This window comes from Trueperaceae bacterium (assembly GCA_023954415.1).
Classification (GTDB): Bacteria; Deinococcota; Deinococci; order Deinococcales; family Trueperaceae; genus JAAYYF01.
In genome coordinates this window covers 1-57,507 of the sequence record JAMLIB010000008.1, presented here as the reverse complement: position 1 = coordinate 57,507, position 57,507 = coordinate 1, and the positions used below count along the sequence as shown (strand labels likewise).

The window sequence follows — 57,507 nt, the reverse complement described above, 5'->3', positions numbered from 1 at the left end:
GCATGTTGAGCTGGACGCCGAGGTTGTTGCGCTGCTTCTTCTGGTCCGTGCCCGGCCACATCTCCTCTGCGATCGCCTCGCGCCCGACACCCAAGGCGAGCAAGGTGACCAGTTCCCGCTGGCGGTCGGTGAGGGGCACCGGCTCGCCCAGGCGGTCGACGCTCACCTCGCCCAGGACCTTGACCTCCAGCGGCGGCACCTCGCCGAGGCGCAGGCGGATGGCCTCCGTCCAGCCCGAGGCTAGGACCTCGGCGAGGGGGTAGGCGCGAGCTAGCTCGGGCCGGTCCTGCGGCAGCGCGGTGAGAGGCACCCCGGTGTAGATGAGCATCCCCTCGCGGTTGGTGCTCAGCTCCAGGATGGCGTCCAGCTGCTCGTGAGTGCGTTCGACGAGGTAAGCGGCCGCATGCCAGTGGAGGCGGAACTCGCGGTACGGGTAGGCGCCGCGCGTCTGTTCGAGCAGCTCCCTAGCCCGCGCGCGGTCGCCGCGCCGCTCGTACGCCCACACGAGCTCGAGCTTCGTGAACGGGCCGACCTCGAGGACCTCCTGCAGGTCGATGGCCGCATCGAGGTCGCCGGCCCGGCGCAGCGCGCGGAGCCAGAGGGCGCTCACGCGTTCGGAGAGCTCGAACCGCTCCCACTTGCGCGCTCCGGCCATGAGGGCGGGGAAGGCCGCCGTGTCCCCCTCGAAGTACGCGAGCATCGAGTTCACGACGACCGCCCCGTAGTCGCGCGCCTTCGTGGCGGCCGCCCGCGTGGCCTCGAGGGCGCCGGCCTCGTCACCGACGAACGCCTGGGCGACGGCCAGGTTCTGCTTGAACGTCACGAACGCCCCGTCGTCCAGGCCGGGGGCGGAGGCCACCTCGCGGATCATGGCGAGCAACTCGTGCGGATCGCCGTGTAGTTCCCACAGCGTGCTGGCTAGGTTCGCGCGGCCGACCAGCGCGAAGGTCGTCTGTTGCTCGCCGGCCTCTGCCGCCTGGAACTTGGCGAGAGCTGCTCGGAAGCTCCGCTCGGCCTCCGGGTAGTCGCCCTGCGCGAAGGCGACGAGGCCGAGCCCCCTCAGGATCGCCCCCGCCTCCTGCGGCGCCAGCTCGTCCAAGAGGTCGAGAGCGACGGCGCTGAACTCGGCCGCTTGCGCGAACCGCTTGACCCCGCCGAGGCCGGAGAGCGTCTGACTGGCGATGGCCGAGCGCAGCCGCGGCGCCAACGCGGCGTTCGTGGCGAGCTCGCGCGCGTCGTCGAGCGCATCCTCGAAGCGTCCGAGCGTCAGGCGCGCGAGCGTGGCGTGCGCGCGCCGCTCCAGCTCCGGGCTCGGCGGCACCGCCGCGTCCCACCTGAGGAACGCCTCGGGGACGTTCAGGGCCACGGTGGCGCCGTCGCCGCCTATCAGGACCTCCCTCAGCCCGGTCAGGAAGCGCGCGCGCTCGCAGGCCTCGCCGCGCCGCGCGGGTTCGAGCCGGTGGGCCTGCTCCCCGAGGGCGGCGTTCACCTCGGCGTCGTGCGCTCCGAGGACGCTCTCGGCTATGAGCGGATGCAGGCGGTAGCCGTCCGTGAGCGTCTGGAGGAACCCGGAGCGCGCGAGGTCGCCCGTGGCCGCTACCGCCGCCTGCTTAGGGAGGAAGTCCACAGTGGCGAGAAACATCAGCTCACGCCACGCGCGTTCGCTCACGCTCCTCTTCACGCCCTCCAACAGGGTCGCCTGCTGCGGGAGGTCGCCCGTCAGCGCGGCGAAGTGGAGCGGCAGCGACCAGCCCCGCGTGAGGCGCCACGCCTCGTGGCCGCGCTCCCGGTCCTCGAAGAGCTCGGCGGCCTCGTCCTCCTGGAACGCGAGCTGCTCGCTGGTGAGGTGCAGCAGGCGCCCTTGCGTGCGCAGCTTGGGTAGCTCGAGGTAAGGGAGGTGGCCGCGGCTCGCGAGGAGGACCAGGCCGGGGTGGTGCTGGAGGATGGGCGCCAGGTCTTCGCTGCCTTGCAGGTCTTCCAACACGAGGAGGGTCGGCTCGCGCCACAGCTCCTCGTCGATGATGCCCCACGGCGCGGCGGCCGGGAGGGAGAGCCGTTGGGCCAACAGGGCGCGTGGGTCGCGGCCCGCGAGCGAGAGCCACGCGACGCGCCAGCCGTCGCCCTCGAGCTCCTCGGCCCACTGCCCGGCCAGGACGCTCTTACCGTAGCCGTACGGCGCTTCGAGCCACACCATGAAGCCCGGTTCGTCCGGCATGCGCTCCAGCAGCCTGGTGCGGCGCAGGTGGAAGGGGGTTGCCGTAGGCCGGACGCTGAGCATGTTCGCTCCAGGAGCTTCGCGCTCCGTGGCTTCGTGGAACCGAGTATAGCCAGCCGGGCGCTCCTGGCGCCTACTGTGCGGCGGTGGGCCTGACGGGGCTCTTAAGTCGGCATTAAGCGGGGCGGCAGTAGTCTGCGCGCCATGGAAGTGGACGGCGTGGGGGTCTTCGAAGAGCCGAACCGGTCGGATGGCGGTCGGGCGCTCGCGACCGAGGCCCGGCCGGACCTCGGCTCGTTGAGCGTCGAGGAGTTGGCTGAGCTGTGCGCGAGCTTGGAACGCAGGGTCGTCAGCGGCTCCGCACCGCTGGCGACCTACGGCGACCTCGCGTCGGCGCAGGCCGAACTGCGCCGGCGCGGCCTCGCCGGCGTTACCGAGGGCGCCGCCGGCCCTACTTAGGCCAGGCTCGCTGCTAGGCGAGGGTCACTGCGTACCCGCGTACCAGAGCTCGTTCACCTGGAAGCCCACGTTCGCGGCCTGCTTGCGGTAGCGGGTGAACACCAGGAACCCGGAGCTCGGGTCGTAGTAGTTCTCGAGCGCGTCGCCGCGGCCCTGGTACACGACGAGGGCGGCGCCGTTCTGCACCCCGCCGAAGTAGACCTGCATGCCGGTGAACGGGTCCTGATCGAGGACCTGACCGGCCTGGAGCCGGGCGAGCACGTCCGGCGCGGCCCACAGGCCGCCCATGGCCGCGCTGCCGAACGCGCGGTTAAGCCTGACCTGGTCGGGCGGCAGGCCCTGCGTCGTGGCCAGTTGGGAGACCTGGTAACCGAGCAGCGCACCGCCGAAGCGCTGGGTGAACACGTAGCTGATGGCCATCGCGGAGCCCGGCAGGGGCGGCAGGCCGCCGCCGATCTCGGCGCGGCTCTGCCCCTGGTAGAGGACCGTCAGGCCCGGCGTGGCCCAGTCGGGCGCCGGCCGGTCCGCCCACGGCACCTGCAACTGCCTGGTGCCGCGGAACAGCAGGTGGCTGTAGCTGACCGCGCCCTGGTTCTGGAACACGACCGTTCCGTTCGGGTCGCTGGCCATCACGCCGGGCTGGGCGTCCATGCTGCCGCCGAAGAGCAGCAGCCCGGAAGCGACGTCGTAGGTGTTGCTCGAGTAGCTCGCTTGCGTCATCGTCGCGATGGACACGGTGTCGAGCTGCGTCCCGTTGACAAGGCGCGGCCCGCGCCACACGCGCGTCATGCCGTCGAAGCCGGGCTGCATGGCGGCGAGGCGGGCAGGCGCCACCCAGTAGGGGCTCAAGGAGCCCGTGTCGCCCACCACGGCGTCGACCCCGCTCAGGGCGTAGGCGTCCGACTGCAGGTCGGTGTTGAGGTAGCTCCGCACGTCGCCGACGAAGCCCTCGGCCCCCGCCGACAGGATGTCGATCTGGACGAGCCCGACGCCCCCGCCGCCGTACGTCGCCTCCACCCGGTTCCACTGCTCGTTCTGCCAGACCCAGCCGTTCGGGTCCGGCACGAAGCGGCTCCCGGACAGGCTCGAGCCGCCCGCGTCCCACGTGAGGCGCGAACCGACCTGGAGGAAGGCGGGCGGCTGGGCGAAGGCCGGGGCGCCGGAGAGCGTCAGGAGGGCGGCGACTACGTGCAGGACGAGCCGGTCGGGGCGGGGCGCCCCGGCGATGCGACGCGCGGTGCGGGTCATGGCACATGATAGGGGCGCCGTAGCGAACGGTGGCCGCAACCGTCGCTCCGGGCCGGCGACCCGCGCCTACACCGGAGGCTAACGGATGAGTTCGCGGTTGACCGTGCCCGGCCTCATTGCGTACACTTCACGACGTTCGCGCCGCGGTGCGCGCCGTGGGTCGTTAGCTCAACCGGTAGAGCAGCTGACTCTTAATCAGTAGGTTGTAGGTTCGAGTCCTACACGACCCACCAAACGTAAGATAGGACGTGCCTCACGCGAATGAGCACGTCCTGTCCTGGTTTTGGGGTCGCGGGAGGCGAGCCACGTGATCCGAGACGCCACGGAAGCGGACCTGACAGCCATCGCGGAGCTGTACGCGCACCACGTCCTATACGGACGCGCGTCGTTCGAGGAGGCGCCCCCTGACGTCGCGGAGCTGGCCGCGCGGCGGCTCGCGGTGCTGAGCCTGGGGCTGCCCTACCTGGTGGCCGAGAGCGACGGCCGGCTCGGCGGGTTCGCGTACGCCGGCGCCTTCCGCCCGCGGGCCGCCTACCGCTTCACGGTCGAGGACTCGGTCTACGTGGCCGACGGCATGGCTGGCCGCGGCATCGGCACTGCCCTGCTCACCGAGCTGATAGCTCGGTGCGGGGCCGGACCGTGGCGGCAGATGGTGGCGTCATCGGTGACGGCGCGGCCCCGTCCGTCGCGCTGCACGCCAAGTTGGGCTTCGTGCATGCGGGACGCCTCGAGGGCGTCGGTTTCAAGCTCGGCGCTTGGGCCGACCTCGTGATCATGCAGCGCCCGCTTGGCCCCGCCGGTTCGCTGCCGCCGCCCGCACGGATGCGCTGAGCTTGGCCGGGTGAGCGTGCGCCGGGTGAGCGTGCGCTACCGCCTCCGTTCGGTACGCTCTGAGGCGCTGATGGACGACCTGGCGGCCGGCGACCCGAGAGTGACTCGAGCCCCGGGGGCGTGCTGATGGGCCTCCTGGTCGCGGTGGTCGCGGCGGCGCTCGTCGTCTGGCTCCTGGTGAGGGGCAACCAGGCCCGCCGTGACGCGAAGGAGGTCAAGGACCTTCCCCAGGCCGACCTCCTCGTCGAGGCCCTCTACCGCGACGGCGTGCGGCTCGGCTACAGGCACGCGTGGGCGCACCAGGCGGAGGCGGAGCGGCGGCGCGTGGCGAGCTTCGTGCGCAGGCGCGAGCGCGTGCTCGTCGCGACGTTGGGCAGCGGAGCGCTCCTCGCCGGCGTGGCGCTCGCGGGCGCCGTCGGCGCGCTGCCCGCGCAGGCCGAATGGGCCGCCGGGCTGCGGCCGTGGCTGTGGCTGGTCCTCGCCGCAACTGGCGCCGGGCTCGGCGCCTGGCTGGCCGTTACCCTGGCGCCCCGCGACTACCCTGGGTTCTCGGCGGCTCCCGACACGGTGGCGACCCACATGGCCGCGGCTGCGGCCGAGTTGGACGAGGTAGCCAAGTCACACTCGGCGCGGCGGACGGAGTTGACCCGGTCGTACCTCGCGAAGCTCATCGACGACCGTTTCACCGCCGGCCTGCAGCAAGGGCGTCGCGAGGCGACGAGGCTCTTCAACGAGGCCGACGTGCAGACACGCGTCTCGTCCGCCGCCAATGCCGCTTACGTGCAGGGGCGCGCCGACGGTGCGAGCGAGGCGCAGAAGCTCGCTTCCGAGGCCTACGGGCGGGGCGTGGCCGAGGGCCGGCGCACGGCCCTCGGCGCCATGGAGGAGCGCTTGCGTGCGGAGCGCCAGACCGCCTACCAGTCGGGCTACGGTGCCGGTCGAACGGAGGCGCAGGCGCGGGGGCAGCCGGCCGGCTCCGCTCGTCCCCGCACGGTCGCCGAGGCCCTGACGGTCCTGGAGGTACGCGAGGGCGCCTCCAAGCTGGAGATAGAGCAGCGTTACCGGGAGTTGCGCGCGGCGGTGCACCCGGACGCCATGCGCTCGAAGAAGATGCCGCGCGCCATGGTCAAGCTCGCCGAGGAGCAGTTCAAGCTGATCGGCGAGGCGTACGACATCTTGAGGAGGTAGCCCCGGCGGTATGGGCGCGGCCGTCGTTACCCGAACGTGTGCGGCGAGGTTGAGGGTCGTCGGTGTCCTGGCGCGGGCGCGCTCACTTCCAGATGGTCAGCAGCGCGCCGGCGACCATGAAGGCCACGCCCAGACCCAGCTTCCACGAGACCTGCTCGCCGAGGACCACGGCGGCCAGGACGATGGTGAAAGCCAAGCTGACCTTGTCGAGCGGCGCCACCCGCGAGGCAGGAGCCATCTGGAGCGCCTTGAAGTAGGCGATCCAGGAGATACCGGTCGCGATGCCCGACAGCACGAGGAACACCACGGAGCGCGGCTTGAGCTCGCGCAGTGCGTGGTGCTCCTGGAACGCGAAGGTGACGCCCCACGCGAACACGAGCACGACCACCGTCCGTATCGCGGTGGCGAGGTTCGAGGGTACGTCCTTCACGCCGATCTTCGCCAGGATCGCCGTCGCGGACGCGGCCACCGCCGAAAGTAACGCGTAGCTCCACCAGGGCATGCGGTTCGGGCCTCCTGATCCCCCAGGATTCTAGGCGAGACGTTCGGGACCGGGCCATCCCCGGGGAGGCAGAGGCCGCACCCGCCACCGCGAGACGCCCCGAGGCGGCCCGCAAGGCTATCATCGGCAACTTGAGACCGCCGCAGCGTCGGCGGAAACCGAAGGAGTGCCCGATGAGACGTTCCCGGACGACCACGATCGCTCTGCTCCTCTCGCTAGTCCTGGGGTTCGCGTGGGCGCAGGGCGACGCTTTCGACGTGGCCGTGTTCTTCCCGGGTCGCCTGGGAGGGAACCCGATCGAGCCGCCCATCACAGCCGGTGTCGAGCGCGTGCGCGAGGCGTTCCCGAACGTGACGGTGCGCGTGATCGAGGGCGGGGCCGCCTCCGACTGGGAGTCGGGCGCGATGGCGCTCGCGGCCGGCGGCCGGTACGAGCTCATCATCACGTTCACCGAGGGCATGCCGCAGATCGTGCAGGAAGTGTCCCGGTACTTCCCCGGGCAGCGGTGGGCGGTGCTCGACGCGGCCGCGCCGGACCAGCCCAACGTCTACTCGCTTGTGTACTCGGACGAGGCCCTCGGCTTCCTGGGCGGGGCCGTGGCGGGGCTGCTTGCCACCGCGGACGCTCCGAGTGGGAGCCCGGACGACCCGACGGTCGGGCTGCTCGCCGGCACGCCGTACCCGGCGATGGACACGAAGATCCACCCCGGCTTCGCCGCCGGCGCGCGGTACGTGGCCTCGGGGGCGGACGTCCTCTACGCCGTCGTCGGCGACTGGAACGACCCGAACCGCGCGCGCGACCTCGCGCTCGGCATGTTCAACCGCGGCGCGGTGGCGGTCATGGCGGTCACGGGCGGCGGCGACAGCGGCGTGTACCGTGCCGCGAGCGAGTCGGGCGGCTACGCGGTCGGGGTGAACACCAACCAGAACGGCGACGCCCCCGGCGTGATCCTGGCCAGCGTGCTCAAGCGTCTCGACAACTCCATATACTCCGTGGTCGAGCGCGCCATGGCGGGCGAGCTCCCGTACGGGACGCTCGAGAGCGCCGGGGTGGAGGAGGGCGCCATCTCCCTGGCCGAGGACGAGTTCTACGAGCAGTACGTGCCGGGAGCCATACGCGCGCGTCTGAGCGAGATCCAGGCGGGCATGGCCTCCGGCGCCATCGACTACGTGAGGCTGACCGAGGCGGCGCTCGAGGCTCGGTGACGGCGAGGACGGGGGCCTTTAGCGTCGAGCCGCGGGCCGGAGTAGGGCCTGACGAGAGGGAGACGGGGCGGCTTGGAGAAGGGCGGCGTGCGTGGGCTACCTCGAGTGCCACAAGCTCGGTAAGGCGTACGACGGGACCCGCGCCCTGCAGGACGTCAGCTTGCGTGTCGGTCGCGGCCGAGTCCACGCCGTCATCGGTGAGAACGGCGCCGGCAAGAGCACCCTGGCCAAGGTCATCGCTGGGTTGGTCCCGTTCGACAGCGGCACGCTGACGCTCGCCGGCCGACCCTACCGCCCGGCCTCGCCGCGGCAGGCCGCGGCCGCGGGCGTAGGCATGGTGCACCAGCAGCCCATGCTCTTCTCATCGCTGAGCGTGGCGGAGAACGTGGTCCTCGGCAAGGAGCCGGGCCGCCTCACGGTCGACCGCGCCCTGGCGCGATCCGAGGTCGAGACCGTAGCGCGCCGCTACGGCACATTCATCGATCCGCGCGCCAAGGTCGCTGACCTGTCCGTGGGCGAACGACAGCGGGTCGAGATCCTGCGGGCCCTCTACCTGGGCGCCGACCTGCTGATCTTCGACGAGCCGACGGCCGCCCTCGCGCCTCAGGAGGTTGCCGAGTTCCTGGCGGGGGTTCGGCGGCTCGCGGCCGAAGGCAGGACGGTCGTCCTGATCGCCCACAAGCTCGACGAGGTCCTGGCCGTCGCGGACGACGTCACGGTCCTGCGCGCCGGGCGGAACGTGTTCAGCGGGCCCGCCTCTGCCGTCTCGGAGTCGGAGCTGGTGGGGTTGATGGTAGGGGGCGTCGCGGTGGGCGCGGCCGCGGCGACGGGTGCCCGTGCGGAGCCGCCCGGGCCGGTCGCCGCGGCCGCCGAGGGCGACCCCTACGGCTCCCCGGGCGCCGTCTCCCTCGCGGTCGTCGGGCTGAGCGTCGTCTCCGTCGCCGGGCGCGCGGCGCTGCGCGACGTGTCGTTCACGGTGCGCGCCGGCGAGGTCGTGGGGGTCGCGGGCGTCGAGGGCGGAGGGCAGGAGGAGCTCGAACTCGCCCTCTGCGGGCTTCTCGAGCCGCGGTCCGGCACGGTCGAGCTCGCCGGTCACGACGTGACGCTGGCCGACCCACGCGAGCGGCGCAGGCGTGGGCTGGCCGCCGTGCCTTCCGACAGGCTCGCATGGGCTTGCGCCCCCGCCGCGTCGGTGTTCGACAACGGCGTCTCCCAGCTGCAGTACCAGAGCCCGTTCGGCTTCCTGCGCCCTGCGCTCCTCGAGCGGTCCGTTAGGCGGCTGCTCGCGGAGTTCGACGTGCGCACGCCCGGGCTCTCCGTGCCCCTCGCGGCGCTCTCGGGCGGCAACGTCCAGAAACTCGTGCTCGGCCGCGAGCTGACGGCGCGACGGCGTGCGAGGAGCGAGGACCTCGGGAGTGGCGCGACGCCTGGTGCTCAGCCGAGCGTCGCACGCCACGCCGACCCTTCGGGGCAAGGCGTTCCCGTTGCGCTCGTCCTCGGCTCGCCTACCCGCGGCCTGGACGTGAGGGGCATCCGCTACCTCCACGCGCTCGTCCGTCGCTACCGCGACGCCGGCTGCGCCGTGCTCCTCCTCTCCACGGACCTGGACGAGGTCATCGCGCTCAGCGACCGCATCGTCGTGCTCGCCGGTGGCGCCGTCGTCGCTACCCTGCCTGGCGCCGGCGCCACTGGCAAGGAGGCGTTGGGCCGCCACATGCTCACGGGCGTGAGCGCCACGTCGTGAGCGCAACGCTCCTGAACCGGCTCGCGGACGCCCTCGGGCTGCTCGTCACGCTGGTCGTAGCGCTAAGCGTCGGCGTGCTCCTCGTCGTTGGCGCGAGCGCGGAGCCTGGCGCCGCCTTGAGGGCGTTCTTCACCGGGCCGTTCACGAACGCCTTCTTCTTCGGGAACATGCTGCAGGCGGCCGCGCCGCTGATCGTCACGGGCCTCGGCGCGGTGATCGCCTTCAGGGCCGGCGCGGTCAACCTGGGCTTGGAAGGGCAGGTGTATGTGGGCGGGCTCGCCGGGGGCGCCGCCCTGCTGCTGGCCGGGGCGCACAGCGGCTGGTTCCTGCCCGTCGCCGTGTTAGTCGGGGCCGCGGCCGGTGGGGCGTTCGCGGCGCTGTCCGGCTGGCTGCGCGTCCGGTTCGGCGCGAGCGAGGCCATCACGTCCTTCCTCGTCGGCGCGGCCGTCATCCAGCTCTTCGACCTCGTGCTCAGGCGCTATCTCGTCGACGCGGCGGCGGCGTTCCCGGCTACCCGCACCCTCGAGCCCGCGTTGAGGCTCGGGCGCCTCCTGCCCCCCTCGAACCTCAACGCGAGCTTCTTCCTGGGGCTCTCCCTGGCTGCTCTCGTGTTCGTTATGCTCTTCCGGACGCGCTTCGGCTACGCCCTCAGGATGACGGGGAGCAACCCGCGCTTCGCGCGCTTCAGCGGGCTGCGCACCAAGCGCTCGTTCGTATGGGCGCTGGCGCTGAGCGGCGCGTTCGCCGGCGCCGCGGCCGTGCTCGAGGTCGCGGGCGTGCACGGGCGGCTCATCACGGGCTTCTCGAACGACCTGGGCTGGAACGGCATCACGGTGGCCCTGATCGCTCGGCTTCACCCTCTCGGGGTCGTGCCGGCCGCGCTCCTGTACGGCTACCTGCAGGTCGGCGCCAACGCGGCCGGCCTCCTGTCCGACGTGTCGCCGCGCGTCGCCACCGTCGTCCAGTCCGTGATCTTCTACCTGATCACCGCCCAGGCGCTCTACGTGTGGTTCCGCCGCGCGTTGGGCCGCCGCGCAGACCGGCCCGGCGAGCGGGGCGCACTCGGGCCCGGCGGGGGGCCGCGCGCGTGAGCGTCCTCGGCGTGTTCGACCTCCAGCTCCTGCACGACGTCCTCAGGCTCGGCGCCCCCCTGGTCGTCCTCGCGCTGGCCGGCGCGCTCACGCAGCGCGCCGGGCTCGTCAACATCGGTCTCGAGGGCGTGCTCCTGGCCGGCGCCTTCGCGGCGGTGCTAGGCGCCGGGCTGACTGGCAGCCTGGTCGTTGGGGTCGCGTGCGCGGCGCTCGCCGGCATGTTCCTTGCGCTGGTGTTCGGCTGGTTCTCTCTCTACCTTCGCGCCAACTTGTTCATCGTTGGGTTGGCCACCAACGCGTTCTCGGCGGCCGTCACCGCCTACGCCGCCTGGCTGCTCTCCGGCCAGGCGGGGCAGCTCCGGTTCGCCGGCATGCCGACGTTGCCGCGCCTGGCGCTTCCAGGCGTCGCCGGCTTCGGACCGTTGGCGTTCCTGAACGGTCACACTGCGCTCGACTACCTCGCCTGGTTGCTGGTGCCCGTCGTCGCTCACGTGTTGTTCCGGTCGCGTTTCGGCCTGAGGCTGCGCGCGACGGGCGAGGACCCCGCCGCCGCTCGAGCCGCGGGGCTACGGGTCGACGCCCTCCGGTACACGGCGGTCGCGGCGAGCGGCCTCCTGGCCGGCCTCGCCGGGGCCCAGCTCTCGCTGACCCTCGGGGGGTTCGTGCAGGACATGTCGGGCGGTCGCGGCTGGGTGGGCCTCGTGGCGGCCATCGTCGGCGGCGCCACGGCCTGGGGCTCCGCCGGCGTGGCGCTCCTCTTCGGTGCGGCAGAGGGGGTGGCGAACTCGCTGCAGCTCACCGTTCGAGGCGTGGCGCCGCAACTCCTCCTCGCTTTCCCCTACGTGCTGACCCTCGTGGCGTTCGTGGGGTACAGCGCCGCTCGCAGGCGCAGGCTCGGGGTCGGCGACGAGTGAGCCCGGGGCCGACCTTTCAGGGTCGGGCGGACGCGGCGGCCTCGCCGGTCCGCCGCTCGCCCAGCCGGCGGTTCGGGGCTTCCCCGCCCGGTCGCTCCCGCGCCGCGCTGGTCTCTCGGCCTTGCCTCAGTCGAGGGCGACGGCCTGCGCCACCTGCCGGAGCTGCGCGAAGACCTCTTCGCGGCGCAGTCGCCCGCCGCCGCCGAGCCGTGCGTTCGCGGCGCCAGCCGCCACGCCCAGCCTCAGCGCTTCCGCCGTCGGCCACGCTTGGGCGCCGGCCCAGAGGAAGGCCGCCAACAGGCAGTCGCCGGACGCGACGGGGTTGACGGCGTCTATCGACGGCGCCGGCACGAAGGCGCTCTCCGTGCCGACGTACGCGGCGCCGGCCGCCCCGAGGGTGAGCAGGACCGGGACGCCCGTGCGCGCGTACACCCCGCGGGCCGCCTCGACCGGGTCGGCCGTTCCCGGGCTCAAGAGCCCGATCTCGTGCTCGTTCGGCTTGACGAGGGCGACGCCCGCGGCGGCGGCCGTTACGAGGAACGGCCCGCTCGTGTCGACGACCGGCTTCTCGCCGCGCCTCTCGGCGATCGCGGTGAGGAACTTTCCGAACTCCTCGGGAGACAGGCCGGGCGGCAGGCTGCCGGAGATGACCAGGCGCCCCTCCGGCAGCCCGGCGGCGAGCCGCTCCCAGTCGCTCGCCTCGGCCAAGGGCCCCGGGTCGTTGATCTCCATCGGCTGCCCGTGTCCGTCCACCACGATCTGGCACTCGCGCGTCTCGCCGGTAACCGCTACGAAGGGTCCGTCCAGGCCGTCGCGCTCGAGGAGCGCCTTGAAGCGCGCGGCGTTGAGACCGGCGAGGAACCCCGCCACCACGACCTCGGCGCCCAGCGCCTTCAGGACGCGGGCGACGTTCATCCCCTTGCCGCCCGCCGATTCGCTTACGCGCGCCACGCGGTTCAGGCCGTGTGGCGCGCGCGGCCGGCTCAGATGCAGGATGCGGTCGACGGCGGCGTTCGGCGTCACGCAGACGAAGCGCACGCCCTCACCTCACCTGTCCGGAGTCGGGGTCGGCCATGAGGCCGGACACGTCAACGGCCTCGAAGTCGCTCCCCTCGATCCGCTTGAGTTGCTGCAACGCCTCGTTGTCCCAGCGCTCGTCGGGTGCGCCGGAGAGGAACCAGCTCGAGCCGTTGTCCGCGAGGACGAGGCCGTAGCGCTGCATGGCCCTCACGATGACCTGTACTTCCGGCGCCATGCCGCTCGCGTCGAAGTCGGCGCGCAGGCGGAAGCGTTGACCCATGGGCGGCAGCTCGGGGTCGCCATGGCTGGAGGCGTCATGGCGCGCGGGCCATACGTGGGCGTCGCGCGTGCGCGGCGCGGTGAACCGTATGGCGTGGGCGATCTCGCCCGCCGCCACCTCGTCGTAGCGCACGAGGCCGGGGAGGATCGGGAGGCCGGCGGCATCGGCCGAGGTCCAGCCGTCGGGTCTGAGGGCGTTGCTCCGCAGGTCGAAGACGGCGCCTGAACCGGCGGCCCAGCTCCCGTCCCTTCGCGACTCGGCGTCGAACAGCTCGTACAGGACGCAGCTCGAGACGTCTATTACGAGCACGTGCCGGTCGCCGCCGTCCGCCACCCCGCCGGGCGGTGCGCCTTCCACGGGCGCGTCGCGAGGGATGGGGTACGGCGCCCGGTCGGACTCTTCCGGGTAGTAGAAGCTCACGGTCACGGTCGGCTGGCCGGCCGCGACCGTGGTGAACGGGATGCCGATCGGCGCGCCCTCCCAGAGCCCCGAGCCGAAGTCGGCGTGCACGGACGTGCCCGCCCCGATGGACGCCACGTAGTCGCCCGTTGGTGGCATGATGGGTAGCCCGTCGACGCGGGCGTTCCAGATGTTGTCGGCCGGCAGCATGGGGCAGCCGGCGAGGTCCGGCCCACGCCCTGGCGGGGGAGGGGTCTGCGACCTGCTCCCGGCGCAGCCGCAGAAGGCCGTCAGGAGCAGTGCGGTAACGACCGCGGTCCTTGCCGCGTCGCGGGTCGGGTGGTGGGGCATGACCCCATCATGGTCCGCCCCGGGTGCCGGCGAGTGTGCGAAGTCCGTTGTCTGCCGCCGGCCGGCCCCTCCTCGGCCGGCGGGAACATAAACTGGCGCCGATGGAAGGTCTCGTCGACCTCTTCGCGAAGGTGATCGGTCCACACCCCGTCTGGCAGGGTCTCTGGGGCGGACTGATCATCACCGCCTTCAACCTGATCGGCGCGCTGGCCGTGCTCGTCTGGCGCAACCCCACGCGGCGCTCGCTCGACGCGGCGCTCGGCTTCGCCGCCGGCGTGATGCTGACCGCGAGCTTCACGAGCCTCATCCTGCCCGGCATCGAGGTCGGCGGCCTGCTCCCCGTGGTCATAGGCATGGTCATCGGGGTCATCATGCTCGACCGCGCCGACGCGTGGGTGCCGCACATCCACGTGCTCGTGACGGGCCGACCGCGGTCCGACGCCGCCCAGCAGTCCGGCGCGGACGCTCGCCGCCGCAGCGGCCTCTCCGGCGTGCTCCTCTTCATCGTCGCCATCACCCTCCACAACATGCCGGAGGGCCTGGCCGTCGGGGTCGGCTTCGGCAGCGGCAACCTCAACGACGCCATCGCCCTCATGCTGGCCATCGGCATCCAGAACGTGCCCGAGGGCCTGGCGGTGGCCGTCGCGGCGCGCAACGCCGGGATGGGCAGCCTCTGGTACGCCGCGTTCACCGGTATCAGGGCTGGGGTGGTCGAGGTCCCGTTGGCGGTGATAGGCGCCTGGCTCGTGCACGTCGCGGCGCCCATCCTGCCCTACGCCATGGGCTTCGCCGCGGGCGCCATGCTGTTCGTGATCCTCGACGAGATCGTGCCGGAGACGCACGGGAACGGCCACGAGCGCGTCGCGACGCTCGGCACCATGCTGGGCGCCCTGGTCATGCTGGTGCTGGACGTCGCCCTCGGCTGAAGGCGTCACTGCTCTTCGTGGCGTGCACCCGCCCCAAGTGTCTGGTTCGCTGTTAGAATGGAAACCTCAGAACTAGCGTTGGGAACGGGGCGTTCATAGGTGAATACCTATGAAAAGTGGCCCACGCGGGGGGTCGTGGGCCGAGAGAGAGTGTAACAGCCTGGCGACACACTAGGGAAGGGCCGCGCCTGTGGGCTTGCTCACATCTCGTGCGTGTGCGGCGGTGAGCGTTCGCCGCGGCGGCGGCGGCCCGCCCCCTGTCAGTCGAACAGGGCTCTGAGCTCGATCCGCCGGTTACAGCACTTCGACGCCTCGGTAGCCAGTCAGAGCGCCACGTCCGCGCCCTGGGCCTGGATGATCCAGAACCCCACGACATGCTCCTCGGACGCCACGAACGACCCGGCGGTCAGCACCGCCTCGCGCCCTCGACCGTCGACGACGGTAGCCGTGGCCGGCGCGGCCAGGCCGCAGGCGAAGAGCCGGTGGCCGTCGGCCTGGAGCTGCTCGTTGAAGGCGTCGATCGCGGCCATCTCCTCGGCGGTGGCCATGCCGTCCGAATCGTGAAGGACCGAGAACAGGTACTTGGGCATCGCGATCGCCTCCCTCGTGGCCCGTCCGTGGGGCCTCGGGGAAGGATACGCGCCGGGCCGGACCGGATGCGGCTGGCGTTCACGGCACGCTCTGCCGCCGGCCTGCTACCGTGGGACCGGAACGTTGAACGGCGCCTCGTCAAGAAGCGCCGTTCCCAGCGTGTTTTCCTTGGTGGAGCTGAGGGGATTCGAACCCCTGACCTCGTGAGTGCGATTCACGCGCGCTCCCAACTGCGCCACAGCCCCGGGAGCCGGCGGTCCGTGCGAAGCGGACCGGGCAACGGGAAGTGTAAGTGTTGCGCCGCGGGGGTGTCAAACGCCGGTACGCGTCCGGCCCTATGCGCGCGGTTCGCCATCGCGGCGCCCGAGACCGCGACGGCGTGGTGACGGGAGGCACGCGCCCCGGCCGCCCCAAGGCGGCCGGGGCGCTATACGATGTCCCGAGACATGGTGCCTGAGCGCGTCAAGCGGCGGAACTTCTTCTTGGGCGTGATCAACGGGATCCTCGTCAACGGCGGCGAGGCTTTCCTGCATTCCGGCCTCGTCATGGCGCCGTTCCTGGCCTCGATCGGGGCGCCGGCCGTGGTGATCGGCCTCGTACCGGCGCTGCGGGTCGGAACCTGGTTCCTGCCGCAGCTCCTGGTCGCCAACCGCATCTCGCCGGAGCCGCTCAAGCTGCGCTTCTACCACTTCACGTCCACGGTGCGCACGCTCGCCCTCCTCACCATGACGGCGTCCGTGTTCTTCATCGGCAGCGGTCGGCCCGCGCTCATGACGACGATCCTCCTCGTCATGATCACCATCAACGCCATGGCCGGCGGGATCGGTGGGGTCCCGTTCGCGGACGTCACCGCCAAGATCGTGCCCCACGCGCGGCTGGGCACTTTCTGGGCGCTACGCAACTCGATCGGCGGCATCCTCGCGCTCGGGGCCGGCTTCGTGCTGCGCGCCGTCCTCGAGTCGGACATCGGCTTCCCCAACAACTTCGGCCTGATCTTCCTGCTCGGGACGATCCTCTCCGGGCTCGCCTACGCGAGCTTCTCGCTCGTCAAGGAGCCGCGCGGCGTGCCAGGGCTGAAGCGCCCGCTGGTCGGCATGCTGCGCGAGATACCGGCCCTCCTGCGCGTCGACGTCGGGTTGCGGCGGTTCCTGCGCGTACGCTTCCTCGGGCTCGCGGCGCTCCTCGCCGAGCCGTTCTACGCCGTGTACGCCATCACCAAGCTCGGTGCCCCCGAGAGCGCCATCGGCGTCTACGTCATGGCCGCGACGGCGGCCACCATCGTCGGCAACTACGCCTTCAGGCTGCCGGCGGACGGGGGTCGCAACGTCTTCGTGATGCAGGTCGGGTACTTCTCGCTCCTCGCCGCTCCGCTCGCGGCGCTCCTGATCCACGACTGGCGCCTCTACTCGGTCGTGTTCGTCCTCTCGTCCGTCGGCAACGCCGGCGTCGGGATCGCCGCGTGGAACCTCCTGTACGCCATCGCGCCCGTGCACGACCGCTCGCTCTACATCGGCCTCTCGAACACGGTGCTGGCACTACCCAGCCTCGCGCCCGTCGCGGCCGGCATCCTCATCCCCTTCGTAGGTATGCCGGCGCTCTTCGGCCTGGCCGTGCTCATGGCGGCGATCACCGTCTCGTTCTCGTTCAGGTTCGGGGCGCTGCGGGCGGCGGACAAGCGTGCGCTCTCGGCCGCCACGTCGGGTGGGGAGGCCGAGCTCTAGAACAGCAACCGCCTCCCGAGCGGGAGGCGGCGGGTCACTCGAACGCGCCCATGGCGGGCTCGCTTGCCGAACTGCGCTTACAGCCTGACGAACTCGTCCGTCGAGAGCACGAACACGATGGCGCCGCCGACGGGCACCTCCATGGGCTGGCTGGCGAAGACGCCTTCGAGCGCGTGGATGGGGGAGCCGGCCGTGACGACCTTGGTGCGCTCGCGGCACGTGGCGTGGATGATCTCCTTCACCTCTGGAACCTTGTGGTCCTGGACGCCGATGAGCACGGTCGTGTTGCCCTCACGTAAGAAGCCCCCGGTCGACGCGAGCTTGGTGGACTGGAAACCGTTCTCCCCCAGGGCTTCCTGGAGACGCGAGGAGTCCGCGTCCTGCACGATGGCGAGGATCAACTTCATGGTGTGAACATGCTAGCAGACAGAACCCCGAGTTGGTGAGAGTACAATGACGCCAAGACGGGAAGGTGCGGTTTGAGCGAACGCCGCTTCGTTGTAGAGGTCACTCGCCCGGTACCCGCCGCCGACGTCGGGGGGGTCTCCACGCGCATCGCCGAGCGCTTGGAGATGGACCCGCAACGCATCCACACGCTCCTCCACGGCCGCAAGGGTCCGGTCACCAAGCCCGTGCTGCCGGACAAAGCCGCGGCCATCGCCGAGGTGTTCATGGAGGCCGGCGTCGAGGTCGCCGTGGTGCCCGCGCCCGATCCGGTCGTGTCTTTCCTCTCGGGAGGCGAGCCGGACGCTCGACCGGAGGCCGGGGTCGACTCGGCGGTCGAGTCCGGCTCCGGACCCTACGACGCCCCTGCCTATGAACCCGACGACGAGCCGGATTTCGGCCCCGAGCCTGACCTGGAGCTCGAGGCCGAGCACTACGCGGAGGCGCCGTGGGGGGAGCCGGGCGAGCGGTATTACGAGCACGGTCGGTTCGCTGCGTCGGAACGGGAAGCCGGTGGGCGGACCGACCCGCCCGGCGTCCCGCCGCACGCCGCTACTGACGAGGCCCACGGTCCCCCTTACGACGCCCCCATGGCCACTGCGGAACCGCAACCCCCGCGAACGGGTTGGGACACCTCCTCGGCCTGGGCCGTAGAGGACACGGGCAGTTGGAGCGCGTTGCGCCCCATCGCCCCCGACCGGGTCGGGTACGGGGCTGACGAGGAGGACGAGGAGGACGCCGGGTGGGCCGACGCTGAGGGCGCGGACGCGGAACGAGCGGAAGTGGACCGTGGGCTCGCCGAGCAGGAGGATCACGACCCCGGAGGCGCCGACCCCGGGGTCGGCGACCGGCTCGGAGTCGCGTGGGCGGTGGTCGACGAAGGGGAAGGCGATGCGCCGGTCGAGGAGGAGTACCCGAGCGACCCGGAGGAGGAGGCCGATCGTCTGGGCCCGCGGCGCAGGGCGGACGATATCGCCGTGTTCACGACCTCGACACGGTGGGTGCCGTCGCCCCACGACGGCTACGCTGCCGACGACCACGCCGCGGCGGACGGTTACGGCGAGTCCGGTGCCGTGGCCCGCGGCGACCGCGGTTGGAGCGAGGGGGCGTCGCAGTCGGCCGGCCGGGGTACCGGCGGGACCAAGGTGCCCGGTGCCGCCTACGGCGGCGCCTCCTGGATCGCGCCGCCTGCCAGGGCGGGCGGGCCGCGTCTGCGCCCGTACCTCGTCTGGAGCCTCGTCGCCTCCATCGCCGTCTTCCTGCTCTTGCAGTACGTGATGGCCGGTCGCATGACGGGCGCGCTCGCGCCCAGCTCGTTCGAGACCGGTATGGCCGCCTACCGCGGCGGGGACTTCGGCGGCGCCAGGCGCGCCCTGGAGCCCGAGGCCGATGCCGGCAACCACCTCGCCCAGTACTACCTTGGGTACATGGCCCAGAACGGTCTCGGGCAGCCGTGGAGCAACGCCAAGGCCGCCGCCTACTACCGGCGCGCCGCCGAGGGGGGCGTCCCCGAGGCACAGCTGGCACTCGGCGACCTCTACCTGCGGGGGATGGGCGTGGAGCGAGACGACGTGATCGGCGCCTCCTGGTACGCGCGGGCGGCGGCCCTCGGCAACCCGCAAGGGCAGTACGAGTACGGGAAGCTCCTCCTGCACGGCACCGGCGTCGTCCGCAACCCGGTCGCGGCGTTGGCGCAGTTCCGCGCGGCCGCGGCGACGGGCCTCACGCCCGCGGCAGACTACGTGGCGTTCGCCATGGAAGCGTTGCGCGAGGACGCCGAGTAGCGGACCGCGGCAGCGCGCACGCTAAGCGCCGCCTTCATGCCCCTCAAAGAGCAGTCATCTGAAGTTGCTATCTTGGGATCCGATGAGAGATCGTCATGTGGTCACCCTCCTGGCGTCGGTGGTGCTAGCGCTGCTGCTCGGCGCCGGCCTCGCCCAGAACAACGGCATCCAGTTCCGCAGCGAGATCTACGTGGTCAGTCAAGTGACGCTGCAGGACGGCACCAAGGAAGAGCGCTTCACGGCGGCTACCGAGGCCATCCCCGGTCAGGTCGTCGAGTACCGCATCTTCGCGATCAACGCCGGTGAGACGACGTTGCCGCAGGGCGCCGTCCAGATCACGGTACCGGTCCAGGGCCACCTCCAGTACGTCGCCAACTCGGCGACCCCCACCTCCGACCGGGTCATGACGGAGTTCTCGGTCGACGGCCAGACCTTCTCGGCCCCGCCCGTCATCGTGGTGTCGGATGGGGAGCGCAAGGTAGCCGAACCCACCGAGTACACGGCGATCCGCTGGACCCTCCTCGTCCCCATGGAGCCGGGGCAGGAAGAGCCTTTCTACTACCGGGCCACGCTCGTCAACTGAGCCTGCTGCCTGGTAGCAAGGGCGCCGGCCGGCATTCGTCGGCCGGCGCCGACGTTCCAGGGCGCGGACGGGCGCGCAGCGACCGACTGCGCCGTCAAGTCAACCGGAACGCGCGGCGCGGTCCCGGTACTGGAGCTCGTACAGCTTGCGGTAGTACCCCTCCACCTTGAGCAGGTCGAAGTGGTTGCCCTGCTCGATCAGCTTGCCCTTGCGCATCACGAGGATCCGGTCGACGTCCTGGATGGTCGAGAGGCGGTGGGCGATGATGATGCTCGTGCGCCCCTGCATGAGCTTCTTCAGGGCGTCCTGGATGAGCTCCTCCGTCTCGGTGTCGACGTTGGCGGTAGCCTCGTCGAGCACGAGGAGGATGTCGGGGTTCTGCACGAGGGCGCGGGCGAACGCGATGAGCTGCTTCTGCCCCGTCGAGAAGCCCGCCCCGCGCTCCAGCACGGGCGTGTCGTAGCCGTCCGGCAGGCGCGAGATGAACTCGTGCGCGTTGACGAACCTGGCCGCCTCCTCGACGCGCTCCTGCGGCACGCTGTCGTCGCCCAGGGTGATGTTGCTGCGCACGGTGCCCGAGAACAGGAACGGGTCTTGCAGCACGATGCCGACGTGCTTGCGCAACTGCACCTGGTCGTAGTCGCGGACGTCCTTGCCGTCGATCGTGACGCGGCCCTTCTGCACGTCGTAGAAGCGGCTCACGAGGCTGATGATCGTCGTCTTGCCCGCCCCCGTATGCCCGACGAACGCCACTGATTCCCCCGGCGCGATCGTGAAGTCCACGCCGCGGAGCACCCACTCCTCGTCGTCGTAGGCGAACCAGACGTCCTCGAACGCGACCTCGCCCCTGAACGAGCCTGCGAAGCCGGCGGCGTCCGGCAGGTCCGCGATCTGCTCCGGCGTGTCGAGGAGACCGAAGATGCGCTCGCTCGAGGCCATGGCCGCCTGGATGATGTTGAACTTGTCCGAGAGGTCCTGCAGGGGACGGAAGAACATGCCGGAGTACTGGATGTACGCCACGAGCGTGCCGATGGTCACGAACGACGCCACGTCCGGCACGAGTTGCGTGCCGGCGTAGTACAGGATGAGCGCGGTCGAGATGGCGCTCGTGATGCCGATGGTCGGGAAGAAGAGGCTGAACCAGCGCACCTGCTCGTTGTTGGCCTCGAGCAGCTGCAGGTTGAGCTCGTCGAAGCGCCTGGCGTTGCGGGCCTCACGGTTGAAGAGCTGGACCGTCTTCATGCCGCTGAGGTTCTCGGCGAGGTAGGCGTTCGAGCGCGAGGTCCTGAGGCGCACGGACCGGTACGCGGTGCGGATGCGGCGCCTGAGCAGGTTGAGGATGAGGAAGAGCGGCGGCATGACGACGAGAGTGATGAGGGCCATGCGCCAGTTGATGGAGAACATGTAGAAGAGCAGGCCGGCCATGAGGCCGACATCGGCGATGAGCCCCACCACGCCGTCCGTCATCATCTGCTGGATGGCGTCGACGTCGCTCGTGATGCGCGTGATGAGGCGCCCGACGGGCGTGCGGTCGAAGAAGCCCATGTGCAGCCGCTGGATCTTGGCGAACATCTCGCGCCGCATGTCGTAGATGATGCGCTGCCCCAGCCACGACACCAGGTAGGTGTAGCCGAACCGGAGGCCGAAGCTGAGGAGCCGCAACGCCAGGTAGACGACCACGATCACTGTGAGGCCGCGCAGACGCCCGTCCATGTCGAGGCTGGCGAACGGCTCGGACGCCGCGATGATGTAGTCGTCGAGCGCGCGCGCCAGCAGGGTGGGGAAGACGGGGGTGAGGGCGCTGCTCAGGAGGAGGAGCCCCACGCCGAGCGAGAGCTGGAGGCGGTACGGCTTGAGGTAGCCGAGGAGCCGCAGCATGATGCCTTGGTCGTACGCCTTCTCGAACTCCTCGCCGTCCTCGTCCCGGACGCTCTCCGCGCGCATGGCGCGGCGTCGGTCGCGGTCCCGTGTGCGGTAGGCCCCCTTTGCCGCCTCGACCGAGTAGTCGGGCAGGTCCGTGTCGAGCAGGTCGACGGGGCGGCGTTCGGCGCTGCGGGCCATCACGCCACCTCCAGGTCGGATTCGAGCTGCTGCCTGCGGTCCATGTCCGCGTACCAGCCGCCTTGCGCGATCAGCTCGTCGTGGGTGCCCTCTTCGACCGCGCGGCCGTTCTCGAGCACTAGCACGCGGTGCGCGTTCTGGAAGGCGCTGATGCGGTGGGCGACGATCACGGTCGTGCGGTCCCGCTGGGCGTCGGCGAGGCCGTCGAGGATGCGGGCCTCCGTCTGCGTGTCGACGGCCGAGAGGGCGTCGTCGAAGATCAGGATGGACGGCTCGCGCACGAGCGCGCGCGCGATGGCGGTGCGTTGGCGCTGCCCACCGGAGAGCGTTACGCCGCGTTCGCCCAAGCGCGTGTCGAAGCCGTCCGGGAACTCCTGGACGTCGCCGGCCAACTGTGCGACCTCCGCCGCGCGCAGTACCCGCGGCGCCAGGACCTCGGCGGGCGCCTCGGGCAGGCCGTAGGCGATGTTCTCCGCGATGGTGTCGGAGAAGAGGAACGGCTCCTGGGGCACGAGGCCGATGAAGCGCCTGAGGACCTCGACGGGGAAGAGCTTGTTGTCGATGCCGTCGATGAGGATCTGGCCCTCGTCCGGGTCGATGACGCGGGCGATGAGGTTGACGATCAACGTCTTGCCCGAGCCCGTGCGCCCCGTGATGCCGACGGCCTCGCCCTCCGCGACGACGAAGCTGACGCCGTCGAGCGCCTTGACGCCGTTGTACGTGACGCTCACGCCCTTGAACTCGATGCGGCCCCTGACCGTGCGGAGGTCGTAGTCGGTCTCGGGGCCGTCGGCGACTTCCGGCACCTGCGTGAGGATCTCCTTGAGGCGCCCCCACGACGTGGTGCCGCGCTGTATGAGGCTGCCGATCCACCCGAGCGAGATCATGGGCCACTGGATGCCCTCGTAGAGGAAGACGAAGCTCGAGAACTCGCCGACGGTGAGGTTGCCACCGATGCCGAGCACGAGCCTGCCGCCTATCAGGACCAGGAGCGACATGGTGAGCCCGAAGAGGAACTCCATCATCGGGAAGAGCGGCCCGTCCACCCTGACGAGGGCCATGTTGCGCTTGACGAACTCGTCGTTGAGGCGGCCGAAGGTGCCGATCTCGCGCTCCTCGATGCCGAAGCCCTTGACCACGCGGATGCCGGAGAAGTTCTCCTGGGCCATCGCGGAGACGTCGGAGAACTGCTCCTGCACGTACTGGTACCTGCGGTGGACGACGCGCAGGATCAGGTAGAAGGCCAGCGACGTGAGCGGCGCGGTGGCGAGCGTGATGAGCGAGAGTTGCACGCTCAGGTCGAACATCCGGTAGAACGTGAAGGCGAACAGGAAGAGAGTGTTCAGGCCCTGGAAGACGGCCACGCCGGCCAGCATGCGGACGGCGCCCAGGTCGGCGGTGAGGCGGGCCATGAGGTCGCCGACGCGCGTGCGGTCGAAGTAGCCGCCGTCCAACTTGGTGAAGTGCTTGAAGATAGCGTGCCTGATGTCGAACTGGACTTCCCAGCTCGTGTACATGAATATGCGTCTGACCAGCACCATGGCCACGCCGGCCACCACGGCCACGCCCAGGAGGGCGAGGGCGTAGAGCCAGAGCCGGTCCATGGTCATGGTCCGGTTCCTGAACTCGTCGATGGCCCGCCCGGGGATGATCGGGGTCAACGTCGAGAAGAAGCCGTTGACGACGATCAACCCCATGCCAAGCAGGAGCTTGGGGCGGTGCCTCCTCACGAACGGCAGCAGGTCTCTTATGGTCTTGAGCACACGACTCCTCGGTCCCCTGACGCGCGGCCGACGACCGCCTCCGCTGGTGCACGGAGGCGGTCGTCAGGAAGGTGCTTCGTCTACGACCCCCGCTCGGGCCCTAGTTCATAGGCGGGCGCCGAAATTTCTGCCGGCGACTATAACCGCCAAGTAGAACGGTCATGGTACCAGTAACGACTCGCCGTAGGGAACCCCGCCGAGCAGCAGCTCGAACCGGACCGGGCCGACCACGGTCGTGCGCCACTGGCCGCGGAGGATCTCGCCGCCGCGCACGGAGACGCGGCTCACGAGCACCCGGTTCCCGCTCAAGTCCGCCGCCCACACTTCGCCCTGCTGCAGACCGATGCCCGGCTGGATGGCCCAGGCGTACTCGACACTGCGCGGTTCCGGCCCGCGCACGACCGCGTAGACGCCGCTCGTGGAGAGCGCCACCGGATGCGCGTTCACCGTGAGCGCCAGGGTCCGCGTTGCGTTCGGCTCACCTCCCGGGCCCGGGTCTTGCGCGACGACCCCCTCCGGCAGCCCTGGGTTGCCTATCACCCGCACGTCGAGGTTCCAGCCGCTTGCCACCGCGCGCGCGCTCGCCAGGCCAAGGCCGACGACGTCGGGCGCCCCGCCGCCCTGGACCTCCACGGCCGGCTCGCCCGCCTGGACGACGAGGCGCAGCACGGCCGTGTCGCGCGCGACCGGGACGTAAGGCGCCAGCGACTGCTCGAGCACCTGGCCGCTGGCCCCGGCCGTACCGAGCAGCTCGTCGATCACGATGCGGTCATCGCCGATGCCGGCGAGCTTCGCCAGGGCCCTGGCCTCCTCCAGCTCGAGGCCGACGAGGTTGGGGAGGAAGGTCTGCGCCGGCTGGGGGCCGAGGCTCACGAGGACCGACACGGCGGTGTCGCTCGCTACCCGGCTGCCGGCGTCGACGTCCTGGGCCAGGACCGTTCCGACGGGGCTCGGTGCGTGGATGCGCGCCGCCTCGCCGAGCCGCAGCCCGGTGGCTTCGAGGGCCGCGCGCGCCTCGTCAGGGTAGCTCAGCCCCAGGAGCGACGGCGCCTCGGTAGGCGCCAGCTCCCCGGGGGGGAGGGCGTAACGCATGAGGACGGTGCGACCGGGTCTGAGTGCCGAGCCGGCTGCCGGTTCGACGGCCAGGACCGTGCCCGGGGGCTCTGACGAGGTGAGCGGGGTCGCGTCGACGAACAGCCCGAGCTGCGCGAGCTGTTGGGCCGCGAGCGTCGCGTCGGCGCCGACGACATCCGGCACGTTCACGAACGTATCGACGGCCGCTACCCTGAGGGCGATGAGGGTCGCCACCACGGCCACGAGCAGCAGCGCGCCGGCGATGCTCCACGCGAGCGCGCGCTCAGGCAGCCGTTCCAGCAGCTCCGCCGTGCGTCGACCTAGGGACTGCTGATGACGAAGCGGTCGCGCCCGCGGGGTGCCGTCGAGCCCGGCAGCGCCGCCCGCGCCATACGGTCCGGCCGCATCGGGTTGCCCGGGAGCGTCGCGATGGCCATGCTGGGGCTGGGAGGGGGGCTGCGCCCTCCGCGCCCCGCCGAACGCGAGCCCGTACAGGAGGACGCGCGGTTGGCGCGCGTGCTGCCTGCGCAGGTCAGCGACCTCGAGCGGGTAACCGGCGCGCTCGAGAAGCTCGCGCAGGTCGGACCCCGCGCCGTTGCCGGAGGACACGGCGACAGCGTCGGCCGGCGGGCGCTCCCAGGCCACGTAGTGGGCGCCGGGGCGGGCGATCACGTCGTGGACGGCCGCGAGCCCGGCCCCTTTGAGGCGCCGCAGCAGGCGCCGGTACGCCTCGAACTCGGGCTCGCGCTCCGGTTTGAGGTCGAACCACTCGATGCGTAGCGGCGCGCCGTCCGGCGCCGTCGCCTCGAACTCCGTGCGTCCCGCGTCGAGTGCGCGCTGCGCTATGACCTCGTACCTGCCGTCGAGCAACGACATTCAGACCCCCGCCGTCCGCGTCGTCGTCCTACCGCCCGTCGGCACGGCGCTAAGGTGCGCCGGTCAGGCCCCGGACTCGCTGGCCGGCCGCGCTTCGGGACGCGGCTCCAGCGGCGCCCTGCCGCTCTCGACCGCCTTGCGGCGGTGCTCCTCCTCGGCCGCCCTGCGCTCGCGCTCCTCGGCCGCCTGGGCGCGGCGGTCGTTCTCCGTCGCCGTGTCGACGATCCAGTCGGCGATCTCGGCGACCGTCTTGCCTTCCTGCGCGAGCGCGAAGGCCCGGTGGATCAGCTTGCCGTCCAGCGTCTCGCGCTTGAGCAGCGCGGTGGCGACGGCCTCGACCGCGACCCAGTTGGTCGCGATAACCGCCTCGCTCTCGCGGTAGGCGGACTCGAGGATGCTGCTGACCTCCTCCTCCAACTGGCGCGCCGTCTCCTCGGAGAAGTCCTTGCGCCGGCTGATCTCGCCGCCGAGGAAGATGGGCCCTTGGTCGGAGCCCCAGGCGACGTACTCCTGCGAGCCCATGCCGAGGTCGAGGACCATCTGCTTGGCCATCTCCGTGGCCTGCTTGAGGTCGTTGCTCGCGCCGGACGAGATGGTGCCGGTGACGCGTTTCTCGGCCTGCCTGCCCGCGAACGCGACGACGAGCTGGGCCTTGAAGCGCTCGACGTTGTAGAACATCTCCTCCTTGGCGAGGGGCGCCATGAAACCGCCCGCCCCGCCGCGGGGCATGATCGTCACCTTGCGGATGTCGCCGAGCTCCGGGTGGGCGGCGTGCGCGACGGCGTGGCCCGACTCGTGGAAGGCGAGCATGCGCCGCTCCTCCTCGGTCGGCACGAGGCTGCCGCGCCTGAGGCCGAGGGTGATGCGGTCGAGGGCCTCGTTGAAGTCGGTCCATGTGATGATCTGCTTGTTGTTGCGGGCCGCGATGAGGGCGGCCTCGTTCGTGAGGTTCTCGAGGTCGGCGCCTGAGAACGCCGGCGTGGCCTCCGCGAGGCGGCGGAGGCTGACGTCGTCGGTGACGGGTTTGTTGCGCACGTGGACCTTGAGGATCTCCTCGCGCTCGGTCATGGTGGGGAGGCCGATGGTGACCTGCCGGTCGAAGCGGCCGGGGCGCAGCAGCGCCGGGTCCAGGATGTCTGGCCTGTTGGTCGCCGCGATGATGATGACGGACGTGTCCTTCTCGAAGCCGTCCATCTCGCTGAGGATCTGGTTGAGCGTCTGCTCGCGCTCGTCGTGCCCGCCACCGATGCCGGCGCCGCGACGCCGGCCGATGGAGTCGAGCTCGTCGATGAAGATGATGGACGGGGCCGACTTGCGCGCTTCCTCGAAGAGGCTGCGCACGCGGCTGGCGCCGACGCCGACGAACATCTCCATGAACTCGGAGGCGGAGACGGTGAGGAACGGCACGCCGGCCTCGCCGGCCACAGCGCGCGCGAGCAGCGTCTTGCCGGTCCCGGGAGGGCCGACGAGGAGCACGCCCTTGGGGATCTCGGCGCCGATGCGCAGGTACTTCTGGGGCGTCTTGAGGAAGTCGACGACCTCGATGAGCTCCTGCTTGGCTTCCTTGTGGCCCGCCACGTCGTTGAAGGTCGTCGTGACCTTGTTCTCGCGCCCGAACGTCTTGGCCCGCGACTGGCCGAACTGCATGACCTGGTTCGGGCCGCCCTGGGCGCGCATGAAGATGAACCAGAAGAAGACGAGGAGCAGTACGACGGGCAGGAACGAGCCGAGGAGCAGGCCGAGCCACTGCGGTGGGTTGCGGATCGTCACGCTCTTGACGTCTTCGCGGAGCTCCGTCAGGAGGCTGTCCGTGAGGATCGTCGTCGTGCGGAAGCTGCGGATGGTCTGCGGCTCGCCGTTGACGAGCACCTGCGACTCGCTGACGAGCTCGCCGCTTATGACGCCGCTGTTGCGGTCGATGACGACGGAAGCCACCTTGCCCTGGTCGACGAGCCCGGTGAAGGTGGAGTAGTTGATCTCCCGGCTACCGGAGCCGGAGTTGAGCTGGTTGAAGACGAAGATGCCGAGTATCAGCAGCATCACGACCAGCCAGGGGTTGAACGAGCGTCTCAACTGAATTCCTCCAGGGCCCGGGCTCCGCTCCGGCCACACGCTGTGAGTCTGGCAAGCGGCGGTCGTGGGGTGCCGCGAACCGATACGTAAAGCCTAGCACCGCACCATGAGCCGGCACTGTACTGGGGAGTCTTCGAGCTAAGTGGAACCTTAACGTTCCGCCCGGCGGGCGCCAGGCGGACGCCGAAGGCCGGCGCCGGCCCGGCGAGCCCTGTGAGCGTTGCGAGCGCAAGGGGGCGGCCACGAAGCCGCGCCGGTCGTCATGGTCAGCGGAACGAGTACCCCTTGGGCACGCACACGAGGCCCGTGTCGGTCACGATCAGGCCCCGCGCCCTGTCCTCCTCGGGGTCGACGCCCACGCTCACGCCGTCCGGCACGGTCACGTTCTTGTCGAGGATGGCGTTGACGACGCGCGCATGGCGGCCTACGGTCACGTTGTCGAAGAGCACGGAGTTCTCGACGGTGGCGTAGGAGTTGACGCGCACGCGGCGGAAGACGACGCTATGCCGCACGGTGGCCCCCGAGATGATCACGCCCCCGGCGACCAACGAGTTGAACGCCTGGCCCCGCCGCCCCTCCTCCTCGTGGACGAACTTGGCCGGCGCCGAGTACTCGGCGGACGTGCGCAGCGGCCACTCCTCGTTGTAGAGGTCGAACTCGGGCTTGACGGCCACGAGGTCCATGTTGGCCTCCCAGTAGCTGTCGAGCGTGCCAACGTCGCGCCAGTAGGTGTTTGGCCCGCTCTGGCCCGGGATCGGGTTGCGGGCGAAGTCGTACGCGAACATGCGCTTGCCCTCCTGCAGGGCGCGGGGCAGCACGTCCTTCCCGAAGTCGTGCTCGGAGTCGCGGCGGCCGACGTCGTCCTTGAGCATCTCGATGAGCGTCGAGACCGTGAAGACGTAGTTGCCCATGCTGGCGAGGCAGTGCGTCGGGCGCCCGGGGATGGCCTTCGGCGCGTCCGGCTTCTCCTGGAACTCGGTGATGCGCCAGTCGTCGTCGACCTGCAGCACGCCGAAGCGCTTGCCGTCCTCGACCGGCGTCGGGTAGGCGGCGATGGTCACGTCGGCCTGGTTGTCGAGGTGGTACTCGAGCATGTGGCTGATGTCCATCTTGTATATGTGATCGCCGGAGAAGATGGCCACGAGGTCGGCCCGGTTGTTGCCGACGAGGTGGAGGTTCTGATAGATGGCGTCGGCCGTGCCCCGGTACCACTCCGCGCCGAGCTCCTCGTAGAGGTACATCTGGGCGGGGGCGAGGGTGATGAAGTGGTCGTCGAGGAAGGTGCCGAAGCGCCAGTGCCGCTGGATGTGCTCCGTCAGGGACTGGGCCTTGAACTGCGTGAGGATGTACATGCCGTAGACGCCCGAGTTGATCATGTTGTTGAGGGCGAAGTCGATGATCCGGTACTTGGAGCCGAACGGCACGGCAGGCTTCGTGCGTTGCAGCGTGAGCGGGTGGAGGCGCGAACCCTTGCCGCCAGCCAACACCATGCCTATGACCTTGACGTTGCGGGTAAGCATGCGCCCTCCATGAGACAAAGACCCGGCCACGGCTGTCGTGCCCTGATCGGCTCGGCCGATCGCCCGTGTATGTAGCGAGCATGATAACGCCACCGCGGACGCGGTAGCGTGGCCCCATGGCGCTGGCCCCGACCCTGTTCGACCACGAGCTCGCCTCGTTGCCCCTGCCGGAGGGCGAGCCCGCTTTCCGGCGCAAGCAGGTGGCGCACTGGCTCTACCGCCGCGGGGTGACCGACGCCGAGCGGATGACCGACCTGCCCACGAGCCTGCGCGCGTGGTTGGCGGCCGAGCACGCGGCCGAGCCGTTCGTCGCCTCCCGGCGCTTCCCGTCCGACGACGGCTCCGTGCGCTACCTCTTCACCTTGCGCGACGGCAAGCAGACTGAGGCCGTGTACATGCCGTACGCCGGCCGCCGGACCGTGTGCCTCAGCTCGATGGTCGGTTGCCCGGCCGGGTGCGCGTTCTGCGCCACCGGGGCGCTCGGCTTCGGGCGCAACCTCACGCGCGGCGAGATCGTCGCCCAGCTCGTCGAGGTGGCGCGCCAGGAGGGGCTCGAGCCGCCCGCCATCCGCAACGTCGTCCTCATGGGCATGGGCGAGGCGCTCCTCAACTACGACAACGCCGTCGGCGCCATCCGCACGTTCATCGACCCCGGCGGTCTGGACATGTCGCCGCGGCGCATAACGTTGTCGACGGTGGGGCTGCCGAGCCGCATGCGCAGGCTCGCGGCCGAGGGGCTGCCGCTCGTCCTCGCCGTCAGCCTGCACGCGCCGGACCAGGAGACGCGGCAACGGATCATCCCGACCGCGCTGGCGAACGCGGTCGACGACATCGTCGCCGCCATGCGCGATTGGCAGGCGGCCATAGGGCGCCGTGTGACCGTCGAGTACACGATGCTGGAGGGCGTCAACGACCACCCTTGGCAGGCCGACATGCTCGCCGACCTCCTGACCGGGCTCACCAGCCACGTGAACCTCATCCCGTTCAACCCGTGGACCGGCTCGGGCTTCAGCGGCACGGAGCGACCGCGGCTCGCCCAGTTCCAACGGCGCCTCGAGGCGCGGGGCGTCAGCGTGTCCGTGCGCTTCAGTCGTGGGCGCGACGCCGGTGCGGCCTGCGGTCAGCTCGCCCTTCAGGGCGCCGAGGCCGCGAGCGTGGCCGACTCCGGCGTGGTGATGGCCGGCGTCTGACCGGCAGGTGCCCCGTGCGGAAGTCGGGGCGGGGCTGCGCTCCCGCGCACCCCGAGCCGGCGCGCCGGTGCGTTATGCCGATGGTGTCGAAGAGGCCGCACCCCCGAGCACCCCGACCCGGCGGCACGGCGCACGGCTCCCGACCGACGCGCTCCCCGGCGCGTGTGACACCGCGCGTTTGGCGAGCAGGACGCTACTCGCGCCAGGAGCAGGTGGACGATTTCACAAGCGCGCAAGGGGGCACCGTATAAGCTTGGCCCTGACTAACGCATGGCACGCACGTTAGCGACCTGGGAGGCTGGGATGGAAAGAGGAACCCGCAGGTGGAGCGGCCGCGCGGCTCTGGTCGCAGCGGCCGCGTTGCTCCTGCTCTCACCGGCGTGGGCGCAGTCCGTCTCCGAGCTGCGTGCGGAGGTGAACTCCGAGCCCGGGAGCGTGAGCGCTTGGGTCGCCCTCGGCAACGCCTACTACGGCCAGTCGGAGTTCGACCTGGCGAAGGAGAGCTACCTCGAGGCCATCGCCCTCGACTACACGTCCGGCGACGCCCACTACGGTCTCGGCCTTGCGGAGTTCTCGCGCGGCGACTACCAGGCCGCGCTCTTCGAGTTCACCGAGGTCACGCGCCTCTACCCCGAACGTTTCGACGGGCAGTTCAACCGCGCCGTCACTCTCGCGCGCCTGCGGCGCCCGGCCGACGCGGCCATGGCGTTCCGCGCGGCCATCGACCAAGCCGAGCCGGAAGCGAGCCTCGACGACCGCGTGCAGGCCCAGCTCGGCCTGGCGGCCCAGCTCGAGCTCAGCGAGGACTGGTCGGGCGCCGCCGCGGCCTACGCCGCCGCCCTCGAACTGCAGCCAGGCACCGCCGCGTACGTCCTCAGGCGCGGCCAGGCCTTGTACCGCGCCGGGCGCGGCCTCGAGGCGCTGCCCGAGCTGACGGCCCTCGAGGCGCAGAGCAGCGACTACCGCGTCAGCGCGCTGATCTCGGACATCTACGTCGCCCAGGGCCAGATCGACTACGCCCTATGGTCGTTGGAGCGCGCGTTGCAGAAAGCGGAACGGGCGGAGGACAAGCCGGCCCAGGCGAGCACGCTCGTCAAGCTGGGCACCTTGCAGCGCGGCCTCGGCCGCGACGAGCAGGCCCACGACTCGTTCGAGCGCGCCGCCCTCGTCTACCCGGCGTCCTGGGAAGCGCAGTACAACCTCGGCATCGCGAACCTCGAGGGCGGCCAGACCCGCGACGCTGTCCGCGCCCTCCAGGACGCGCAGCGCCTCGACGGCAGCCGCCCGGAGGTCTACCTCGCGCTCGCCACGGCCCACGACCAGCTCTCCAACAGCTCCGAGGCCCTGAGCAACGCCCGCGAGGCCATCGCCCGCCTCTCCGACCCCAAGCTCGTCCTCGACGCGCGGCTCATCGCCGGGCGGGCGCTCTACCGCCTCGGCGACTACCTCGGGGCGCAGGCCGAGTTGCAGGCCGTGCTCGAGGAGCGCCCCAACGACGCGCAGGTGCAGCTCTGGTACGGGCTCGCCGCCTACCAGCTCGCCGACTACACGCAGGCAGTGCGCAACTTCGAGCGGGCCGTGCAGCTCGACCCGAGCAGCCTCGTGGCGCGCGTCAACCTCGGCGCCGGCTACCTCGCCGCCCGCCGTTACGAGGACGCCGAGAAGGTCTACCAGCTCCTCGTCGGCCAGAACCCGAACGACAGCGAGAGCCTCTACAACCTCGGTTGGGCGCTCTACTCGCAAGACCGGCGCGGCTCCGCCCGCGACGCCTGGGTCTCGTCCTGCCAGCAGGGCTACCAGCCCGCTTGCAGTGCGATCAGCAGCTACCTGTGAGGGTGGCGTCATCGGTGTGAGGCGGGCCGTTGGCTGGGCGCGAGACGCGAGCGCCAGGGGCCCGAGGGAACTCTAGGCAGCGCCACCGCGCTGAACGCGAGGGTACAATCACGCTATGGATTGGCTTCGACGCAACTGGCCCGATCTCCTGATAGGCGTGGCCCTGGTGGCCGTCATCGCCGGCATCATCGCCACGTTGATCTCGGGAGGCTCGTTCTTCCCGATCGGCCCGGGCAACCGTAACGCGGGCGGAGCCACCACTACGCAGAGCTCCGGCACCACGCCGGGGACGACGGGCAACGCCGTGACGCCGACCACGCCGGCCGGTGCTGCGGGTCAGGCGGCGGGAACCCAGGCGGGCCAGACCGGGGCGGAAGCCGCAGCCACGGGCACAGAAGGCGCGGCGACCGCTGGCGGCGCCACCCCGGAAGCGACGCCAGAAGCCACGCCGGCGGCCGGTACCGAGACACCGGCGACCACCCAGGGTGCCACCACACCCGGGTCGACGGCTAGCCAGGGCGGCGCCCCCATCGCGGTCCTCCCGCCGGGCGGGCAGGGCACGCCCTCCACCGCCACCACGCCTGCGACGACGCCGTCCCAGGCCACGACGGCGGCTACCCAGGCTCCGGCCACTCAGGGTCCGGCCTCGACCACGGGCGCCGGTCAGTCCGCTCAGAACACCGCTCCTGCCAACACCGCCGCGACGGCGGCGGCCGGCGAGAGCTCCTACCGCGTCGCCGTGGGCGCTTTCGGTAACCCCGACAACGCCCAGCGCCTCGCCAGCACGTTCCAGGCGGCCGGCTACCCGGTGCTGCTCGGCACCCAGGGCAACCTCACGATCGTCCTCGTCGGCCCGTACGACACCGAGGCGCAAGCCCGGTCGGTGGCCGACCGGGTGAAGGCAGGCGACTTCGGCGTGACCGACGCCACCGTCTACCGTTACGAGCCCGACGCGAGCAGCACGACGACCGCGCCGGCCGCGACCACGGCGCCTGCCGCCGCGACCACTGCGCCTGCAGCTACGAGCACGACCACGCCTGCCGCCACGACTCCGACCACGGCGCCGACGCCGGCTACGACGGCCTCCGAGGCGGCCCGGTACCTCCAGGTCGGGGCCTACGGCAGCCGTGAGAGCGCCATGCCCCAGATCGAACGCCTGCAAGGGCTCGGCTTCCAGGTCACCGAGCGCACCGAGGGCACGCTCCTCAAGCTCCTCGTCGGCCCGTACGAGGGGGCCGCTCTGACCGAGGCCAAGGCGCGCCTCGACTCCGCCGGTATCGAGAGCTTCGCTCGTTGATGCAACACGACCTGCCGTCGGTGACGGTCAGCCGTCTCGTCAGCTACTTGCGGGTGCTGGCGGACATGGAGGCCGAAGGTGTCGCCTACGTCACCTCCGAGCGCCTGGGCGGCGCGTCGCAGGTCTCCGCCCACCAGGTCCGCAAGGACCTGCTCCTCACGCGCGTCACGTCGGGCACGCGGGGCCGCGGCTACACCGTCGCGATCCTCAGGCGTGAGCTGAGCAGCACGCTCGGGCTAACGCGCTCGTGGCGGGTCGCCATCGTCGGCATGGGGCGCCTCGGCCAGGCGCTCGCCGACTACCCCGACTTCAGCGGCTTCAACTTCAGCCTCATCTGCGGCTTCGACAGGGACGCGAGCAAGGTGGGCAAGACGCTCGGGACCCTCCCCGTGTACGACATGCACGAGCTCGCCGGCCGGGCGCGCGAGCAGGCGCTCGACATCGCGTTCCTCACGGTGCCCGTCGCGAGCGCCCAGGCGGCGACCGATCTGATCGTGGCGGCCGGCATCCGCGGCATCCTCAACTTCGTGCCGACGGTCCTCACCGTGCCGGAGGCCGTGCGCGTCGAGCCCGTCGACTTCCTGGCCGGCCTCAAGCGCCTCGCCTTCTACCTGCAACCCCACGCCGCGGTGGCGGGCTGAACGTAGGGAACCCCTTGTGACGTTTGGCACTAGGGCCGCGTATACTGACCCTGTGCTCGACCTCGTCTCAGGCGACCTGGAACGTTTCGAGTTGCGCCTGGCCGAGGAGCTGCGCTCGTCGGTCGCCTTCATAGAGGCGATCGGAGCCGACCTCGTGACGGCGGGCGGCAAGCGGCTGAGGCCGGCCGTCGCCTTCCTCACCGGGCGACTGCTCCGCGCCGAGCCGGAAGCGGCCATGCAGGTCGCGCTCGCCGTGGAACTGCTCCACTCCGCGTCCTTGCTCCACGACGACCTCATCGACGACGCCGACACCCGCCGCGGCAACGAGGCGGCCTTCAGGCGCTACGGCAACGTCGTGAGCGTGATGTCCGGCGACTTCATGCTCGCCCGCGTGCTGCGGCTCCTCGCCGCCAGCGGCAGCGCCGCCTTCACCGACCTCATGGCCGACACCGCCGCCGCGATCTGCGAGGCGGAGGTCCTGCAGTTCCAGGTCGCGACCCTCCAGGAGTACTCCTGGGAGGACTACGGCCGCATCATCGACGGCAAGACGGCCGTCCTGCTCGCCGCCGCCGCCAGGGGCGTCGGGCTCCTCGCCGGCCTCGACGCGCCGCGGCTCGCGGCCCTCGAGCGCTTCGGCATGGCCTACGGCCGAGCCTTCCAGCTCAGGGACGACTACCTCGACCTCCTCGGTGACGCCGCCAAGCTCGGCAAGCCCGTCGGGGGCGACCTGAGGGAAGGCAAGGCCACGCACACGGTGCTCGAGCTCCTGCTCACGCACGGCTCCGATGAAGCGCGCGCCATCCTCGCGCGCCGCGCGGCGCACGTGGGCGACGTCGAGCGCATGGCAGAGTTGGCCGTGCGGTCCGGCGCCAGCGAGGCGACGAAGCGCGAGATCGGGGCGTTGGTCGCCGATGCGCGCGCGGCCCTCGAGGCGTTCCCACCGTCGCCCGAGCGCGCCGCGCTCGCCGAGCTCGTCGGGCGCGAGGGGGCGCGAGCCAACTGAGGCGGGCGCGGCGCGGGCCAAGCCCGGGGAAGGCGGAGCAGGTCGTGCCGGCGTCGGTGGACGCTCGCGCGCTAGACTGCCAGGATATGTCAGAGCTAGATACCGACCAGGTGATGCGCTTCTTCTTGGACCATCCGGAGCGCCCCTGGCACGTTCAGGACATCCAACGGCGCTTCAAGGTCGAGGACCGCGCCGCCTTGCGCCACCTCCTCGCCGAGCTCGCCGACGGCGGTCGCCTGATACGCACGAGGCGCAGGACCTACGGCTTGCCGCAGGAGATGAACATGGTGCTCGGCCGCCTCCAGGTCGCCTCCGGCGGGTACGGTTTCGTCATCCCCGACGCGGGCGGCAAGGACCTGTACGTGCCGGCCGACCGGCTCGGGGGCGCCTGGGACACGGACCGCGTGATGGCGCGGCCGAACCCCATGAAGAGCGACGACGGCCGTCCGTCCGGCGAGATCGTCAGGATCATCGAGCGCGGCTACCAGCGCGTCGTCGGCACCCTCGAGTACGCGCGCGGCTACGCCATCTTGCGTCCGGACTCCGTCCGCCTGCAGCAGCGCGTGCTCCTCACGCCCGAGTCCGTCGGGAAGCTCGAGGGCGGCTCACGCATCGTGGCGCGGATGGTGTGGCCCGAGGAGTCGGGCGAGCGCGAGCCCTTCGGCGAGGTGGTCGAGTTCCTCGGCGCGGAGGACGACCCGGAGGTCGAGACCCGCGCCGTCATCGTCAAGTACGACCTCAAGGCCGAGTTCGACCCCGACACCATGAAGGAGGCCGCCGCCGTCCCCGAGGAGGTGACGGAGGAGATGATGGCCGGGCGGACGGACTGCCGGGACGTCACGACCGTCACGATCGACGGCGAGGACGCCAAGGACTACGACGACGCCATCAGCATCGAACGCGTCGGCACGGGCAGGGACGGGAACCTGCGCGTCGGCATCCACATCGCCGACGTCAGCTACTACGTCGCGGAAGGCACGAGCCTCGACAAGGAGGCCAAGGAGCGCGCCACCTCCGTCTACCTGCCCGGACGCGTGCTCCCCATGCTGCCGGAGGAGCTCTCCAACGGCATCTGTTCGCTCGACGAGGGCAAGGCGCGCCTCGCCCTCTCGCTGTTCGTCGAGCTGTCCAGGACCGGCGAGGTGGCGGCCTTCGAGTTCAAGGAGACGGTCATCCGCTCCGACGCGCGCCTGACGTACAAGCAGGTCCAGGAGTTCTCCGACGGCGGGCGCATGCCTGCCGGGCGGCGCAGGCTGGAGCGCGACCTCAAGGTCCTCCTGAACCTGACCCAGGAGTTGCGCAAGGCCCGCATCGGCGCCGGGGCGCTGGACTTCAACTTCACCGAGGCGCGCGTCGAGGTCGACGACCAGGGCGCACTCCACGTCACGCCGGTGCGCAGCAACTCGGCCAGGCAGCTCGTCGAGGAGCTGATGCTGCTCGCGAACCGCCTCGTCGCGGGTGAGCTGAGCCGCCGCGACGTCCCGGCGCTCTTCCGGGTGCACGAGGACCCGAGCACGGAGAAGATCCAGGGGCTGCAGAAGGCGCTCGCCAAGCTCGGCTACGTCCTCGACCTGCACCACGCCGAGCCGCAGGACCTGCAGGCCATCCTCCGCCAGGCGGCCGGCAAGCCGGAGGCGCAGCTCGTCAACACCCTCCTCCTGCGCAGCCTGAAGCAGGCGCGCTACTCGAGCGAGGACCTGGGGCACTTCGGACTGGCGTTCGAGAGCTACCTGCACTTCACCAGCCCCATCCGCCGCTACCCCGACCTGGTGGTGCACCGCGTGGTGCGCGCCCTCCTGCAGCACCGGCTCTCGCCGACGCTGAAGGAGCGGATGAAGACCGACTTCCCGGCGCTCGCCGAGCACGCGAGCGACCGCGAGCGCGTGGCGGAGGAGGCCGAGCGCGACCTCACCCGCTACTTCCACTCCCGGTGGGCGAAGGAGCACGTCGGGGAGAAGTTCACGGGCTTCGTGGTCGGGGTCACGAACTTCGGAGTGTTCGTCGAGCTCACCAACGCCGTTGAGGGGCTCATGCACGTCAGCCACCTGGTCGACGACTACTACCTCTACATCGAGGACCAGCTCATGCTCATGGGCAAGCACACGCGCAAGCGGTACCGCATGGGCGACAGGGTGGAGGTCAGGATCCTCGCGGCCAACCCGACGCAGCGCCAGATCGACCTCATCCCGGCCGACATGCCGATGCCCGACGTCGAGGCCGAGGAGAAGCAGGCCGACACGCGCCCGCCCGGCAAGCTGAAGACGCCGCAGCAAGGCGTGGCGGAAGGCGTGGTAGCCAAGGGCGGTTCTGGCAAGGGCGGTTCTGGCAAGGGTGGGGCTGCCAAGGGCGCCGCTGCCAAGGGCGGACAGGCGCGAGGCGGGGCCTCGAAGGAGGCGTCCGCCGGAACCGCGGCGGGCACGGGCGGGGGCGCCAGGAACGGGTCCGACAAGGACGCATCCGACAAGGGCGCGCCGAGCAAGGGCGGTTCGGGTAAGGGTGGCCGTGGCGGCCGCGGTCGTTCCGCCGGGAAGGGCGCCGACGGGCGCGCCGGCGAAGGGGCTGCGGCCGCGGCGAAGCCGCAGGCTAGGGCGGGAGCTCGCGCGACGGAACGCGCGGGCGCGGTCTCGGAGGTCGACCGCGCGGCGCGCGGCGCTGTCGCCGCGGACCCGGAACCGGCGGCCGCGGTGGCCGCCGAGCAGCGGAAGCCCAAGAAGCGCAAGGTGCTGCGCTTCGGCTGACCCGCGGACCCCGTCCGGAACGGCCGGGTGGACGCGTGGAGTGAGCTCCTTCACGCCGTCTGGTAGACTTCGCCAACTGACCGGGTGGCGCGCGGGACCTGCGGGTCCGAGAGGGCGGCCGCCCGGCGTCGGTTCCACTCGGAGCCCGCTCGAGCCGAACGGCTTAGGAGACACGACATGGCACAGGCATATCGCTACCCGCTCACCCGCGTCTGCCTCCGCGGTGGCACCATGACCCTGCCGCTCGCCATGCTGGAGCTCTTCCCCGGGAGCGGCCCCATCGTCGCGGTGGACGAGGAGACCGGCAAGGAGTACCCCCTCGAGCTCGTGTCGCGGCGGCAGCTCGCCGGGCTCGGGCCCCTCTACCGCGAGCACGGCCTCGACGTGAACGACGAGCTGCACGTGACACCCGTCGGCGAGGGCCGCTTCAGCTTCGAGGCCGTCAACAGGACCAGGCGGGCCGCCCAGGACGCCACCACCGCCCTCACCGCCGTCCTCGACGAGGTGGCCGAGGCGGGCGTTGCGGCCACGGAAGCCGAGCTGCACGCCCTCTACCCGAGCCTTCCGGAAGGGTTCGACCTCACCCCGTACCTCGCGGCGGACCCGCGCTTCGAGCTCCGCAACGGCCGTTGGCAGAGCGCCACGGTCGAGCTCGCGGAGGAGGAGCAACAGCCTGACCCGGCGGAGGCCCCTCTGCAGGAAGTCCCCCGCATGGGTGCGGCGGTGAGCGAGGACGTCGCCGAACTCGTCGAGGCCGCGCCGTCCGCGCCTCTGGCTCACGCGACCGGCGCCGGTCACCAGCAGCCGACCCCGCGGTTCGCGGAGGCCCCGGCCGGCTTCGTGCCCGAGGCGGCCGACGCCGCGCAGCCGGGTCTCTGGGGCGGCGACGCCCGTGCGGCGGCAGGCGGCCCTCCTCAGGCGCGCCCCGACACCCGCGTGCGCCACGTTCACGAGCGGCGGGTCCCTGAAGGCCCCGCGGAGCCGGTCGGGCCGCGCGAGGTCGACGACACGGACCTCACGGCCCTCGACCTGTCGAGGCGCCTGCGTGGCGTGCTCGAGCCGCTCGGCTTCAAGCTGACGCCCCTGGGCGGCGGCCAACTCACGATCGCGACCGACATGGGGCGCCGCAACTACCAGGTGCACGCCATGCTGCTACCCGACGGCGAGCGCCTCGACTGGGCCGCGCTCCTCTCGCGGCGCCGGTCGCTCGGCGCCCGCTACCTCGCCGTCATCGGCGACCATCGCGACCTCGTGCGCCTTACCAGCCCCGCCGAGCTGGCGCGCGCCACGCTCTGGAGCTGGGCCGCCCTCGAACGCCTGCGGGTGTTGCACGGCACCGTTCCGCTCACGCCGATCGACCTCGAGTCCCACTTCGAGCGCGACGGGCTCTTCGAGTCCGGCTTGCAGCGGTTCGAGCGCGGCGTCACCGAGCGCGTCGCCGAGCGCGGCGCCACGTCCCAGGTCCTCACGCGCCTCGCGCAGCTCAAGGCCCCGAGCGTCTTCCTGCTCGAGGAGCTGGCCACCGACGTCGGTATCGGCAGGGAGGCCGTGCTGCGCATCCTCGAGCGCCTCTCCGAGGCCCCGTTCCAGCTGGTTGCGCGCGTGGAGCAGGGCGAGTTCCTCCTGCGCCTGCCCGTTGGCAACGCTCTCAGCAGCCTGTCGTCCTACGCCGATTCGTTGCGCGAGCGCCTGCCCGTCCGGGGGCGCGAGCGCGTCATCGGCCTGGACGACGAGGACGAGGCGGGGGTCGCGCCGGAAGCCGACGAGCTGACCGGCGCGGACCTGGGCGAGGGCAGGGGCCTGCAGGCCTGAGCCGCCCCCTTCGGGGCCTCTCGCTCAGCCGAGGTCTTGCAGCGGCCTGACCGGCAGCGACCCTGCCACGCGTGCCGCCGCGGCCATGGCCTTCACGGTCCAGGCGGCTGCCTCCGCCGTGGTCACGTAAGGGACGCCGTTCTCCAACGCGCGCCGCGCCTCGGGCGTGTGCTCCACGTCGATGAGCAGGGCGTAGTCCGGCTCGGCGCCGCTCGGGAGCGACCCCTCCACGACGTCGAAGCCGAGCTCCGTGAGGACGGCCGTCTGGGCGGCGAGCCCCGTGCCGACCACGCGCACCCGCCCAGCGCGCGGTAGGGCGGCCCCGGCGCCGAGCGCTGCCCGGTAGTAGGCGAGGTAGGGGTCGTCGTCTATCCCCATGCTCTCGCCCGTCGAGCGCATCTCGGGGCCGAGGAACGGCGCGACGCCCTTGAACTTCAGGAAGGGGAGCACGACCTCCTTGACGCTGTAATGCTTGGGCCGCGGCGTGGCGGTGAAGCCCAACTCCGCGAGGCTCTTGCCCGCCGAGACGAGCGCCGCCAGCTTGGCGAGCGGCGTGCCGATCGCCTTCGAGAGGTACGGGATGGTGCGGCTGGCGCGCGGGTTGGCTTCCACCACCATGACGTCGTCGCCGCGCACGACGTACTGCACGTTGATGAGGCCGCGCACTCCGATGGCCTGGGCCAGCGCCACCGTGTGCTCCTCGACCTTGGCGAGCGCCGCTGGCGAGATGGTGAGGGGCGGGGTGATGCAGGCGCTGTCGCCGGAGTGGATGCCGGCCAGCTCGACGTGCTCCATGATGCCGGCTACCACCGTGACCGAGCCGTCGGAGAGCGCGTCGACGTCCAGCTCCTTGGCGCCGGCGATGAACTCGTCGAGCAGGATCGAGGGGTTGTCGGGCAGCTCCGCGTACACCTCGTCCAGGTAGATGGCGAGCTCGGCGGCGCTACCCACCACGCGCATGGCGCGGCCACCGAGCACGTAGCTCGGGCGCACCATCAACGGGTAGCCGATACCCTCCGCCAGCTTCACCGCCTGCTCGGGGTGCGTGGCGACGGCGCCGCGAGGCTGCGGCACGCCCAGGCGCTGGCAGAGCGCGTGGAAGGCGTCGCGGTCCTCCGCCGCGTGGATGGCGGCGGCTGGCGTGCCCCAGATGGGCGCCCCTGCCTCCGTCAGCGCCCGCGCGAGCTTGAGGGGCGTCTGGCCCCCGAGCTGGACGATGACGCCGTCGGGCCGCTCGTGGTCGACGATGTTGCTGACGTCCTCGAACGTCAGCGGCTCGAAGTAGAGGCGGTCGGCCGTGTCGTAGTCCGTCGAGACGGTCTCGGGGTTCGAGTTCACCATCACCGTCTCGAAGCCGGCGTCCTTGAGCGCCCAGACGGCGTGGACGGTGGCGTAGTCGAACTCGACGCCCTGACCGATGCGGTTGGGGCCGGAGCCGAGGATCACGACCTTCTGCCGCTCGGAAGGCGGAGCCTCGTCCTCCCACTCGTACGTGGAGTAGAGGTAGGGGGTGTAGGCCTCGAACTCCGCCGCGCACGTGTCGACGGTCTTGTAGACGGGCGCGCCGTCGTTGGCGATGCGCGCAGCCCTGATCGCGCCCGGGTCGGCGCCCGTGAGCTCGGCTACTTCGCGATCGGAGAGGCCGATGCGCTTGACCTCGCGCCACCGCTCCCAGCTCCAGGACTCGGGGGCCGGCCCAGCGCGCACTTCGCGCTCCGCTTGGGTGATCTCCTTGAGCTGGGTCAGGAACCACGGGTCGATGCCGGTGGCGGCGTGGAGCGACTGCACGGAGCGGCCGCGGCGCAGCAGCTCGAGCACGGCGGGGAGGCGGCGCGGGTTGGGGTAGAGCAGCGCCTCGAGCTCATCGTCGCCGGCGCCCGCCGTGGCGCCCCTCACGTCGAGCTCCTGGGAGCGCATGGCTTTCAGGAGCGACTCCTTGAACGTGCGCCCGATGGCCATCACCTCGCCGACCGAGCGCATCTGCGTGCCGAGCTCGGTGGGGGCGGTCGGGAACTTCTCGAAGGCGAAGCGCGGGACCTTGGTGACTACGTAGTCGATGGTCGGCTCGAAGGCCGCCTTCGTCTCCTTGGTGATGTCGTTCGGGAGCTCGTCGAGGTAGTAGCCGACGGCGAGCAGCGCCGCGATCTTGGCGATGGGGTAGCCCGTCGCCTTGCTGGCGAGGGCCGACGAGCGCGACACGCGCGGGTTCATCTCGATGACGATGGTGTCGCCGTCCACGGGGTTGACGGCGAACTGGATGTTCGAGCCGCCCGTCTCGACGCCGATCTCCCTGATGATGGCGATGGAGTAGTCGCGCAGGCGCTGGTACTCCTTGTCCGACAACGTCTGGGCCGGCGCCACCGTGATGCTGTCGCCGGTGTGCACGCCCATCGGGTCGAAGTTCTCGATGGAGCAGATGATGACGACCGTGTCGTTCTTGTCGCGCATCACCTCCAGCTCGTACTCCTTCCAGCCGAGGACGGACTGCTCGACGAGGACGCTATGGACGGGCGAGTCGTGGAGGCCCTGGTGGACGATGGCGCGGAACTGCGCCTCGTCGTACGCGATGCCGCCGCCCGTGCCGCCGAGCGTGAAGCTCGGGCGGATGATGGCCGGGTAGCCGATGGTGGCGACGAACTCGAGGCCCTCCTCCAGCGAGGTGACCATCTTGCCGGCCGGGGTCTTGATGCCGATCTTGGCCATGGCCTGCTGGAAGAGCTGGCGGTCCTCGCCCTTCTGGATGGCCGAGTAGTTGGCGCCGATGAGCTTGACGCCGTACTCCTCGAGCACGCCGAGCTCGTGGAGCCTGGCGGCGAGGTTGAGGGCCGTCTGGCCGCCGAGCGTTGGGAGGAGCGCGTCGGGGCGCTCGACCTTGATGACCTCCGTGACGAACTCCGGGGTGAGCGGCTCGATGTAGGTGCGATCGGCCACCTCGGGGTCGGTCATGATCGTCGCCGGGTTCGAGTTGACGAGCACGACCTCGAAGCCGGCCCCGCGTAACGCCTTGCATGCCTGGGTGCCCGAGTAGTCGAACTCGGCCGCCTGCCCGATTACGATGGGACCGGAGCCGAGGATCAGGATCTTGTGTATATCTTCGCGTCTAGGCATGTATTAGGGGCCTCGCAATCACCAAAGGAGGAGTGTACCACCCAGCCGGCGGCGCGGCGCATACCCCGCTCCTGCACGCGCCTAGCGCCGGTCGGCGCCCACCCATGTCCACGCTGCATGAAGTTGCGTCCGCTGCGACGCTTGACGGCATGACGCGAGGACGAGACGAGGGCGACGGGGGTGCTCGGCTCGGCAGGGCCGGCAGGGGCCTATGGAGCCGGTCGCTGCCGCAACCGAGGCTGGCCGCTGCCGGGTTCCTCGCCTCGCTGAGGGAAGGCGGGGTGGCCGACGCCGCCCGGGCGGAGCTGCTGGACGGGCGCGTGGCCGCGAAGACCGTGCGCCGCGCCGCCGAGGCCTCCCTCCTCGCGTCGGTGCGGGGGAGCTTGGAAGGCGCGCTGCGCGCCGCTGCGCGCGGCGCGGCACCGGGCGAGGTCGCGCTGGTCAGCGCGGCGCCCAGTGGCGTGGCCGGGACCGCCGCTGGGGCGGCGATCGGGACGGCGTACGCGGCACCGGTCGAGGTGATCACGCTCGCCCTGGTCCGGCTGGGGCCCGAGTCGGTGCTCCGCCCCGACCTGGCGCTGTTGGCCCGCCCCCGCAGGTGGGGTCCCGGCCCGCCGCCGAGCGACCTGATACGGGCCGGGGGTGGAGTGGAGGCCGAGGCCGTCGTGCTGGCGGTCGAGCTGGCCACCGCCGACGCCGGGGTCCGGCAGAGCGCCGAGTCGCGGTCGTCGGGGCGATCGCCGGCGCAGCGTGGCACGCAGACCGCCTGGTCGACGGAGGCGCGGCTCGCCGCCTACGCCGCAGCAGGGGTGCGTGAGGTGTGGTCGGTGGACGTGCGGCGCGGCTGGACGGAGGCGTACCGCTCGCCGTGGGGTGGCGCCTACCGCTCGCGGACGCTCTGGTACCCGGGCGAGGCGGTCCCCGTTACCGGGCTGACTGACGTGGCCGTCGAGACCCTGGGAGCCGAGCCCCCATGGGAGGGCAGCGCACTCGGCGGCTAGGGGCTCGGCTCGCGGTGGGCCGGCACGCCGCCGGGGCCGTTCCTCGGAGCGGCGCCGGTCAGGCCCCGGGCTCCGGCGCCCTCTCGAACTCGACCACGAACGCTTCGTCCCCGACGGCGATGCTGTCGCCCGCCTGGATGAGGTGCTTACGCCGCGTCTCCGTCACGCCGTTGACGCGCACGGCGCCCGACTGGATCAGCTGCTTGGCGTGGCCGCCCGTGCCGGCCACCCCGAAGAACTTGAGCACGTCGTCGAGGCGCATGGCGGGGGCCTCGTCCACGGTCAGCTGACCTCGATCGGCTCGGCGGCAGGGTAGCTGCCCAGGAACTTCACGAACGCCGCCCTGCGCATGAGATCGGTCATCGCGGCGGCCACGTGCGGCTCCTCGATGTGACCGTCGATGTCGATGTAGAAGAGGTAGCTCCACGGCTTGTCGCGCCTGGGCCGCGACTCCAGCTTGGTCATGTTGATGTCGTGCTTCGGGAACACCTCGAGGCACGTGACGAGGTCGCCCGGACGGTGGCGCGTGGCCAGCACCATGCTCGACTTGAAGCGCACGGCCCCGCCCCCGTCCGACTTGGGCCCCCTGCCCTCGCCGTAGGCGAGCACGAAGAAGCGCGTGAAGTTGAATGGGAGGTCCTCGATCTTCTCCGCCAGCACGTCCAGACCGTACTCCTGCGCGGCACGCACGCTGGCGATCGCCGCCTTGCCCTCCCCACCGTTCTGCGCCAGGAGCATCGCGGCCCCGGCCGTGTCGAAGTCGGTGACGGCCTCGAACTTGTGGCGCCGGATGAAGCCGGCGCACTGTGCCAGCGCCTGCGGATGGCTGTAGACGCGCTTGATGTCGGAGAGTTTCACGCCCGGCTTGGCGAGCAGGTTGTGGTGCACACGCACGATCCTCTCACCGACGACGTTCAGGGCCGAGTCGGTGAGGAGGTCGTAGGTCTGGTTGATGGAGCCCGCGAGGCTGTTCTCGACGGGCAGGCACGCGTAGTCGCACGTGCCGTCCGCGGCCGCCGCGAACGCTTCCTCGAAGGAGGGGAACCCGACGGCCGTGCCGCCCGGGGCGAACCCTAGGGAGGCTTCCTCGCTGAAAGCTCCCGGGACTCCTTGGTAAGCGATGCGAACGGATCCTTTTGCGCTCATGGCGAGGAGTGTAACCCTAGCCGGAGGCGCCCGGCCGCACCGTCGGCGCTCGCCCGAGGCTCAGGCGGTCGTCTCCACCTCGTGCTTCAACGTCGCCAACCGCCCCGTCAGGTCGCCGAGCTCGGCCTGCAGCTCGTGCAGCCGCTCCAGCTCGGCGCCGACGAAGCGCGTGTACGGGCTGATGGCGCCGGACAGCTTCTCCTGCGAGCGCTCGAGCTCGAGCGCGAACTGCTTGCCGATACCCTCCTCGAGGGCGGTCCTGAGCTCGTCCAGCTTGCCGCGGAGCTCGCGCTTGGAGCGGGCGCGCTGGCGCGGGAACACGAGCAGCCCGAGGCCGATGGCGGTGAGGCCGATGGCGATGCCCGTGATGTCGAAGGCCGCGCCCGTCAGGAGGGCGAGCATCGCTGCGCTCAACCCGATGCCGCCTACCTCGAAGAGCCCCGTACGGACGACGGAGGCCTGTAGCCGATCGGCTATCGCCTTGGCCTCGGCCGGCGCGTCGTACTCCTCCAGGGCGCCCTCGGCGCGCTCGCGCAGGCCCCTGAGCAGCGCCTGGCGGTCGTACTGGAAGCGTCCGCCGACCTCGCCGATCACGCGCTCCTGCTCGGCCGCGCGCTTCTCGTTGAGGAAACGCATCACGTCCTCCCAGAACTGGAGGTTGCGCTGGATGAACCAGTCGACGAGCTCGCCGAGGCGGCCGTCGATCTCGGCCTCGGCGTCCTTGATGACCTTGGCTTGGAACTCATCCTTGACGCGCTCGGTGTTCATGAGCTTGGCGAAGCGGCGCCACCTGATGGTGTCGTCGAAGAACTCCTCGCCGCGCCTGGCCACGTCCTCGAGCACGCGGGCCACCGCCCCGACGTGCAGGCCGAGGTCGCGCCGCATCTCGGACTCGAAGCGCTTGCGTTGCCTGTCGATCACCTCGAGGGTGGTGCTGTCGTCGGTCAGGAGCCCCAGGCGGTTGTCGAGCACGCCCTTGTAATGCTCGGAGGTCCGCTTGGCAACGCCGAGGGGCGTGAGCAGCTTCAGCTTGAGCCGGTCGGCACCGAGGCGCGCCCGGATGGCCGTCTCCAGCGCCGGCAGGCCGCTCGCTTCCAGCCCGGACTGGTCGCCCGACTGCCGCGCCTGGAACGCCTGGCGGGCGCTGACCCCGAACACCTCGGGGGTGGAGCCGAGCGTGTCGCGCGCATGGCGCGCCACGTACTCGAGGACGGTCTCTCTCTCGGCGTCCGAGGCGAGGATGTCCACCTTGTTGACGACCATCACGACCTTCTTGCCCCAGGACGCGATGAGCTCGAGGAACTCCCGTTCGCTCTGCGTGAAGGGCCGGTCGGCGCTCGTGACGAAGAGCACGAGGTCGGCGCGGGGCACGAACCGCTCCGTCAACGCCTGGTGGGAGGCCACGATGGCGTTCGTGCCCGGGGTGTCGACGAAGGCGACCGTGTCGAGGAGGTCGCTCGGATAGGTGCGCCGGACGACGTCGCGGCCGTCGACCGCCTCGCCGATCTCCTCGCCGTGCGTTATCACCGTGACGCGGTCGGTCGTGGGCGTCACGCCTTCCGGCATGACGCGCTCGCCGAGGAGCGCGTTCACCAAGCTCGACTTGCCGGCGTTGAACTCGCCCGCCACCACGAGCAGGAAGATGCCGTCGAGGTCGTCGGCGGCCGTGCGGACGTCGGCGACGTGACCGGGCTCGGCCTCGAGCTTGGCGAGCAGGACGAGGAGGTCCGTGATGGCGCCCCGCTCCTTGGTTATCAGGTCACGCGTCCTGGTGGGCAACTCGAGCATCGAGGCGAAGATACCACGCTGGCATCGGCGTTCCCGTCCCCCCGGGCGCTGATATTGTCTGGCATGCGAGACGTCTCCGAAGCTCTACGCGCCTTCCGCGCGGAGGCCGCCATCCTGAGCGACCTGGCCGCCGCGGCCGACCTACTGTCCTGGGACCAGGACACCTACATGCCGCCCGGCGCCGCGGCCGGCCGCGGCGAGCAGGAGGCCACGCTCCACGCCCTGCGGCACGGGCGGCTGACGGACCCCGCCTACACGGGTCTTCTCGACGAGCTCGAGGCGAGCGGCCTAGACCCCGCAGGCAGCGATCACGCCATGGTGCGCGTCGCGCGCCGCACCGCGAGCAGGGCGGGGCGGATGCCGCGGCGGCTCGTCGAGGAGTTGGCGCGCCGCACGGCGAGCGCCCGCGTCGCTTGGGCCAAGGCCCGCAGCGAGGACCGCTTCGACCTGTTCGCGCCCGAGCTGGCGGCCGTGCTGGAGCTCAAGCGTGAGGAGGCCGACGCCGTCGGTGGCGGCGGGCAACGTTACGACGCGCTCCTCGACGAGTACGAGCCCGGGGCCACGGCCGCCTCTCTCGCAGCGGTCTTCGAACCGCTGAAGGAGGAGCAGGTAGCCTTGCTCGCGGCCATCGCCGGGAGCGGCGTGCAGCTCTCCGACGAGATGTTGCGTAGGGCCTACCCGGTCGACGCGCAACGCCGGGTCTGCGAGGCCACCGCGGCCTCGTTCGGTTACGACTTCCGGCGCGGCCGGCTCGACGTCACGGCCCACCCCTTCGCGATCGGCATCGGTGCCGACGACGTGAGGATCACCACGCGTTACGACGAGCGGTTCCTCAACCCCGCCCTCTTCGGCACGATGCACGAGGCGGGCCACGCCATGTACGAGCAAGGGTTCGCGCCCGAGTTCCACCGCACCCCCCTCGCTCACGGTGCCAGCCTCGGCATCCACGAGTCGCAGTCGCGGCTCTGGGAGAACCTGATCGGGCGCTCGCTCCCGTACTGGGAAGGCGCGTTCCCCGCCCTGCGGGCGGCTTTCCCCGAGGCCCTCGGCGGCGAGGACGTGGAGAGCCTCTACGCCGCCGTCAACCGCGTCGAGAGCAGCCTCATCCGCGTCGAGGCGGACGAGGTGAGCTACAACCTGCACATCCTCGTGCGCTTCGAGCTCGAACTGGCGTTGCTGAACGGCGACCTCGCCGTCAAGGACCTGCCGGCGGCGTGGAACGACCTGTACCGCTCCTACCTCGGCATCACGCCGCCTTCCGACGCGCTCGGGTGCCTGCAGGACATCCATTGGGCCGTAGGGCTCGTCGGCTACTTCCCGACCTACGCCCTCGGCAACCTGGTGAGCGCGCAGCTCTTCGCGGCGGCCAGGGGCGCCCTGCCCGAGCTGGACGCCGACGTGCGCTCGGGCGACTTCGCGACCCTCCTCGGCTGGCTGCGCTCGAACGTGCACCGACACGGGTCGCGCTACCTGCCCGCCGAACTGATCAGGCGAGCCACCGGCTCTGAGCTCGACTCCCGCCACTACGTCGACTACCTCAAGGGCAAGTACGGCGCCCTTTACGGGCTCGCATGAATGCGCGTCAGCTGCGCACCGCGGTGAGCGCGCCCACCGCGCGCGCCTTCGCTCGCACCCGCGGCGCGCGGCCGCTCCTGGCGACGCTGCGGTCGGCCGCGCTCCCGCTGGCCCTCCTGACTGCCTTGCTGCCGGGGGTGGCGCGGGCCCAGATCGGCGAACCTCCCGCGACGATCCTGGCGGCGCTCTCCGACTACCAGCCCACGCCGACCGATGACGGGACGGGCTTCGTCACTTCCAGCGGCTTCGCGTTCGGCGTGCTCGCCTCCGAAGGGGTGGCCGTCGAGGTCAACGGGGCCGGGGCGCTGAGCGATGCGAACGTGCGCTTCCTCGGAGCGCTGGTCGGAGTCGCGAGCGGCTACGGCGACGGCATCGCCGCGCCGGTCGCCGACTTCTTCCGCACGCGCGCCTCCGAGCTGACCGGGGTCGGCGAGGTGGCCGTCGAGGTCATGGAGTACCTCATGTTCGTCGACGTCGTTGCCGGCCCCACCCCCGAGGTCAGCGTGCGCTTCGCGCCGCAGCACGTGGACGCGGACCGCTTCGGCCCGCCGGCGCACGTCCTCGGGCCCCTGGGCGCCCCGCACGTCGTGCGCCTGTTCACCGACCTGCAGTGCCCGTACTGCGCGCAGTTCGAGGCGCTGGGGATGCCCGTGGTGAGGAGCGAGCTCCTCCCGCGCGGCGACGTGCGCCTCGAGCTCTACCACTTCCCGCTCAAGAGCATCCATCCGAACGCCACCGTCGCGGCGGAGGCGAGCGAGTGCCTGGCGGCGACCACGGCCGAGCTCGTCGACTTCGCCGCCGGCGAGGACGCGTTCTGGACCTTCCAGAGCGCGCTCTTCACGCGCCAGGACGAATGGGCGGGCCGACCGGATCCGCTGCCCCTGTTCGTCACCATCGCCGAGGACGCCGGGCTCTCTGCCGACGGGCTGGCGGAGTGCGTGCGCAGCGGTCGCTACGGCGCGCTGGTGGAGGAGTCCTACCGCGTGGCCGCCCAGGACCTGCGCCTGACGGGCACCCCTACCGTCTTCGTCGACGGCCTCAAGGTCGGCGACTACCGGGACGTGGCCGATTACTTGCGCCTCATGCGGCTGAGTAGCGCCATGGCCGGCGAGGCGCAGCCTGTGCAACCGTGAGCGTTCGGCGCTTCTCATGTGCGATAGTGAGAACCGGAACGACGACGTGTGAGGAGCGTGGCGGGGCACAAGGCTTTGGTGCCGGGCTACGCGGTCACGCTCGAAGGGGAAGAAGATGACGGAAGCGAGCCAGTACCCGAGTCTGGTTTGGCACCTCAAGAACACGGAGCTGTTCGAGGACCTCACTCCGGACGAGATCGAGCAGATGGCGAAGATCACGCCCTACAAGCGCTTCGCGGCGGGCGAGATCATCTACCACATGGAAGACCCGGCGGACGCCCTCTACTTCATCCGCGACGGCATGGTGAAGATCTCCATGTACTTCCCGAACGGCAAGGAGATGATCCTGGGGCTGCTCGGCAAGTACGACATCTTCGGAGAGCTCCTCCTCCTGCAGAGCGAGAGGCGCCCGAACCAGGCCGAGGCGGTCATGGACACGACGCTCATCGTCATGCCCGAGATGGAGTTCCAGCGTCTACTGCAGCAGCAGCCGCGCATCGCCATGAAGTTCATCCAGGTCATGAGCACGCGTCTGTGGCAGGCGCAGCAGTGGCAAGCCGAGGTCGGCGCCTTCGATGCGCCGGGGCGCCTGGCCAACCTGCTCCTCAGGCTCGCCAAGGACTTCGGCACGGTCTCCGAGCGCGGGACGGTCATCGACCTGACGCTCACGCAGCAAGACCTCGCGAAGATGATCGGCGCGACGCGTGAGACCGTCAGCCACTGCCTGGCGCGGCTCCTCGAGTACGGGGCCGTGCGCCGCAGGCGCGCGCCCATCACCGTCAACACGGAGCGGTTGCAGGCGTTCCTCGACGAGGCGAGCACCTAGAGCCGCTACTGAGCTAGACCAAGCGTTGTGCGAGGGGCCGGCCTTACGGGACCGGCCCCTTCCGTCGTCCTGGTGCCGTCGTCGTGGCGCCATGGAGCACGCTTACGCTCCCGGAGCCCGGAGCGCTCGCGGCGGCGCGCTGCCGTGGCGCTCGGCTCAGGAGCCGTTGATGACGATGACGGGAACCTCGGCCGCGGCCAGGATGCGCTCGACGCGCGGTCCGAGGTAGAGCCGCTCCGAGCCTGGGCGCACGTCCGTGCCGAGCACTATCAGGTCGTACTCGAGCTGGGTCGCCACGCTGAGGATGGCGGAGACGGGGTCCGCCGCCACGCGCACCTCGGTGCTCGGTCTCACGCCGCGCGCTTCGCCGAGCTGGCGCAGGTTGTCGACGATCTGGTTGGCCGCCGCGAGTTGGCGCTTCTCGGCGGCGCCGCTGGCGTCCAGGCGGTACGGTCCGGGCTGCTGCACGGCTACGTTGAGCAGGGCTACGTGCACCGCCGTGTCCGCCGCCAGCGCGAAGGCGAGCTCGGCGGCGTGGCGGCCTGCGGCAGAGCCGTCGCTCGGCACGAGGATGCGTCGCGGCGGCCAGGAGGCTGGCTCCCCCGCGCCCTTCACGACCATGGTGGGGCAGGGCGCCATGCGCACCACCTGATCGACGACGCGGTTGAAGACGACCTCGTTCGTGCCTGCCTGCTCGGAGGCGCCGAGAACGATGAGGTCGTAATCCTTGGCCGCCTCGTCGAGGATCGCGTCGACGGTCGCTTCGGATTCGACGACCCTGCGCGTCACCTCGCCGTTGTCGAAGCCGCTCGCGAGGTCGCCGAGGAAGCCCTGAGCGGCCGCCTTCTGGCCCGGACTGGTGACGTTGAGCAACGTGACGGACAGGTCCTTGCCCAGCTTGTCGAGCACGAAGGCCTCGATGGTTCTCGGAGCAGGCCTGCTCTGGCCCGTTCGGGGACCACGCACGGGAAACAGCACGCGGTGGACGTTGGCGATCAGGCTGTCCTCCGCCAGCTCCTCCTGGCGTAGCCGGCGTGCCTCTTCCTCGTCCGGCTTCACGCGGGCGAGCACGAAGCGTAGGGCCGTCGGCGCCATGATGGACGTCGTCATCGCCATGACCACGATGATCGAGTACATGTCCTGGCCGATTATGCCCAGCTGGAGCCCGATCGCGGCCATGATGATGCCCATGGCCCCACGGGCGTTCAGTCCAGCGCCGTAGGCGAGCGCCGTCCAGTGCCCGTGGCGGCCGACCAGGCGGGCGCCCAGATAAGTGCCGGCGACCTTGCCGAGGGTAGCGATGGCGATGACGCCGAGGACCACCATGAGTAGCCTCGGTTCCAGCAGACTGCGCAGGTCCACCTTGAGACCCGCCACGGCCAGGAAGATGGGCGAGAAGATCCCTACGGACATGCCCTCGATATGGCTATGCACTTCGTCGGGCAGACGGCGCATCTGTCCGAACAGCACGCCCATGACGAACGCTCCGAGCACCGCCTCGATGTGCAGCGCCTGGCTCACCGCTGCCCATGCAAGGGTGAGCACCATCACCAGCGTGAGGAGGCGATTCGGGCTGACCACCCGGTCCTGCACGAAGGCGAGGGCCTGACGAACCAACCACCGCCCCAACGTGAACGACACCACCATGAACGCGAATACGCTGCCAACGGTGCTGAGAACAGTGCCGGTCGTCACGGCATCGCCGGTCGCCAAGCCGGCCACGAGCGATAGGAGGATCCAGCCGATGGTGTCATCGCTCATGCTGGCCGCGAGGATCGTCTGGCCGATATCCCGACGCATGAGCCTAAGGTCGATGAGCACCTTGGCGATGACCGGGATCGAGGAGATCGCCAGGGACGTGGCGACGAAGAGCGCGAAGACGAGGCGTCCTTGCCCCTGGCCTATCAGCGACTCCGGCAGCAGCTGACCGAGCGCGAAGCCAGTGGAGAACGTGACGATGATGCCACCTAACGACACGCCGACGGCAGTGCGGATGTGCCGCCTGACGAGCTGCAGGTCGGTCTCCAGCCCCGTCATGAGGAGCAGGAACATGGCCCCCAACAGGCTGACGAGCTCGAGTAGATAGCCCTGCGTCGCGTTCTGCGGCAGCATCCAGTGGCCGAACGCGGGGATCAGGCTCGAGGCGAGCGACGGTCCCAACAGGATGCCGGCGAGGAGCTCGCCGACGACCGAGGGCTGGTTGAAGCGTCGCGCCAGCTCGCCGAGGGCGCGAGCTGCGAACAGGAGCAGCGCGACCTGCACGAGCAGGTGCAAGACGTCTCCGTGTGGGGCGGCTGTGAACGGTGCCGTGGTCGTCTCCTTATCCTCCCGCGAGGTCGCGGCCTATGGCGGCCCCGACCATAACCGACGAGCGGCGTGAAGACCAGGTAGCCGTGAGAGGCGCTCGGCGGCTCGGGCGTGCTAGCGTCGCGGGGATGAGTCGGACACCGGACGGAGCGGGGAGGCGGGCGGACAGGCGCTACCTGGTGACGACCGACCATGGGGACGTCGTCGTGAGCGTCAACCCCGCTGCGGGCGGCCTCGACGCCGACCTGCTCGCCCTCGAGGCCGCCACGCCGACGACGACCGCCGGCATCGAGCTGGCGACACCCTTGCGCGCCTTCGGCGCCAAGATGCTTGACATCATCGAGATCCAGGGCATCTCGGACGTAGACGTGAGCCCTGGTCTGCGCGACATGCTCATGCGCGAGAAGGCGACCCAGGACCTCAAGCGGATCGAGAGGTTCGCGAAGGCTGCCGCCGCGCCGGACTGAACGCGGAGCGCCGACCGGAGCCGGGCCCCGCGACCGCAGGCCGGGACGAGGCCCCGCTCCGGCCTGCGACCGTTTACTCCTGCTCTTCTTCCTCGTCCTCCTCGACGACCTCGCCCAGGTCGGCGAGCATGTCCTTGTAGAGCCGCAGAGCGAAGTCGCGGATGGCGACGAGCGCCGTCTCGCCGCGCAGGTCGGCGCTCACGCGCCTCTCGGCGACGGTGATGACGCTCGCGAGGACGTCGTCGATCATGGGCCACGGACCGCTGAACGGTTCGGCGTCTTCTCGCTCGAAGGCGGCGGTCGTCGCGGGCTGGGCCGGCGTCGCGGCCGCCTTGGCGCCGCTTGCGTCGGCGGCCCCGCCCCTGGACGTCGCCGCGTCCGGACCGACGGTGGTCTGCCGGCCGCCCGCTGGAGGCCGGCCTTCCTTCTGCGCGGTCTTGGCGGCCCCCTTCGCCTGTCCCTTGGCGGCTTCCTTGGTCACGCGCGCGCCCTTGGCCACTTGCGTGCCCTTGGCCGCCTTGGCAGTGTCGGCAGCCTTCCCGCCCTTGGCGGCACGCTTGCCACCGGGGGCCGGAACTGCCTCCTCATCGTCGGCCGGCGGCCGGGCGGCGCTCGTCGCCTTGGTACTCGAGGCCTTCGCGCCGGCCTTCGTTTGCACGCCGATCGAGCCGCCTGCCGCCTCGCGCTTGTCGAGGGTGCTAAGCGCCTCTTCGGCCGCTTGCCGCTCCGCCTCGCGCTTGGAGCCGCCCTGGCCCGTGCCGAGCAGCTCGCCGTCGATCGTGACATCGCTCAGGAACGACGGCTCGTGCTCGGGTCCCGTGCGCGCCGTGTCGAACTCCGGCCGTGGCAGGCCGAGCCGTTGGGCGCGTTCGATCAGCAACCCCTTGGGGTGCGCCATGTTCACTCCATCCTTGGTTCATGCGGTCTCATCAAGGCCCGGGTCGGTGCCGACCGCGCCCTTAGCATGCAGCTGCCGGACGCCCGCCGTCGCCGGACCGCCTCCATGCCATGTACGGCGGTGAGGACGCGAGTAGCGGTGACGCCGCGTGCCCGGCAGCTGCCCGGGAAGGGTAGCACGCTTTCGGGGGTGGCGAGTCGGACCGCGCCGGGCCGGGCGCATACGCTACGATTGGGCCCATGACCCGCCTGCTGCTAAGCGACGACCATGCCATGTTCAGGCAAGGCCTTCGGAGCATCCTCGAGACGGAGGAGGACTTCCGCGTCATAGGCGAGGCCTCTACCGGCCGCGAGGCCGTCCGTTACGCCCTCGAGACCCGTCCGGACGTCGTCCTCATGGACATCCAGATGCCCGAGCTCGACGGCGTCGCCGCGACCAAGGCCATCCTCGCCGAGTGGCCCGAAGCGCGCGTGATCATCCTCACCATGTACCGCCAGGACCGCTACGTGTTCGAGGCGATCAAGGCGGGCGCTCGCGGCTACATGCTCAAGGACGCCGGCGCCACCGAGTTGGTGACGGCCATCCGCCGCGTAGCGGCCGGCGAGACGCTCCTGAACGCCGAGATGGCCGCCTCGATCCTCGACGAGTTCCGGAAGCTCGGCGACCTCCCGAGCCACCCCGAGCACAAGCTCAGCGAGCTCACCGAGCGCGAGGAGGACATCCTCAGGCTCCTCGCGCAAGGCGCCACCAACCAGGAGATCGCCACGTCGCTCAACGTCAGCGAGAAGACGGTGCGCAACCGCCTCTCCGAGATCTTCTCCAAGCTGCGTCTGAACAACCGCACGCAAGCGGCGCTCTACGCCCTGCGCGAAGGGATCGCCACGCTCCAAGACTCGCAGCAGTGACGGGCAAGCGGGCGGCGTCCATGCCGCCACACGCCGAGGTCGGCCACCGCGCCGACGGGGCCGCTGACGTCGGCGCCCGGGTCGCGGCCGACCCCGCGGCGGACGCAGCCGCCTTACGGACCCTCCTCCTCACCATCGCTCAGACCCCGGCCCCGACGGGCTCGGAAGGCGACCGGGCGGCGCTCGTCATGCGGTTATGGCGCGAGGCCGGCCTCGACGCGCGTCTGGACGCCGTAGGTAACGTCGTCGCGCACGTCCCGCCCTCTCGACCAGGCGGCCGCGCCGAGGGCCAGGGCGCCGCGCGCGTGCCGACAGTGGCGGTGGCCGCCCACCTCGACAGCGTGTTCGGTCCTGACGTGGACGTGAGCGTCATCCAGGGCCACGAGCGCTGGAGCGGCCCGGGCATCGGCGACAACGCCGCGTCGCTCGCCGTACTGACCAGGTATCTCCAGACCCGCGACCTGCCGGGGCGCTCCGACAGGCCGCACCTAGTGGTCGCCGCGACGGTCGGTGAGGAGGGCCTCGGCGACCTCCGCGGCGCCAAGCACCTGGTAGCCGAGCTCGGGCGCGGAGCCGACGCGTTCGTGGCGTTCGACGGCGGGCTCGGCTCCATCACGGACACGGCCGTCGGCTCCGCGCGCTACGAGGCGCGCTTCACGGCGCCGGGCGGCCACTCGTGGGGCGACTACGGCGCCGCCAGCGCCGTGCACGCCGCCGGCGAGGCGATCGCCGCCTTGCGGCGCGTGAGGGTGCCGACCGCGCCACGCTCGAGCCTCAACGTCGGCCAGGTGTGGGGCGGCACGAGCGTCAACGCCATCGCGGAGCGCGCGGGGTTCAACCTCGACCTGAGAAGCCTCGACGCGGCCACGCTGGCCGCCCTGGAGGCGGCGGCTCTCGCCGCCGTGCGCGCGGCGGCGAAGGCGGCCGGGGCCGGCGTCGAGCTCGTGCAGGTCGGCGCGCGCCAGGCCGGGCGCTCGGACAACGAGCGGCTCGTGGCCGCGGCCAGGGCGGCGTACGCCGAGGTCGGCGTGACGCACAAGACCTCCGCGGCCAGCACCGACGCCAACCCGGCCATGGCCGCGGGCATCCCGGCCATCGCCTTCGGCGGCTACCGCGGGGGCAACGCCCACCGCCTCGACGAATGGCTCGAGCCGGCGTCGTTGAGCGCCGGCCTGGCGGCCCTCAGCAGCTTGTTGGCGCGGCTGGCCTGAAGGCCGCGCGACGCGCGTGAACGGGTCGTCTCGCCGGTAGCGGTCCCGCGGAACCTATCGGCGGTGGCCACCTCCCGGCGCCTGGAGCCGATCGCCCGTCCCCGACCGCTCAGCGCCGCCCGCGCGAGCGCCGCGCCGCCAGCGCCAGCGCGTCGACGGCCTCGTTCTCCGCGTGGCCCGCATGGCCCTTGGTCCACGACCACCGTACGCGGTGCCGCTTCTCCAACTCGAGCAGCTCTTCCCACAGGTCGCGGTTCTTGACCGGCTGCCGCGCGGCGGTGCGCCAGCCGTTGCGTAGCCAGTTCTTGAGCCAGCCGTCCGTGAAGGCCTTCTTCAGGTACTCGCTGTCCGTCACGACGGTCACGTCCGACGCCTGCTCGAGGGCCGCGAGGGCGCGCACGGCCGCCGTCAGCTCCATGCGGTTGTTGGTGGTGTCAGGGGCGTAACCGGCTTCCGTCCGCTCCTGGCCGTCCGCGACGAGCATGTACGCCCACCCGCCGTGGCCGCTCGCCGTGTCGCACGAGCCGTCCGTGTAGGCCGTCACGTTGCGCAAGGGGGCTAGGGGCGCGGGTCGGTCGGTCGCGGCGCCGGGGGAGGCGGCGAAGAGGCTCGCCTGCGAGTCAGGGTCGTTCTTCGGGCACATGAGGCGCCACTGTAACCCGCAGCTCGAGCACCACCACGGCGGCGGCCGTCTCGCGCGCGTGCGTCAGCGACACGTGGGCGCTGAGGCCCTCGCGCTCGCATGCTTCCCGCAACGGGGGCGCCATGCGCAGCACGGGGCGGCTGCCGTCCTTCACGACCCAGACGTCGCGCCAGCCGAACGACGTCGGCCAGCACTTCTGGAAGGCCTCCTTGGCGGCGAACCGCGCCGCCAGCCCCGGCACCTTGTCCGTGCGGTCCGCCAGCGCCGCGAGCTCCTCGGGGTGGAAGACGCGCCCGACGAACCGGTCGGGGAAGCGCTCGAGCGCCCTCCGGATGCGGGAGAGCTCGACCATGTCGAGCCCGACGGCGACGATCAACCGGCGACCTCGTCGACGCCCGTGGCCGTGGCCACGAAGGCGCGCTCGGCCATGCCTAGGAAGAGCCCGTGCTCCACGACGCCGGGGGTGTCGGCCAGGCGCGCGGCCAGCGAGCGCGCGTCGAACGGGGCCTGGAAGTGGATGTCGTAGACGAGGTTGCCGTTGTCCGTCACGAACGGTTCCGTACCCGCCAGCCGCTGCCTGACCTCCCCGCCGAACTCCGTAAGCAGGCGTTCGGTGCGCAGCCGCCCGAAGCGGACGACCTCGACCGGCAGCGGCGCCTTCTCACCGAGGTGGGCGACCAGCTTGGTGGCGTCGCCGATCAGCACGAACCGCTTGGCCGCGGTAGCCACGATCTTCTCCCTGGTCAGCGCCCCGCCGAGGCCCTTGACGGCGTCAAGGCCCACCGTGAGCTCGTCCATGCCGTCTATGGCGAGGTCGACGCCCTCGGGCGGCAGGTCGACGAGGGGGATCCCGAGCCCGGCGGCTTGCGTCTCCGTCTGCCTCGAGGTCGCGACACCGCGCACGTCCGTCAGCTCCCCGCGCGCGAGGGCTCGCCCCAGCTCCTCGACGAGCCAGCGGGCGGTGCTGCCCGTGCCGAGGCCGAGGAGCATGCCGCTGTTGACGAGGGCTAGGGCGCGCAGCGCCGCCGCCCGTTTCATGGCCTCGGCACCGGTGATCGCTTCGCTCATGCTCCGGAGCATACCGTCAGGTGCCGGCGGGTCGGCGGCGCTTCGGTGCGTGGG

Annotated in this window: 46 protein-coding genes and 2 tRNA genes (1 of these 48 only partly in view); 26 read left to right on the top strand and 22 right to left on the bottom strand. The window is 71.1% G+C overall.

All coding sequences use genetic code 11. From position 1 onward, the window contains the following. A protein-coding gene (locus M9914_10875; protein ID MCO5174679.1) for a hypothetical protein crosses the window boundary here: on the bottom strand, positions 1-2,278 show its 5' portion. Its footprint begins 494 nt before the window's first position; the window shows 2,278 of its 2,772 coding nt (coding positions 1-2,278); the start codon lies at positions 2,276-2,278; its stop codon lies beyond the left edge, outside the window. Between the two features lie 141 nt (positions 2,279-2,419). On the opposite strand from M9914_10875, the gene M9914_10870 reads away from it, so the two are divergent. After that, positions 2,420-2,674, top strand: coding sequence for a hypothetical protein (locus tag M9914_10870; GenBank protein MCO5174678.1), 255 nt, complete (start codon positions 2,420-2,422; stop codon positions 2,672-2,674). Positions 2,675-2,698: 24 nt separating this feature from the next. On the opposite strand, the gene M9914_10865 is transcribed toward M9914_10870, so the two are convergent. Then, the gene (locus tag M9914_10865; protein ID MCO5174677.1) at positions 2,699-3,922 is read right to left on the bottom strand and encodes a hypothetical protein; all 1,224 of its coding nucleotides are present in this window, start codon (positions 3,920-3,922) and stop codon (positions 2,699-2,701) included. A 157-nt stretch (positions 3,923-4,079) separates the two neighbouring features. Between M9914_10865 and M9914_10860 the strand changes: the two genes are divergently transcribed. The 3 genes from M9914_10860 (at position 4,080) to M9914_10850 (ending at position 5,941) form a co-directional block, all read left to right on the top strand. Continuing rightward, positions 4,080-4,155, top strand: a tRNA-Lys gene (locus M9914_10860). Between the two features lie 74 nt (positions 4,156-4,229). Beyond that, positions 4,230-4,694 (top strand): N-acetyltransferase family protein, encoded by a 465-nt coding sequence (locus M9914_10855; protein ID MCO5174676.1) that lies wholly within the window; start codon positions 4,230-4,232, stop codon positions 4,692-4,694. 185 nt (positions 4,695-4,879) lie between these two features. Beyond that, positions 4,880-5,941 (top strand): DnaJ domain-containing protein, encoded by a 1,062-nt coding sequence (locus tag M9914_10850; GenBank protein ID MCO5174675.1) that lies wholly within the window; start codon positions 4,880-4,882, stop codon positions 5,939-5,941. Between the two features lie 82 nt (positions 5,942-6,023). On the opposite strand, the gene M9914_10845 is transcribed toward M9914_10850, so the two are convergent. Continuing rightward, on the bottom strand, positions 6,024-6,443 hold the full coding sequence (locus M9914_10845) for an EamA family transporter (GenBank protein MCO5174674.1): 420 nt from the start codon (positions 6,441-6,443) through the stop codon (positions 6,024-6,026). A gap of 173 nt (positions 6,444-6,616) precedes the next feature. Between M9914_10845 and M9914_10840 the strand changes: the two genes are divergently transcribed. The 4 genes from M9914_10840 to M9914_10825 all read left to right on the top strand — a co-directional run bounded on the left by M9914_10840 (position 6,617) and on the right by M9914_10825 (position 11,397). Further along, positions 6,617-7,648 carry a BMP family ABC transporter substrate-binding protein gene (locus tag M9914_10840; protein MCO5174673.1) on the top strand — a complete coding sequence of 344 codons (1,032 nt, stop codon included), beginning with the start codon at positions 6,617-6,619 and terminating at the stop codon, positions 7,646-7,648. A 91-nt stretch (positions 7,649-7,739) separates the two neighbouring features. Beyond that, the gene (locus M9914_10835; protein ID MCO5174672.1) at positions 7,740-9,392 is read left to right on the top strand and encodes an ATP-binding cassette domain-containing protein; all 1,653 of its coding nucleotides are present in this window, start codon (positions 7,740-7,742) and stop codon (positions 9,390-9,392) included. Further along, on the top strand, positions 9,389-10,483 hold the full coding sequence (locus tag M9914_10830; GenBank protein MCO5174671.1) for an ABC transporter permease: 1,095 nt from the start codon (positions 9,389-9,391) through the stop codon (positions 10,481-10,483). The genes M9914_10835 and M9914_10830 overlap by 4 nt, the downstream gene beginning before the upstream one ends. Further along, on the top strand, positions 10,480-11,397 hold the full coding sequence (locus M9914_10825; GenBank protein MCO5174670.1) for an ABC transporter permease: 918 nt from the start codon (positions 10,480-10,482) through the stop codon (positions 11,395-11,397). The genes M9914_10830 and M9914_10825 overlap by 4 nt, the downstream gene beginning before the upstream one ends. A 126-nt stretch (positions 11,398-11,523) precedes the next feature. Here M9914_10825 and M9914_10820 read toward each other — a convergent pair whose 3' ends face one another. Both M9914_10820 and M9914_10815 read right to left on the bottom strand, forming a co-directional pair. Next, positions 11,524-12,435: a PfkB family carbohydrate kinase gene (locus M9914_10820; protein ID MCO5174669.1), complete on the bottom strand. Its 912-nt coding sequence runs from the start codon at positions 12,433-12,435 to the stop codon at positions 11,524-11,526. Positions 12,436-12,439: 4 nt separating this feature from the next. Then, positions 12,440-13,447 carry a hypothetical protein gene (locus M9914_10815; GenBank protein ID MCO5174668.1) on the bottom strand — a complete coding sequence of 336 codons (1,008 nt, stop codon included), beginning with the start codon at positions 13,445-13,447 and terminating at the stop codon, positions 12,440-12,442. 101 nt (positions 13,448-13,548) lie between these two features. Here M9914_10815 and M9914_10810 point away from each other — a divergent pair, with 101 nt between their 5' ends. Further along, positions 13,549-14,373 (top strand): ZIP family metal transporter, encoded by an 825-nt coding sequence (locus M9914_10810; protein MCO5174667.1) that lies wholly within the window; start codon positions 13,549-13,551, stop codon positions 14,371-14,373. A gap of 323 nt (positions 14,374-14,696) precedes the next feature. Here the strand turns inward: M9914_10810 and M9914_10805 are convergent, their stop codons facing one another. Together M9914_10805 and M9914_10800 are read right to left on the bottom strand one after the other, a co-directional pair. Next, positions 14,697-14,963 (bottom strand): hypothetical protein, encoded by a 267-nt coding sequence (locus M9914_10805; protein ID MCO5174666.1) that lies wholly within the window; start codon positions 14,961-14,963, stop codon positions 14,697-14,699. 170 nt (positions 14,964-15,133) lie between these two features. Continuing rightward, positions 15,134-15,209 (bottom strand) — tRNA-Ala (locus M9914_10800). A 201-nt stretch (positions 15,210-15,410) separates the two neighbouring features. Here M9914_10800 and M9914_10795 point away from each other — a divergent pair. Then, on the top strand, positions 15,411-16,685 hold the full coding sequence (locus tag M9914_10795; protein MCO5174665.1) for a hypothetical protein: 1,275 nt from the start codon (positions 15,411-15,413) through the stop codon (positions 16,683-16,685). A gap of 77 nt (positions 16,686-16,762) precedes the next feature. Here M9914_10795 and M9914_10790 read toward each other — a convergent pair whose 3' ends face one another. After that, on the bottom strand, positions 16,763-17,092 hold the full coding sequence (locus M9914_10790) for a cyclic-di-AMP receptor (protein ID MCO5174664.1): 330 nt from the start codon (positions 17,090-17,092) through the stop codon (positions 16,763-16,765). A 72-nt stretch (positions 17,093-17,164) separates the two neighbouring features. Here M9914_10790 and M9914_10785 point away from each other — a divergent pair, with 72 nt between their 5' ends. Continuing rightward, the gene (locus M9914_10785; GenBank protein MCO5174663.1) at positions 17,165-18,913 is read left to right on the top strand and encodes a hypothetical protein; all 1,749 of its coding nucleotides are present in this window, start codon (positions 17,165-17,167) and stop codon (positions 18,911-18,913) included. Between the two features lie 82 nt (positions 18,914-18,995). After that, a complete protein-coding gene (locus M9914_10780; GenBank protein ID MCO5174662.1) occupies positions 18,996-19,496 on the top strand; it encodes a hypothetical protein in 501 nt (166 codons plus the stop codon). 99 nt (positions 19,497-19,595) lie between these two features. Here M9914_10780 and M9914_10775 read toward each other — a convergent pair whose 3' ends face one another. The 5 genes from M9914_10775 to glgC all read right to left on the bottom strand — a co-directional run bounded on the left by M9914_10775 (position 19,596) and on the right by glgC (position 28,863). After that, positions 19,596-21,557 (bottom strand): ABC transporter ATP-binding protein/permease, encoded by a 1,962-nt coding sequence (locus M9914_10775; GenBank protein ID MCO5174661.1) that lies wholly within the window; start codon positions 21,555-21,557, stop codon positions 19,596-19,598. After that, positions 21,557-23,320: an ABC transporter ATP-binding protein/permease gene (locus tag M9914_10770; protein MCO5174660.1), complete on the bottom strand. Its 1,764-nt coding sequence runs from the start codon at positions 23,318-23,320 to the stop codon at positions 21,557-21,559. Before M9914_10770 ends, M9914_10775 begins: the two co-directional genes overlap by 1 nt. A gap of 159 nt (positions 23,321-23,479) precedes the next feature. Further along, on the bottom strand, positions 23,480-25,270 hold the full coding sequence (locus M9914_10765) for a PASTA domain-containing protein (GenBank protein MCO5174659.1): 1,791 nt from the start codon (positions 25,268-25,270) through the stop codon (positions 23,480-23,482). Positions 25,271-25,333: 63 nt separating this feature from the next. Next, the gene (gene ftsH / locus M9914_10760; GenBank protein ID MCO5174658.1) at positions 25,334-27,343 is read right to left on the bottom strand and encodes an ATP-dependent zinc metalloprotease FtsH; all 2,010 of its coding nucleotides are present in this window, start codon (positions 27,341-27,343) and stop codon (positions 25,334-25,336) included. A gap of 266 nt (positions 27,344-27,609) precedes the next feature. Next, complete coding sequence (glgC, locus tag M9914_10755) at positions 27,610-28,863, bottom strand: glucose-1-phosphate adenylyltransferase (protein ID MCO5174657.1); 1,254 nt, start codon at positions 28,861-28,863, stop codon at positions 27,610-27,612. A 116-nt stretch (positions 28,864-28,979) separates the two neighbouring features. On the opposite strand from glgC, the gene rlmN reads away from it, so the two are divergent. From rlmN to M9914_10720, 7 genes are all read left to right on the top strand, one after another. Beyond that, positions 28,980-30,053: a 23S rRNA (adenine(2503)-C(2))-methyltransferase RlmN gene (gene rlmN, locus M9914_10750; GenBank protein ID MCO5174656.1), complete on the top strand. Its 1,074-nt coding sequence runs from the start codon at positions 28,980-28,982 to the stop codon at positions 30,051-30,053. 303 nt (positions 30,054-30,356) lie between these two features. Beyond that, positions 30,357-31,886, top strand: coding sequence for a tetratricopeptide repeat protein (locus tag M9914_10745; GenBank protein ID MCO5174655.1), 1,530 nt, complete (start codon positions 30,357-30,359; stop codon positions 31,884-31,886). Positions 31,887-32,001: 115 nt separating this feature from the next. After that, complete coding sequence (locus M9914_10740) at positions 32,002-33,183, top strand: SPOR domain-containing protein (protein MCO5174654.1); 1,182 nt, start codon at positions 32,002-32,004, stop codon at positions 33,181-33,183. Next, positions 33,183-33,824, top strand: a complete 642-nt coding sequence (locus tag M9914_10735) for a redox-sensing transcriptional repressor Rex (protein MCO5174653.1) — start codon at positions 33,183-33,185, stop codon at positions 33,822-33,824. Before M9914_10740 ends, M9914_10735 begins: the two co-directional genes overlap by 1 nt. Before the next feature lie 52 nt (positions 33,825-33,876). Further along, entirely contained in the window at positions 33,877-34,827 is a 951-nt protein-coding gene (locus M9914_10730) for a polyprenyl synthetase family protein (protein MCO5174652.1), read from the top strand. A gap of 86 nt (positions 34,828-34,913) precedes the next feature. Further along, on the top strand, positions 34,914-37,565 hold the full coding sequence (rnr, locus tag M9914_10725; GenBank protein ID MCO5174651.1) for a ribonuclease R: 2,652 nt from the start codon (positions 34,914-34,916) through the stop codon (positions 37,563-37,565). A 177-nt stretch (positions 37,566-37,742) separates the two neighbouring features. Beyond that, complete coding sequence (locus M9914_10720; GenBank protein ID MCO5174650.1) at positions 37,743-39,377, top strand: hypothetical protein; 1,635 nt, start codon at positions 37,743-37,745, stop codon at positions 39,375-39,377. A 24-nt stretch (positions 39,378-39,401) separates the two neighbouring features. Here M9914_10720 and carB read toward each other — a convergent pair whose 3' ends face one another. Continuing rightward, positions 39,402-42,485 (bottom strand): carbamoyl-phosphate synthase large subunit, encoded by a 3,084-nt coding sequence (gene carB, locus M9914_10715; protein MCO5174649.1) that lies wholly within the window; start codon positions 42,483-42,485, stop codon positions 39,402-39,404. Positions 42,486-42,634: 149 nt separating this feature from the next. Between carB and M9914_10710 the strand changes: the two genes are divergently transcribed. After that, on the top strand, positions 42,635-43,486 hold the full coding sequence (locus tag M9914_10710) for a Uma2 family endonuclease (GenBank protein MCO5174648.1): 852 nt from the start codon (positions 42,635-42,637) through the stop codon (positions 43,484-43,486). A 58-nt stretch (positions 43,487-43,544) separates the two neighbouring features. Here the strand turns inward: M9914_10710 and M9914_10705 are convergent, their stop codons facing one another. The 3 genes from M9914_10705 to M9914_10695 are packed head-to-tail and all read right to left on the bottom strand — an operon-like array spanning position 43,545 to position 46,420. Beyond that, entirely contained in the window at positions 43,545-43,766 is a 222-nt protein-coding gene (locus M9914_10705; GenBank protein MCO5174647.1) for an RNA-binding S4 domain-containing protein, read from the bottom strand. Between the two features lie 2 nt (positions 43,767-43,768). Next, positions 43,769-44,632, bottom strand: coding sequence for a prephenate dehydratase (gene pheA / locus M9914_10700; GenBank protein MCO5174646.1), 864 nt, complete (start codon positions 44,630-44,632; stop codon positions 43,769-43,771). A gap of 60 nt (positions 44,633-44,692) precedes the next feature. Beyond that, entirely contained in the window at positions 44,693-46,420 is a 1,728-nt protein-coding gene (locus M9914_10695; protein MCO5174645.1) for a dynamin family protein, read from the bottom strand. A 63-nt stretch (positions 46,421-46,483) separates the two neighbouring features. Between M9914_10695 and M9914_10690 the strand changes: the two genes are divergently transcribed. From M9914_10690 to M9914_10680, 3 genes are all read left to right on the top strand, one after another. Continuing rightward, positions 46,484-47,995, top strand: coding sequence for a carboxypeptidase M32 (locus tag M9914_10690; protein ID MCO5174644.1), 1,512 nt, complete (start codon positions 46,484-46,486; stop codon positions 47,993-47,995). Then, positions 47,992-49,128, top strand: a complete 1,137-nt coding sequence (locus tag M9914_10685) for a DsbA family protein (GenBank protein MCO5174643.1) — start codon at positions 47,992-47,994, stop codon at positions 49,126-49,128. Before M9914_10690 ends, M9914_10685 begins: the two co-directional genes overlap by 4 nt. Before the next feature lie 115 nt (positions 49,129-49,243). After that, positions 49,244-49,954 carry a Crp/Fnr family transcriptional regulator gene (locus M9914_10680; protein MCO5174642.1) on the top strand — a complete coding sequence of 237 codons (711 nt, stop codon included), beginning with the start codon at positions 49,244-49,246 and terminating at the stop codon, positions 49,952-49,954. A 156-nt stretch (positions 49,955-50,110) separates the two neighbouring features. Here the strand turns inward: M9914_10680 and M9914_10675 are convergent, their stop codons facing one another. After that, on the bottom strand, positions 50,111-52,228 hold the full coding sequence (locus tag M9914_10675) for a cation:proton antiporter (protein ID MCO5174641.1): 2,118 nt from the start codon (positions 52,226-52,228) through the stop codon (positions 50,111-50,113). 161 nt (positions 52,229-52,389) lie between these two features. Between M9914_10675 and M9914_10670 the strand changes: the two genes are divergently transcribed. Then, positions 52,390-52,728: a hypothetical protein gene (locus tag M9914_10670; GenBank protein ID MCO5174640.1), complete on the top strand. Its 339-nt coding sequence runs from the start codon at positions 52,390-52,392 to the stop codon at positions 52,726-52,728. Positions 52,729-52,801: 73 nt separating this feature from the next. Here M9914_10670 and M9914_10665 read toward each other — a convergent pair whose 3' ends face one another. After that, positions 52,802-53,626, bottom strand: a complete 825-nt coding sequence (locus M9914_10665) for a putative dsRNA-binding protein (GenBank protein ID MCO5174639.1) — start codon at positions 53,624-53,626, stop codon at positions 52,802-52,804. 239 nt (positions 53,627-53,865) lie between these two features. On the opposite strand from M9914_10665, the gene M9914_10660 reads away from it, so the two are divergent. Both M9914_10660 and M9914_10655 read left to right on the top strand, forming a co-directional pair. Then, positions 53,866-54,531, top strand: coding sequence for a response regulator transcription factor (locus M9914_10660; GenBank protein MCO5174638.1), 666 nt, complete (start codon positions 53,866-53,868; stop codon positions 54,529-54,531). Then, on the top strand, positions 54,528-55,742 hold the full coding sequence (locus tag M9914_10655) for a M20/M25/M40 family metallo-hydrolase (protein ID MCO5174637.1): 1,215 nt from the start codon (positions 54,528-54,530) through the stop codon (positions 55,740-55,742). The genes M9914_10660 and M9914_10655 overlap by 4 nt, the downstream gene beginning before the upstream one ends. A 109-nt stretch (positions 55,743-55,851) precedes the next feature. Here M9914_10655 and rnhA read toward each other — a convergent pair whose 3' ends face one another. Genes rnhA through rpiA form a run of 3 tightly spaced genes read right to left on the bottom strand, consistent with a single transcriptional unit; the run spans position 55,852 to position 57,453 of the window. Further along, positions 55,852-56,385: a ribonuclease HI gene (rnhA, locus tag M9914_10650; protein ID MCO5174636.1), complete on the bottom strand. Its 534-nt coding sequence runs from the start codon at positions 56,383-56,385 to the stop codon at positions 55,852-55,854. Further along, a complete protein-coding gene (acpS, locus tag M9914_10645; protein MCO5174635.1) occupies positions 56,363-56,761 on the bottom strand; it encodes a holo-ACP synthase in 399 nt (132 codons plus the stop codon). Before acpS ends, rnhA begins: the two co-directional genes overlap by 23 nt. After that, positions 56,758-57,453: a ribose-5-phosphate isomerase RpiA gene (gene rpiA, locus M9914_10640; GenBank protein ID MCO5174634.1), complete on the bottom strand. Its 696-nt coding sequence runs from the start codon at positions 57,451-57,453 to the stop codon at positions 56,758-56,760. Before rpiA ends, acpS begins: the two co-directional genes overlap by 4 nt. Positions 57,454-57,507 lie beyond the last annotated feature (54 nt).

What these genes read in the sequence shown, in the direction of transcription:
- rnhA (MCO5174636.1), bottom strand. Translation starts at nt 56,385, where the DNA reads ATGTGCCCGAAGAACGACCCTGACTCGCAGGCGAGCCTCTTCGCCGCC.
- M9914_10660 (MCO5174638.1), top strand. Translation starts at nt 53,866, where the DNA reads ATGACCCGCCTGCTGCTAAGCGACGACCATGCCATGTTCAGGCAAGGC.
- M9914_10685 (MCO5174643.1), top strand. Translation starts at nt 47,992, where the DNA reads ATGAATGCGCGTCAGCTGCGCACCGCGGTGAGCGCGCCCACCGCGCGC.
- rpiA (MCO5174634.1), bottom strand. Translation starts at nt 57,453, where the DNA reads ATGAGCGAAGCGATCACCGGTGCCGAGGCCATGAAACGGGCGGCGGCG.
- M9914_10740 (MCO5174654.1), top strand. Translation starts at nt 32,002, where the DNA reads ATGGATTGGCTTCGACGCAACTGGCCCGATCTCCTGATAGGCGTGGCC.
- M9914_10780 (MCO5174662.1), top strand. Translation starts at nt 18,996, where the DNA reads ATGAGAGATCGTCATGTGGTCACCCTCCTGGCGTCGGTGGTGCTAGCG.
- M9914_10805 (MCO5174666.1), bottom strand. Translation starts at nt 14,963, where the DNA reads ATGCCCAAGTACCTGTTCTCGGTCCTTCACGATTCGGACGGCATGGCC.
- M9914_10720 (MCO5174650.1), top strand. Translation starts at nt 37,743, where the DNA reads ATGGCACAGGCATATCGCTACCCGCTCACCCGCGTCTGCCTCCGCGGT.
- M9914_10680 (MCO5174642.1), top strand. Translation starts at nt 49,244, where the DNA reads ATGACGGAAGCGAGCCAGTACCCGAGTCTGGTTTGGCACCTCAAGAAC.
- M9914_10795 (MCO5174665.1), top strand. Translation starts at nt 15,411, where the DNA reads ATGGTGCCTGAGCGCGTCAAGCGGCGGAACTTCTTCTTGGGCGTGATC.
- M9914_10840 (MCO5174673.1), top strand. Translation starts at nt 6,617, where the DNA reads ATGAGACGTTCCCGGACGACCACGATCGCTCTGCTCCTCTCGCTAGTC.
- M9914_10670 (MCO5174640.1), top strand. Translation starts at nt 52,390, where the DNA reads ATGAGTCGGACACCGGACGGAGCGGGGAGGCGGGCGGACAGGCGCTAC.
- M9914_10735 (MCO5174653.1), top strand. Translation starts at nt 33,183, where the DNA reads ATGCAACACGACCTGCCGTCGGTGACGGTCAGCCGTCTCGTCAGCTAC.
- carB (MCO5174649.1), bottom strand. Translation starts at nt 42,485, where the DNA reads ATGCCTAGACGCGAAGATATACACAAGATCCTGATCCTCGGCTCCGGT.
- M9914_10845 (MCO5174674.1), bottom strand. Translation starts at nt 6,443, where the DNA reads ATGCCCTGGTGGAGCTACGCGTTACTTTCGGCGGTGGCCGCGTCCGCG.
- M9914_10810 (MCO5174667.1), top strand. Translation starts at nt 13,549, where the DNA reads ATGGAAGGTCTCGTCGACCTCTTCGCGAAGGTGATCGGTCCACACCCC.
- M9914_10865 (MCO5174677.1), bottom strand. Translation starts at nt 3,922, where the DNA reads ATGACCCGCACCGCGCGTCGCATCGCCGGGGCGCCCCGCCCCGACCGG.
- M9914_10710 (MCO5174648.1), top strand. Translation starts at nt 42,635, where the DNA reads ATGACGCGAGGACGAGACGAGGGCGACGGGGGTGCTCGGCTCGGCAGG.
- rlmN (MCO5174656.1), top strand. Translation starts at nt 28,980, where the DNA reads ATGGCGCTGGCCCCGACCCTGTTCGACCACGAGCTCGCCTCGTTGCCC.
- M9914_10695 (MCO5174645.1), bottom strand. Translation starts at nt 46,420, where the DNA reads ATGCTCGAGTTGCCCACCAGGACGCGTGACCTGATAACCAAGGAGCGG.
- M9914_10870 (MCO5174678.1), top strand. Translation starts at nt 2,420, where the DNA reads ATGGAAGTGGACGGCGTGGGGGTCTTCGAAGAGCCGAACCGGTCGGAT.
- M9914_10850 (MCO5174675.1), top strand. Translation starts at nt 4,880, where the DNA reads ATGGGCCTCCTGGTCGCGGTGGTCGCGGCGGCGCTCGTCGTCTGGCTC.
- glgC (MCO5174657.1), bottom strand. Translation starts at nt 28,863, where the DNA reads ATGCTTACCCGCAACGTCAAGGTCATAGGCATGGTGTTGGCTGGCGGC.
- M9914_10745 (MCO5174655.1), top strand. Translation starts at nt 30,357, where the DNA reads ATGGAAAGAGGAACCCGCAGGTGGAGCGGCCGCGCGGCTCTGGTCGCA.
- M9914_10765 (MCO5174659.1), bottom strand. Translation starts at nt 25,270, where the DNA reads ATGTCGTTGCTCGACGGCAGGTACGAGGTCATAGCGCAGCGCGCACTC.
- M9914_10815 (MCO5174668.1), bottom strand. Translation starts at nt 13,447, where the DNA reads ATGCCCCACCACCCGACCCGCGACGCGGCAAGGACCGCGGTCGTTACC.
- M9914_10790 (MCO5174664.1), bottom strand. Translation starts at nt 17,092, where the DNA reads ATGAAGTTGATCCTCGCCATCGTGCAGGACGCGGACTCCTCGCGTCTC.
- rnr (MCO5174651.1), top strand. Translation starts at nt 34,914, where the DNA reads ATGTCAGAGCTAGATACCGACCAGGTGATGCGCTTCTTCTTGGACCAT.
- M9914_10690 (MCO5174644.1), top strand. Translation starts at nt 46,484, where the DNA reads ATGCGAGACGTCTCCGAAGCTCTACGCGCCTTCCGCGCGGAGGCCGCC.
- pheA (MCO5174646.1), bottom strand. Translation starts at nt 44,632, where the DNA reads ATGAGCGCAAAAGGATCCGTTCGCATCGCTTACCAAGGAGTCCCGGGA.
- M9914_10775 (MCO5174661.1), bottom strand. Translation starts at nt 21,557, where the DNA reads ATGGCCCGCAGCGCCGAACGCCGCCCCGTCGACCTGCTCGACACGGAC.
- M9914_10665 (MCO5174639.1), bottom strand. Translation starts at nt 53,626, where the DNA reads ATGGCGCACCCCAAGGGGTTGCTGATCGAACGCGCCCAACGGCTCGGC.